69 protein-coding genes, 2 tRNA genes, 2 rRNA genes and 3 pseudogenes are annotated in these 56,548 nt (G+C 34.2%); 18 read left to right on the top strand and 58 right to left on the bottom strand.

The window, feature by feature from the left end:
* Positions 1 to 242: 242 nt before the first annotated feature.
* The 57 genes and pseudogenes from GCWU000282_RS17550 to rpmH form a co-directional block, all read right to left on the bottom strand.
* Positions 243 to 1,625, bottom strand: a pseudogene (locus tag GCWU000282_RS17550) (UDP-N-acetylmuramoyl-tripeptide--D-alanyl-D-alanine ligase).
* Between the two features lie 24 nt (positions 1,626 to 1,649).
* Positions 1,650 to 2,629: pseudogene (locus GCWU000282_RS17545) on the bottom strand (D-alanine--D-alanine ligase family protein).
* Between the two features lie 152 nt (positions 2,630 to 2,781).
* Positions 2,782 to 3,363, bottom strand: a complete 582-nt coding sequence (locus GCWU000282_RS16365; RefSeq protein WP_023355167.1) for a DUF1294 domain-containing protein — start codon at positions 3,361 to 3,363, stop codon at positions 2,782 to 2,784.
* A 36-nt stretch (positions 3,364 to 3,399) separates the two neighbouring features.
* Positions 3,400 to 4,023 carry a hypothetical protein gene (locus GCWU000282_RS10835; RefSeq protein ID WP_023355166.1) on the bottom strand — a complete coding sequence of 208 codons (624 nt, stop codon included), beginning with the start codon at positions 4,021 to 4,023 and terminating at the stop codon, positions 3,400 to 3,402.
* 186 nt (positions 4,024 to 4,209) lie between these two features.
* Complete coding sequence (locus GCWU000282_RS10830) at positions 4,210 to 4,797, bottom strand: SMI1/KNR4 family protein (RefSeq protein WP_023355165.1); 588 nt, start codon at positions 4,795 to 4,797, stop codon at positions 4,210 to 4,212.
* A gap of 21 nt (positions 4,798 to 4,818) precedes the next feature.
* Positions 4,819 to 5,895 (bottom strand): ankyrin repeat domain-containing protein, encoded by a 1,077-nt coding sequence (locus GCWU000282_RS10825; protein WP_023355164.1) that lies wholly within the window; start codon positions 5,893 to 5,895, stop codon positions 4,819 to 4,821.
* 25 nt (positions 5,896 to 5,920) lie between these two features.
* Complete coding sequence (locus GCWU000282_RS10820; RefSeq protein ID WP_035040581.1) at positions 5,921 to 6,985, bottom strand: ankyrin repeat domain-containing protein; 1,065 nt, start codon at positions 6,983 to 6,985, stop codon at positions 5,921 to 5,923.
* A 92-nt stretch (positions 6,986 to 7,077) separates the two neighbouring features.
* Entirely contained in the window at positions 7,078 to 7,485 is a 408-nt protein-coding gene (locus tag GCWU000282_RS10815) for a hypothetical protein (RefSeq protein WP_023355162.1), read from the bottom strand.
* A gap of 21 nt (positions 7,486 to 7,506) precedes the next feature.
* Complete coding sequence (locus GCWU000282_RS10810) at positions 7,507 to 8,073, bottom strand: SMI1/KNR4 family protein (protein ID WP_023355161.1); 567 nt, start codon at positions 8,071 to 8,073, stop codon at positions 7,507 to 7,509.
* Positions 8,051 to 8,368, bottom strand: a complete 318-nt coding sequence (locus GCWU000282_RS10805) for a hypothetical protein (protein ID WP_023355160.1) — start codon at positions 8,366 to 8,368, stop codon at positions 8,051 to 8,053. Before GCWU000282_RS10805 ends, GCWU000282_RS10810 begins: the two co-directional genes overlap by 23 nt.
* Positions 8,369 to 8,598: 230 nt before the next feature.
* On the bottom strand, positions 8,599 to 9,360 hold the full coding sequence (locus tag GCWU000282_RS10800; protein ID WP_023355159.1) for a class I SAM-dependent methyltransferase: 762 nt from the start codon (positions 9,358 to 9,360) through the stop codon (positions 8,599 to 8,601).
* A 36-nt stretch (positions 9,361 to 9,396) separates the two neighbouring features.
* Complete coding sequence (locus GCWU000282_RS10795; RefSeq protein WP_035040578.1) at positions 9,397 to 10,248, bottom strand: DUF2262 domain-containing protein; 852 nt, start codon at positions 10,246 to 10,248, stop codon at positions 9,397 to 9,399.
* Positions 10,249 to 10,271: 23 nt separating this feature from the next.
* Positions 10,272 to 10,619: a hypothetical protein gene (locus GCWU000282_RS10790; protein WP_035040575.1), complete on the bottom strand. Its 348-nt coding sequence runs from the start codon at positions 10,617 to 10,619 to the stop codon at positions 10,272 to 10,274.
* A gap of 119 nt (positions 10,620 to 10,738) precedes the next feature.
* Entirely contained in the window at positions 10,739 to 11,071 is a 333-nt protein-coding gene (locus GCWU000282_RS10785; RefSeq protein ID WP_035040572.1) for a hypothetical protein, read from the bottom strand.
* An 87-nt stretch (positions 11,072 to 11,158) separates the two neighbouring features.
* Positions 11,159 to 11,875 carry an L-2-amino-thiazoline-4-carboxylic acid hydrolase gene (locus GCWU000282_RS10780; RefSeq protein ID WP_023355155.1) on the bottom strand — a complete coding sequence of 239 codons (717 nt, stop codon included), beginning with the start codon at positions 11,873 to 11,875 and terminating at the stop codon, positions 11,159 to 11,161.
* 140 nt (positions 11,876 to 12,015) lie between these two features.
* The gene (locus GCWU000282_RS10775) at positions 12,016 to 12,585 is read right to left on the bottom strand and encodes a hypothetical protein (RefSeq protein ID WP_051384191.1); all 570 of its coding nucleotides are present in this window, start codon (positions 12,583 to 12,585) and stop codon (positions 12,016 to 12,018) included.
* Positions 12,586 to 12,659: 74 nt separating this feature from the next.
* A complete protein-coding gene (locus GCWU000282_RS10770) occupies positions 12,660 to 12,863 on the bottom strand; it encodes a hypothetical protein (protein ID WP_035040568.1) in 204 nt (67 codons plus the stop codon).
* Positions 12,864 to 12,912: 49 nt separating this feature from the next.
* Positions 12,913 to 13,371, bottom strand: a complete 459-nt coding sequence (locus GCWU000282_RS10765) for a hypothetical protein (RefSeq protein WP_023355152.1) — start codon at positions 13,369 to 13,371, stop codon at positions 12,913 to 12,915.
* A 252-nt stretch (positions 13,372 to 13,623) separates the two neighbouring features.
* Positions 13,624 to 13,851 carry a hypothetical protein gene (locus GCWU000282_RS10760; protein WP_023355150.1) on the bottom strand — a complete coding sequence of 76 codons (228 nt, stop codon included), beginning with the start codon at positions 13,849 to 13,851 and terminating at the stop codon, positions 13,624 to 13,626.
* Positions 13,848 to 14,102 carry a hypothetical protein gene (locus GCWU000282_RS10755; RefSeq protein WP_023355149.1) on the bottom strand — a complete coding sequence of 85 codons (255 nt, stop codon included), beginning with the start codon at positions 14,100 to 14,102 and terminating at the stop codon, positions 13,848 to 13,850. The genes GCWU000282_RS10760 and GCWU000282_RS10755 overlap by 4 nt, the downstream gene beginning before the upstream one ends.
* The gene (locus GCWU000282_RS10750) at positions 14,099 to 14,329 is read right to left on the bottom strand and encodes a hypothetical protein (protein WP_023355148.1); all 231 of its coding nucleotides are present in this window, start codon (positions 14,327 to 14,329) and stop codon (positions 14,099 to 14,101) included. Before GCWU000282_RS10750 ends, GCWU000282_RS10755 begins: the two co-directional genes overlap by 4 nt.
* Positions 14,330 to 14,376: 47 nt before the next feature.
* The gene (locus tag GCWU000282_RS10745) at positions 14,377 to 14,814 is read right to left on the bottom strand and encodes a hypothetical protein (RefSeq protein WP_023355147.1); all 438 of its coding nucleotides are present in this window, start codon (positions 14,812 to 14,814) and stop codon (positions 14,377 to 14,379) included.
* A gap of 136 nt (positions 14,815 to 14,950) precedes the next feature.
* On the bottom strand, positions 14,951 to 15,388 hold the full coding sequence (locus tag GCWU000282_RS10740) for a GNAT family N-acetyltransferase (protein ID WP_023355146.1): 438 nt from the start codon (positions 15,386 to 15,388) through the stop codon (positions 14,951 to 14,953).
* A 225-nt stretch (positions 15,389 to 15,613) separates the two neighbouring features.
* Positions 15,614 to 15,889 (bottom strand): YciI family protein, encoded by a 276-nt coding sequence (locus tag GCWU000282_RS10735; RefSeq protein ID WP_023355144.1) that lies wholly within the window; start codon positions 15,887 to 15,889, stop codon positions 15,614 to 15,616.
* Between the two features lie 70 nt (positions 15,890 to 15,959).
* Complete coding sequence (locus GCWU000282_RS10730) at positions 15,960 to 16,475, bottom strand: adenylate kinase family protein (RefSeq protein WP_023355143.1); 516 nt, start codon at positions 16,473 to 16,475, stop codon at positions 15,960 to 15,962.
* An 80-nt stretch (positions 16,476 to 16,555) separates the two neighbouring features.
* The gene (locus GCWU000282_RS10725; RefSeq protein ID WP_023355142.1) at positions 16,556 to 16,999 is read right to left on the bottom strand and encodes a GNAT family N-acetyltransferase; all 444 of its coding nucleotides are present in this window, start codon (positions 16,997 to 16,999) and stop codon (positions 16,556 to 16,558) included.
* A 50-nt stretch (positions 17,000 to 17,049) separates the two neighbouring features.
* Positions 17,050 to 17,490, bottom strand: coding sequence for a GNAT family N-acetyltransferase (locus tag GCWU000282_RS10720; protein ID WP_023355141.1), 441 nt, complete (start codon positions 17,488 to 17,490; stop codon positions 17,050 to 17,052).
* 44 nt (positions 17,491 to 17,534) lie between these two features.
* A complete protein-coding gene (locus tag GCWU000282_RS10715; RefSeq protein WP_023355140.1) occupies positions 17,535 to 18,038 on the bottom strand; it encodes a GNAT family N-acetyltransferase in 504 nt (167 codons plus the stop codon).
* Positions 18,032 to 18,853 carry an alpha/beta fold hydrolase gene (locus tag GCWU000282_RS10710; RefSeq protein WP_023355139.1) on the bottom strand — a complete coding sequence of 274 codons (822 nt, stop codon included), beginning with the start codon at positions 18,851 to 18,853 and terminating at the stop codon, positions 18,032 to 18,034. The genes GCWU000282_RS10715 and GCWU000282_RS10710 overlap by 7 nt, the downstream gene beginning before the upstream one ends.
* 90 nt (positions 18,854 to 18,943) lie before the next feature.
* Positions 18,944 to 19,618 (bottom strand): suppressor of fused domain protein, encoded by a 675-nt coding sequence (locus GCWU000282_RS10705; RefSeq protein ID WP_023355138.1) that lies wholly within the window; start codon positions 19,616 to 19,618, stop codon positions 18,944 to 18,946.
* A 29-nt stretch (positions 19,619 to 19,647) separates the two neighbouring features.
* Positions 19,648 to 20,421, bottom strand: a complete 774-nt coding sequence (locus GCWU000282_RS10700) for an alpha/beta fold hydrolase (protein ID WP_023355137.1) — start codon at positions 20,419 to 20,421, stop codon at positions 19,648 to 19,650.
* A 67-nt stretch (positions 20,422 to 20,488) separates the two neighbouring features.
* A pseudogene (locus GCWU000282_RS10695) lies at positions 20,489 to 21,265 on the bottom strand (PDDEXK nuclease domain-containing protein).
* Positions 21,266 to 21,369: 104 nt separating this feature from the next.
* Complete coding sequence (locus GCWU000282_RS17110; protein ID WP_242828955.1) at positions 21,370 to 21,516, bottom strand: DUF1016 N-terminal domain-containing protein; 147 nt, start codon at positions 21,514 to 21,516, stop codon at positions 21,370 to 21,372.
* Between the two features lie 344 nt (positions 21,517 to 21,860).
* A complete protein-coding gene (locus GCWU000282_RS10690) occupies positions 21,861 to 22,082 on the bottom strand; it encodes a hypothetical protein (protein ID WP_023355133.1) in 222 nt (73 codons plus the stop codon).
* 37 nt (positions 22,083 to 22,119) lie between these two features.
* Positions 22,120 to 22,374 (bottom strand): hypothetical protein, encoded by a 255-nt coding sequence (locus GCWU000282_RS10685; RefSeq protein WP_023355132.1) that lies wholly within the window; start codon positions 22,372 to 22,374, stop codon positions 22,120 to 22,122.
* A 340-nt stretch (positions 22,375 to 22,714) separates the two neighbouring features.
* Positions 22,715 to 23,152, bottom strand: a complete 438-nt coding sequence (locus GCWU000282_RS10680; RefSeq protein WP_023355131.1) for a GNAT family N-acetyltransferase — start codon at positions 23,150 to 23,152, stop codon at positions 22,715 to 22,717.
* A 4-nt stretch (positions 23,153 to 23,156) separates the two neighbouring features.
* On the bottom strand, positions 23,157 to 23,594 hold the full coding sequence (locus GCWU000282_RS10675; protein WP_023355130.1) for a hypothetical protein: 438 nt from the start codon (positions 23,592 to 23,594) through the stop codon (positions 23,157 to 23,159).
* A gap of 77 nt (positions 23,595 to 23,671) precedes the next feature.
* A complete protein-coding gene (locus tag GCWU000282_RS10670) occupies positions 23,672 to 24,106 on the bottom strand; it encodes a GNAT family N-acetyltransferase (protein WP_023355129.1) in 435 nt (144 codons plus the stop codon).
* Positions 24,107 to 24,169: 63 nt separating this feature from the next.
* Complete coding sequence (locus GCWU000282_RS10665; protein WP_023355128.1) at positions 24,170 to 24,514, bottom strand: hypothetical protein; 345 nt, start codon at positions 24,512 to 24,514, stop codon at positions 24,170 to 24,172.
* Between the two features lie 26 nt (positions 24,515 to 24,540).
* On the bottom strand, positions 24,541 to 24,966 hold the full coding sequence (locus GCWU000282_RS10660) for a hypothetical protein (RefSeq protein WP_035040564.1): 426 nt from the start codon (positions 24,964 to 24,966) through the stop codon (positions 24,541 to 24,543).
* Between the two features lie 28 nt (positions 24,967 to 24,994).
* Positions 24,995 to 25,315, bottom strand: a complete 321-nt coding sequence (locus tag GCWU000282_RS10655) for a TfoX/Sxy family protein (protein WP_023355126.1) — start codon at positions 25,313 to 25,315, stop codon at positions 24,995 to 24,997.
* A 70-nt stretch (positions 25,316 to 25,385) separates the two neighbouring features.
* Positions 25,386 to 25,715, bottom strand: a complete 330-nt coding sequence (locus GCWU000282_RS10650; RefSeq protein WP_023355125.1) for a hypothetical protein — start codon at positions 25,713 to 25,715, stop codon at positions 25,386 to 25,388.
* Positions 25,712 to 26,197 carry a hypothetical protein gene (locus GCWU000282_RS16655; RefSeq protein ID WP_023355124.1) on the bottom strand — a complete coding sequence of 162 codons (486 nt, stop codon included), beginning with the start codon at positions 26,195 to 26,197 and terminating at the stop codon, positions 25,712 to 25,714. The genes GCWU000282_RS10650 and GCWU000282_RS16655 overlap by 4 nt, the downstream gene beginning before the upstream one ends.
* Before the next feature lie 12 nt (positions 26,198 to 26,209).
* Positions 26,210 to 27,010 carry a Cof-type HAD-IIB family hydrolase gene (locus GCWU000282_RS16650; RefSeq protein WP_023355123.1) on the bottom strand — a complete coding sequence of 267 codons (801 nt, stop codon included), beginning with the start codon at positions 27,008 to 27,010 and terminating at the stop codon, positions 26,210 to 26,212.
* 25 nt (positions 27,011 to 27,035) lie between these two features.
* Entirely contained in the window at positions 27,036 to 28,028 is a 993-nt protein-coding gene (locus tag GCWU000282_RS10635) for a Fic family protein (RefSeq protein ID WP_023355122.1), read from the bottom strand.
* Between the two features lie 25 nt (positions 28,029 to 28,053).
* Positions 28,054 to 28,596 (bottom strand): BUD32 family EKC/KEOPS complex subunit, encoded by a 543-nt coding sequence (locus tag GCWU000282_RS10630; RefSeq protein ID WP_023355121.1) that lies wholly within the window; start codon positions 28,594 to 28,596, stop codon positions 28,054 to 28,056.
* Positions 28,597 to 28,616: 20 nt separating this feature from the next.
* A complete protein-coding gene (locus GCWU000282_RS10625) occupies positions 28,617 to 29,414 on the bottom strand; it encodes a class I SAM-dependent methyltransferase (RefSeq protein WP_023355120.1) in 798 nt (265 codons plus the stop codon).
* A 9-nt stretch (positions 29,415 to 29,423) separates the two neighbouring features.
* The gene (locus GCWU000282_RS10620) at positions 29,424 to 29,786 is read right to left on the bottom strand and encodes a DUF4180 domain-containing protein (RefSeq protein ID WP_023355119.1); all 363 of its coding nucleotides are present in this window, start codon (positions 29,784 to 29,786) and stop codon (positions 29,424 to 29,426) included.
* Positions 29,787 to 30,131, bottom strand: a complete 345-nt coding sequence (locus GCWU000282_RS10615) for a tautomerase family protein (RefSeq protein WP_023355118.1) — start codon at positions 30,129 to 30,131, stop codon at positions 29,787 to 29,789. It lies immediately after the preceding gene.
* Positions 30,132 to 30,221: 90 nt separating this feature from the next.
* A complete protein-coding gene (locus GCWU000282_RS10610) occupies positions 30,222 to 30,449 on the bottom strand; it encodes a type II toxin-antitoxin system MqsA family antitoxin (RefSeq protein WP_023355117.1) in 228 nt (75 codons plus the stop codon).
* 43 nt (positions 30,450 to 30,492) lie between these two features.
* Positions 30,493 to 31,467 (bottom strand): TMEM43 family protein, encoded by a 975-nt coding sequence (locus GCWU000282_RS10605; RefSeq protein WP_023355116.1) that lies wholly within the window; start codon positions 31,465 to 31,467, stop codon positions 30,493 to 30,495.
* Between the two features lie 192 nt (positions 31,468 to 31,659).
* Positions 31,660 to 33,030 (bottom strand): tRNA uridine-5-carboxymethylaminomethyl(34) synthesis GTPase MnmE, encoded by a 1,371-nt coding sequence (gene mnmE, locus GCWU000282_RS10600; RefSeq protein WP_156913136.1) that lies wholly within the window; start codon positions 33,028 to 33,030, stop codon positions 31,660 to 31,662.
* Positions 33,031 to 33,281: 251 nt separating this feature from the next.
* Positions 33,282 to 34,241 (bottom strand): RNA-binding cell elongation regulator Jag/EloR, encoded by a 960-nt coding sequence (jag, locus tag GCWU000282_RS10595; protein ID WP_023355114.1) that lies wholly within the window; start codon positions 34,239 to 34,241, stop codon positions 33,282 to 33,284.
* Positions 34,242 to 34,258: 17 nt separating this feature from the next.
* Entirely contained in the window at positions 34,259 to 35,533 is a 1,275-nt protein-coding gene (locus GCWU000282_RS10590) for a YidC/Oxa1 family membrane protein insertase (RefSeq protein ID WP_023355113.1), read from the bottom strand.
* A gap of 24 nt (positions 35,534 to 35,557) precedes the next feature.
* The gene (gene yidD, locus GCWU000282_RS10585) at positions 35,558 to 35,773 is read right to left on the bottom strand and encodes a membrane protein insertion efficiency factor YidD (protein ID WP_207637290.1); all 216 of its coding nucleotides are present in this window, start codon (positions 35,771 to 35,773) and stop codon (positions 35,558 to 35,560) included.
* Positions 35,770 to 36,123, bottom strand: a complete 354-nt coding sequence (rnpA, locus tag GCWU000282_RS10580) for a ribonuclease P protein component (RefSeq protein WP_023355111.1) — start codon at positions 36,121 to 36,123, stop codon at positions 35,770 to 35,772. The genes yidD and rnpA overlap by 4 nt, the downstream gene beginning before the upstream one ends.
* Before the next feature lie 63 nt (positions 36,124 to 36,186).
* Positions 36,187 to 36,321, bottom strand: coding sequence for a 50S ribosomal protein L34 (rpmH, locus tag GCWU000282_RS10575; RefSeq protein WP_023355110.1), 135 nt, complete (start codon positions 36,319 to 36,321; stop codon positions 36,187 to 36,189).
* A 265-nt stretch (positions 36,322 to 36,586) separates the two neighbouring features.
* Between rpmH and GCWU000282_RS10570 the strand changes: the two genes are divergently transcribed.
* The 7 genes from GCWU000282_RS10570 to GCWU000282_RS15980 all read left to right on the top strand — a co-directional run bounded on the left by GCWU000282_RS10570 (position 36,587) and on the right by GCWU000282_RS15980 (position 46,421).
* The gene (locus tag GCWU000282_RS10570) at positions 36,587 to 38,440 is read left to right on the top strand and encodes an IS1634 family transposase (protein ID WP_023355109.1); all 1,854 of its coding nucleotides are present in this window, start codon (positions 36,587 to 36,589) and stop codon (positions 38,438 to 38,440) included.
* 527 nt (positions 38,441 to 38,967) lie between these two features.
* On the top strand, positions 38,968 to 40,341 hold the full coding sequence (gene dnaA / locus GCWU000282_RS10565) for a chromosomal replication initiator protein DnaA (protein WP_023355108.1): 1,374 nt from the start codon (positions 38,968 to 38,970) through the stop codon (positions 40,339 to 40,341).
* 243 nt (positions 40,342 to 40,584) lie between these two features.
* Positions 40,585 to 41,697: a DNA polymerase III subunit beta gene (gene dnaN / locus GCWU000282_RS10560; protein ID WP_023355107.1), complete on the top strand. Its 1,113-nt coding sequence runs from the start codon at positions 40,585 to 40,587 to the stop codon at positions 41,695 to 41,697.
* 20 nt (positions 41,698 to 41,717) lie between these two features.
* Positions 41,718 to 41,936 (top strand): RNA-binding S4 domain-containing protein, encoded by a 219-nt coding sequence (locus tag GCWU000282_RS10555; protein ID WP_023355106.1) that lies wholly within the window; start codon positions 41,718 to 41,720, stop codon positions 41,934 to 41,936.
* Positions 41,926 to 43,020 carry a DNA replication/repair protein RecF gene (recF, locus tag GCWU000282_RS10550; protein WP_023355105.1) on the top strand — a complete coding sequence of 365 codons (1,095 nt, stop codon included), beginning with the start codon at positions 41,926 to 41,928 and terminating at the stop codon, positions 43,018 to 43,020. The genes GCWU000282_RS10555 and recF overlap by 11 nt, the downstream gene beginning before the upstream one ends.
* Positions 43,017 to 44,927 (top strand): DNA topoisomerase (ATP-hydrolyzing) subunit B, encoded by a 1,911-nt coding sequence (gene gyrB, locus GCWU000282_RS10545; RefSeq protein WP_023355104.1) that lies wholly within the window; start codon positions 43,017 to 43,019, stop codon positions 44,925 to 44,927. Before recF ends, gyrB begins: the two co-directional genes overlap by 4 nt.
* Before the next feature lie 492 nt (positions 44,928 to 45,419).
* Positions 45,420 to 46,421, top strand: coding sequence for an Ig-like domain-containing protein (locus GCWU000282_RS15980; RefSeq protein WP_242828954.1), 1,002 nt, complete (start codon positions 45,420 to 45,422; stop codon positions 46,419 to 46,421).
* A 166-nt stretch (positions 46,422 to 46,587) separates the two neighbouring features.
* On the opposite strand, the gene GCWU000282_RS17650 is transcribed toward GCWU000282_RS15980, so the two are convergent.
* Positions 46,588 to 46,692 carry a DUF6199 family natural product biosynthesis protein gene (locus GCWU000282_RS17650; RefSeq protein ID WP_408605514.1) on the bottom strand — a complete coding sequence of 35 codons (105 nt, stop codon included), beginning with the start codon at positions 46,690 to 46,692 and terminating at the stop codon, positions 46,588 to 46,590.
* Between the two features lie 117 nt (positions 46,693 to 46,809).
* Here GCWU000282_RS17650 and gyrA point away from each other — a divergent pair, with 117 nt between their 5' ends.
* From gyrA to GCWU000282_RS10480, 11 genes are all read left to right on the top strand, one after another.
* Positions 46,810 to 49,308 (top strand): DNA gyrase subunit A, encoded by a 2,499-nt coding sequence (gene gyrA / locus GCWU000282_RS10535; RefSeq protein WP_023355102.1) that lies wholly within the window; start codon positions 46,810 to 46,812, stop codon positions 49,306 to 49,308.
* Between the two features lie 82 nt (positions 49,309 to 49,390).
* Positions 49,391 to 49,981 carry a DUF6707 family protein gene (locus GCWU000282_RS10530; protein WP_023355101.1) on the top strand — a complete coding sequence of 197 codons (591 nt, stop codon included), beginning with the start codon at positions 49,391 to 49,393 and terminating at the stop codon, positions 49,979 to 49,981.
* Positions 49,982 to 49,998: 17 nt separating this feature from the next.
* A complete protein-coding gene (locus GCWU000282_RS10525; RefSeq protein WP_023355100.1) occupies positions 49,999 to 50,601 on the top strand; it encodes an alpha/beta hydrolase family protein in 603 nt (200 codons plus the stop codon).
* A 540-nt stretch (positions 50,602 to 51,141) separates the two neighbouring features.
* The gene (locus tag GCWU000282_RS10515) at positions 51,142 to 51,561 is read left to right on the top strand and encodes a hypothetical protein (RefSeq protein WP_035040762.1); all 420 of its coding nucleotides are present in this window, start codon (positions 51,142 to 51,144) and stop codon (positions 51,559 to 51,561) included.
* Positions 51,562 to 51,680: 119 nt separating this feature from the next.
* On the top strand, positions 51,681 to 52,445 hold the full coding sequence (locus GCWU000282_RS10510) for a nucleoside phosphorylase (protein WP_035040560.1): 765 nt from the start codon (positions 51,681 to 51,683) through the stop codon (positions 52,443 to 52,445).
* A gap of 115 nt (positions 52,446 to 52,560) precedes the next feature.
* A complete protein-coding gene (locus GCWU000282_RS10505) occupies positions 52,561 to 53,082 on the top strand; it encodes a methyltransferase family protein (RefSeq protein WP_023355095.1) in 522 nt (173 codons plus the stop codon).
* Between the two features lie 54 nt (positions 53,083 to 53,136).
* Positions 53,137 to 53,625: a GNAT family N-acetyltransferase gene (locus GCWU000282_RS10500; RefSeq protein WP_023355094.1), complete on the top strand. Its 489-nt coding sequence runs from the start codon at positions 53,137 to 53,139 to the stop codon at positions 53,623 to 53,625.
* A gap of 184 nt (positions 53,626 to 53,809) precedes the next feature.
* Positions 53,810 to 53,897 (top strand) — tRNA-Ser (locus GCWU000282_RS10495).
* A gap of 267 nt (positions 53,898 to 54,164) precedes the next feature.
* Positions 54,165 to 55,698 (top strand): 16S ribosomal RNA (locus GCWU000282_RS10490).
* 60 nt (positions 55,699 to 55,758) lie between these two features.
* Positions 55,759 to 55,876, top strand: a 5S ribosomal RNA gene (gene rrf / locus GCWU000282_RS10485).
* Between the two features lie 4 nt (positions 55,877 to 55,880).
* Positions 55,881 to 55,953 (top strand) — tRNA-Ala (locus tag GCWU000282_RS10480).
* The last annotated feature ends 595 nt before the right edge of the window (positions 55,954 to 56,548 follow it).

Raw genomic sequence — 56,548 nt, 5'->3', positions numbered from 1 at the left:
TTAATGTTTTCCTTTGATGAAGAAAATTATATCACTTGTATATTTTTACTCATATAAATTCTTTTACTCTATACACTTTGCATATATAATTTTTTTTACATATTTCATTTGATAAAATAATATCTATAACTGAGCAATTAAAATCACAATAAATACAGCTAAAAGAACAGAAAATAAAAAGAGAATTTGTTGCTTCTTTACAACTCAAGTTATTTTTTAAGCAACAAACTCTCTTTTATTTCTTACCAATCTATTTTATTCTTCTCCAATTCCTTCACCACATCTTCAAATCCCATAAAGTGAGATGCCTTAACCAGAGCGGTATCTCCCTTCTGTAATATTTGAGGAAGTTCCTGCAGCAATTCCTCCTTTGTTTTAAAGTGGAAAATAGGTTTTGTCGGTGCCGCATGTTTCGCTGCTTCTGCCATATACTGTGACAATTCGCCCATGCAAATAAGCAAATCCAGATTTTTGGAAACCGCATATACACCTACTTCCCGATGCATTTCCACTTCCTCTTTTCCCAGTTCTCCCATATCACCTAGAATTGCCACTTTCCTTCCAAGAGCATCTGTGAGTACATCCAGAGAGGCTTTCATGGAAACCGGATTAGCATTGTAACAATCATCTACCACTGTATACTTCCCTGTATCAATAATGTGGAATCTTCCGCTTACAGGCTGCAGACTCTCAATTCCTGCCTTAATTTCCTCCAAACTAAGACTATAGGTAAGACCCACAGCAGTGCCTGCCAGAGCATTGTACACCATATGATGGCCTGGAATCGGAATCAGCACAGGAAAGTTTCCCTTTTCTGTATGAATACAACAGGAAATTCCTTTCAGACCTTCCGGCTTGATTTCATCTGCCCAGACGCCGTTCTTATTTTCAATACCAAAAAACATCGGTTGAATGCCTTTTACATTTTCTACGGTTACCAGCTTATCATCATCCACGTTTAAGATAATGTGTCCTGTTGGCTTCAAAAAATCAAAAATCTCTGTTTTTGCTTTTAAAATCCCGTCTCTTGATTTCAAAAATTCCAAATGGCACAAACCAATATTGGTAATCACACAAGTATCCGGTCAGGCTATTTTCGCCAGACGGTGCATTTCTCCAAAATCACTGATTCCCATTTCCAGCACTGCAATTTCATGTTCCTGACGCAGTCTGAAAACCGTCAGCGGCAGTCCCAGTTCATTATTAAAATTTCCCTGGGTTTTTAAGGTATTGTACTTCTGGGAAAGAACGGTTGCAATCATTTCCTTTGTGCTTGTCTTTCCTACGCTTCCCGTGATTCCTACTACTGGAATATTAAGCTGTTCCAGATAATATTCTGCAATATCCTTTACTGCCTGAAGAGAAGATTTTACGAAAATATAAGGAAATGGCTTCTAACCTAAGTCTTTTTCTGACAAGGTTGCAAAAACACCCTTTTCCATGACGTCTTCAATAAAATTATGAGCATCTACTCTTGCACCTTTAATGGGTACAAATAATCCGCCTTCTTCTGCCTTTCTGCCATCTGTGAAAATACTTTTGACTTCCAACTGCTTTTTCTCTTCTGGACCAACATAAATGCCTTTACAGGCTTCTGCAATATGTTCAAGTGTCAGATTCTTCATTGCTTTTCCTCCTGAATCCCTTTTCTACTGATATTTTTTCAGAGAAACTTCAATCAGTTTTTCACAAAGCTGTGGATAATTCATTCCAATCACACGAGCTTCCTGTGGAATCAGACTGGTAGGTGTCATGCCAGGCAGTGTATTGGCCTCCAGACAGTACATACTTCCGTCCTCTTCCATAAGAAAATCCAATCTTGCATATGCCTGCAAGTTCAAAGCTTCATAACCTTTTTCTGCATACATCTGCATTTCTTTTGTAAGGGAAGCAGATAAATCTGCAGGACATGTCTCCACACAGGAACCTGCGGAATATTTATTCTTATAATCGTAAAATCCTTCTAATGGAGCAATTTCAACGACTGGATATGCCTTTCCGTCTACAACCGCGACAGAAAATTCTCTTCCTGTAATAAATTGCTCTACCACGACCTGGTTTTCATAGGAAAAAGCCTCCATAAGCGCTGCTTTGTATTCTTGCTGATTGTGCGCAATACATACCCCTACACTGGAATCACCGCAGCAAGGTTTTACAATAACCGGAAAGTCCATCCCATAGTCTGATAAATAGCTGCTGCAATCATTTTTTCCAAAGTCATTCCTTTTGGTGTTGGAACTCCTTTTGCTTCAAATACCATCTTGGTAATTCCCTTATCCATAGCCATTCCACTGCTTAAGGGTCCACAGCCTGTATATTTGATGCCCATTAAATCCTACACTGACTGTACCTTTCCATCTTCGCCATTGGCTCCGTGCAGCGCCAGAAAAACGATATCCGCTTTCTGACAGATTTCTAATACATGAGGACCAAAGAATTCTTTCCTGGTTTTCATAAGCTCCTCAAAACCGCTGCTCTGGCTTCTCATCCAGGCTGCTGCCTGCTCTGTATCATATTCTTCTGAAAAAAGTTCGCCATCCATGAATTCTTTTCCAAAATAAGCATCCACTAAAATTGCCTTATGATTTCTTTCTCTTAATGCCTGACAAACTCCTTGACCTGATGAAATGGAAACTTCTCTTTCTGTACTATTTCATCCAGCCAAAACTACTATATTCATACCTGGTCTCCTCCTGTAATTTATGATTGTTATTCTGAATTTCTTTTGCGTTTTCCAACACTTTTACTCCTCTATTTTGACATTTTTCCAAAACTATGCACCTACCCCTTAAAATTCATTACAAAAAATACCACAACTCCCTGCATTACCATAATCAACGGGATTCCTACCGTAAAATAGTCCACCTTCGTCTTATGCCTTAATATATAAATCCCAAGTAAAGCACCTACTGAACCTCCCATAAATGCCAGTCCAAGCAAAGTAAGTATTCTGATTCTTGACTTACCTTCGATTGCGTGTATCTTATCGATAGCAAAGGCAGCAAAAGTAATAAAATTGATAATTGCCAAGTATACTATAAGAATTTTATACTTACCAAAAAACTCCCAAAATGCAAAATTCAGCTCTTCTCCGTGAAAACCTTTAATAAACAACAATATTATAATTTGAATAATTAATACACAGATTAGAAACACCCTCGACATCATATTTTCCTTGACCGACTTTCTGTCAAACAGTACAATGAAAACAAATATTCCGAGTGAGCCACCTGCCAGCGAAAGGATCGTTAAAAGATTGTCCACATTGGCAGAACTTGTAAATTTATAAAGTAAAAAATTGATAAAATACATAAGGAAGCCTATGATATTTACTGCAATTAAATATTTTTCTAATGTGCTCATATCATACTCCGCTCAATCCGGTTATATAAAACCATACTATATCCCTTCTATCTCCTCCCTGCTCATACCTGTAAGTTCCTTTATCCATAAGCCCACAATATCAGAAAGTATAGAATCGCAGGTATATTCCTCCTCACCATCAAGATATTTACAGGAAAAAGCCGGCTCTCTGGTAGCTGCATTATAAAATGTCATAGCAAAATCTGACAGCTTATCCGGATTAAAAGTCAGGGAAAGCTTCTTTGCTATACTCTCCCTGATTTCGTCCCAATCCTTATTTTCAGCCTTATAGCTTTCTCTTATTTTTGATACATAACCTGTGCAATATTTATTTAACAGCTCTTTGTTTTTATAAATATGCTTACAGCTAAAATCGGAAATAAAACCTGCATGGATTAAGAATGTCAGCAGCTCATTCAGGTTTTCCGCTACTCTTCCGACTTCACCTTCACTTCCTATAAAGCCTATGCTGCCATCCTCCAGGAAAACAAATTCACCCCCGCTGCCATCCTGTGCAAATGCCTTACAGCCAAGAGAATATTTCTCATTATTTTCCAAAAACTGTGTTTCCCTTATTTGCTCATAAAAATAAATGTCACATTCATTCATGAGTAAATTATTAAAATCTTTATTTTCTCTTATGTATTCAAGTATATCCATTTTACCAACCTCTGTTCATAAAACTTTTTTCATATATTAAAATATCCTGTCGATAAATAACTTTAAACATCTATAATTCCCGTTCTCTTCCTATAAGCAATTTAGATTCTTAAGATAATTTAGTTCAAATCAGTTTTATTAAAATCAATTTGAACCAAAAATAACATATTTCATCCTTATTTTCAATTACTCAACCTCATCCATTATCCCTTTAATCAACTCCGTAAGGCTTTCTGCCACATAAATAACTTCATCAGGATCATGGATGTAGCAAATAATCTGTCCTTCTTTTCCCTCTTTATCCGGATCAAAATCAAGCATCAGGAAACAACTGTCACAATATTCGGCAAAGGGAATCCATTTTTTATTAAAAAGATAAGGCTTTATCCTGCTGTCTTTCATCTTCTCAATGTCTTCACTTGTAAAATGCTTAGGAAATTCAGTTAAAAGAGCATCCCTGTTTTGAAAATATTTTTTTGCCTTTTCTATTGCATCAAGGCTCATAAGATTGAATGCCATCTCCCTTTCATCTATAGCACAAGGTAATATGCTTAAATATTTACTTCCGTTTTTATACCTGTAAAGCTCTTTTACATCTTCAGGCAGAGTTATACCGAATTTCTCCTCAAAAGCAGATATTTCCTCTTCTGAAGCTCCCTCTATTTCCTGATAATCGTCAATGTATTCTTCTTCCACCGGATCATCTAAATCCCATTCCTCAAATTTTTCGCAAATATACTCTTCTATCTTTTTTATCTCATTACTTATCTGCATACCTTCACCCGTTTACCCTATTTATTCGTATTCGCCTTCAATTATTTTTTGCATATATGCCGGCATATCATTTATAAATTCCTCAAAACTGCAAATGTCTTTCATTTCTTCATGCTCTATATCATAGAAAGCCACCTTCTTCGTTTTAGGATTCCATACAATATAGATATGGTCATAATCTCCCGTCTGCTTAGATATACGCAGAATTTTCTGTCTGCCCTTTTTCATAGGAACAGTATCTATTAAAGAGAAAAACTCTATCCATTTAAAATCACAGTCTTTAAGCTCAAAATGCAGTTCCTCACTTTGAAGAAAATCCATTACCGCCTTAGGCAATTTAAATGGCTTAAGTTCATCCAGTTTATTCTGTATACTGTGGTATTCTTCAGGTTCTAACTGCTTAAAATATTCAGCCATTTCTTCATCACCTTTTTCAACTGCGATGCTGTACGGACGCATACCGTCTTTTTCTGTTATTGTCACATCTGCTCCATTTTCTACAAGATATTTACACATTTTCAAATCAACATACCTTGCAGCTACACATAGCGGAGTCGGCTTAAAAGGATAGACTGAGTCAGGAGCATTGTAGTTAATATCAACACCGTTCTTTATAAAGAAATCAAGCACTTCATAATTTCTGTCTGAAACTGCACTGCGAAATGCCTGTCCGCCGTATTTTTCTACCCTATGACCTAAGTCGTGGATAATAGGCAGATTCTCGTATTTTTTTCCATATAAAGCCTGGCTAAATGCCTCTGTCTTTACCTCATTTACACAGTTCACCTTTGCACCCTGCTCTGCAAGGTACCTGATAACAGCTTCGTCACAATACCTTACCGCAGACAAAAATGACGGATTACCTTTTACATTCAGATTTACACCCTTTTCCACAAGCCATTTTACAGAGTTAAAACTTTCCATAATCAGGGCAAGGTCTAAGGGCGACAGTGTGGTATACTCACCTATTTTTATGCCCTTTTCAATATCCCATCCCCCTGATAAATGCTCATCCAAAGCCTTTGTATTTCCTTTTATAATGTCATTTACAATTTGCGGGACAGAATTAAAATTTCCTATATCTTTTAATTTAACCATTTTAAGTCTCCTACAAGTTTTGTAATCATCTGCTATAATTTGTTTTGCCTAAAGGAATAGGAGTATGATTTGACAGCACCCAGAGAACCGCAAGTTCACACAAACGCTCTGTTATAGCATCTTCATCACTACCATTTGCACGGATATTTGAAATCAGTTCTTTGGTCTCTTTCAATTCTGCCTCAGAAAGCGATTTACCTGAAGCAAAATGATTTGGTAGTGAGTTTAACATATTTCTATAATCTCTATCCCAGTTTACACCGCCGTTTCTATAAAGCTCATCCTGCACCCTGCCTGTTATGCGGATAACTTCGCCCTGTACTGTTTTTGCAGCTCCGCTTGAAGGAATAAGTAAATCCCAAAGCTCATTATACTGCTCCTTCCAAGAACCCTCTTTTACAAGAATAGGGGAAACTCCATCATGAATTATCCGTTTTGCTATAGGCTTTACACCGAAGATATCATAGAGTTTTAACAGTGCGACATCAGCGTCTTCAAGAGAATCTTTATTAAAATTTTCTCTGTGAAATTCAAAATCCTTACCGATTATTTCTACTCTTTCCGCCATCTCAGGTGTAATTTCCGCACCTGCCTTTATTAACATTTCTGCAATTTCAACCAAAGGCACTACCCAGGTCCCCCCGCATACTGTAAGGGCAGCTAATAACGGAGTTTGCCCTCTTTGATTTTTTGCATTTATATCTGCACCTTTTTCAATCAAAAAACTCACTATCTTAGGGCGGAAAAACTCTGCTGCCGTATGCAGCGGTGTGCTTCCATATCTATCAGGTTTTTGTATATCACCGCCTAATTCATACAGCAGTTTTACAGTATCTCTACCCAGAGTGGCATGTTTATATAATGGTGTACGCCCATAATAATCAGGAGTATTCACATCTAAACCCTGCTCCACCAGCCAAGTAACAAGTTCATCAGGAACACCTCCAAAATGAAGTGCTGTATCTAAGCTGTATCTGCCGTTATGAGCAGTAAGCTCGCATTTATCATAGACTGCTTTGAGAGCTTCCACATCTCCTGCTGTAATCAATTCATCAAAATTTTTTGGTAAGGTAACTCTTTTTTTTGCCATTGTTCTTCTCCTTTGTTGTAATTCCAAATTATTAAGTTTCCATTGTACTATGTTGGTATCAAAAGTATTTGGCACCTGTATATTTTACATTTCTAAACCCACTTAAGCCCATTAACATCTTTTAACATCATAGATTTTCCGTCATAATCATTTTTTAGTTCAACTTCTTTTTCCTTAACCGATATGTTGTTGTACCAGTGTTCCAAACTTGCATATTTTCCTGTATGAATATTGATAAGCATGCTTGTTATAGGATCCCAAGTGCCCTTATCCACTGTTTCTGCAAGTAAATAATACGCATCTAAAAATATTAGATTTCTCCCATATATCCAAAATGGAAGTTTAATATCTAACAGTGGCAATTTTGCAGAAAAAATATCATCTCCATGCGGTGGCACTGTTTCATAGTGGAATTCTATTTCACTCCCATAATATGCAATCGTTGCCCCTTCACAGCCTATGTTTTGAGGAACACCCTCCTCCGCTACTATAAATTCCATTGTGTCCTCCTTATATATTATTTAATAGACTCCTACCAACGCTTTCCAAAATATAAGACTGTTATCAGCAATCTCCTTACTCATCAATTCCACAAAATTTTTTTCATCCTTCTTCCAAACAGCATATTGAGCAGTTCCTATCGCTCTTATAAATTCTCTAAAATCGGAAGCAATAGGTATTATCTCATCATAACTCATATCACTTGTAAATGCGTATATTTTCCCCGATTTACATTCTAGTAAAATAGTATAAGGATCTCCATTTGCAATAATTATTAAACCATTCTTATGTAATACCTGATAATCCTCATATTCCAGATTACGGTTCAACAGCCAATTAAGGCTCATTTCATCTCCATATCCAAACTGGTAGCTAAGAAAACCAAAATTTCCCCAGTTATAACTTAAAATATTCTCAGTAAATACGAAATCTAAATACTCTATTTCAAGTTCAGATTTTAATTTTTCAATCTCAGACGGAGAAATTTCTTTTTTACAAAGAATAATTCCATCAGTTATTTCAGCATCAAGTCCTTCTGTTTCTTCCAGTATTGAAGATATTATCTCATCTATTGTTAATAATTTCATCTATAATTCCCTCTCCAACTTTATTTTGCCCTTCCATTATATAAAACTCAGTTCCACAGACTAATCCGGAATAATCAACCTCTTCATACAATGGTACAACCAGACTTTTTACTAAAGTCTCAAAGTCCGCTTTCTGCCCTTCAATAAAACAAATACCCAGATATCTTTTATCTGTTTTTATCATAAAATGAGGACAATATTTCCCATTACTCAAATCAGGCGGTAAGCTTCTCTTTCCTCTATAAAATTTTACAGTGCAGACCAAAGTGAAATCAAAATTATCATGCCGATTCATATTAATCTCCTATAGCTTGCTGTTTTACTCACAAAACAAACTAAAATTTATCCCCAATTATTCACGAAACATCTTGTGAAATATCGTAATTAAGCCACAGGCTTGAAATTAGGATATTTTACAAGATGTTTGGTAATATCACCCCATAGTCACAGACCGAAAACATTTTATCCTACTTTACTATGCGAAATAAGAGGTCTGTGACCTATGGCGTGAATAGTTGGGGTTTATTATTTCTTTTTAGCCACAAAATAATATCTATGAATCTTCCCCTTAATTACACCTTCTTTATCAAGAATTTCCTGTGCTTTAAAAAGGTTATTTTGATATTTCTCCACTTCAAAACCCGGAAATTCCCAATCAATAATTCTGGCAAACCAAACCAGTGCACCTACATCATAAAACTCTATCGGTCTGTAGACTTCATCTTCTTCCACAATGTCAAATCCGTTATCAGCAAATTCCTGTCTTGCTATATTTAAATAAGCTTCCGGAAACGGAATTTCAACATCACCTATCAAAAGCTCTACAAGTTCTCTGTCATTTTCTGCACCGACCTGCTGTGTAAGAAATATTCCTCCGCTTTTAAGAGTTCTTTTAATCTCATTTATATTATATTTTCCATGTCTGTTAGTAATAATGTCAAAGTAGTTATCTTCAAAAGGAAGAATATCTCCACCGTCACATGCTTTAAAATCTATTCCTAACGGAAGAAGTCTGTCCTCGCATATTTTGATGTTTGGTTCATACCCTTCAATCGCAGCAGTATGTTTAGCGTTTACCATAAAAGACAAAAGAAATTCGCCGCCTCCTGTTTCCATGTCCAATAAATAATCTGTATCATTCAAATAGGATTTTATAATGTTTTCAAAATCCCAAGGAAGATCATCCTCTTCTTTATATCTTCCTCTAATATGTGAGAAATCCCAACCTTTAATATAAGCTATTTCCTGCTCATGCAACCATTGATTTATAAGCACTTGTTTTTCCATTTTTTCCTTTCATTACCATAAATATCAGTATATGTTTCATCCCTCAATATCAGCTGACACAATCCCCTTCTTTAAGCTTCCGCATACCGTTATACTATGTCCGAAGAAGAGGTCATCATCATCAAAATAAGCAGAAAATGAACCGCCAGATGTCATCCAAATCAAACTTAGGCTAATTCTTTTTGCAAAACTTTCTTCTGTAATTTCAGCAGCTTCTTCATCAGATTCTGCCCATTCACAGGCAAGTTTTGTAAGCTTTTGGGCAGCAAAACTACGCAGGTCCACGTCCCATTTTTCCTGTTCTGATACCATTGTTTTCAGAGCTTTTTTTGCCTTTGTTATTCCTGATTTATTATCCTTGTCCACATATAAGGATATATGTACCTTGCCACCAAGCCAAGCTATGTTTCCTTCAAAGCTTTTAATTTGCTTATCATAAGTCAGTTCACCCAATACATCATCTTGCAAAATTATCGGCTTTCTATACTCTGTAAGTATTTCTTCAAGTTCCGGACAAGCTACGTTTTTTTCAAGAACTTCCACAACTAAAAAATGGTTTTTTATCGGCAATGCACCGTTTGGAACTTCCTCCGGCAGATTTTCACGCACCTTTAATCTGTAAATGGTTTCATCTTCAAAATGATATGGCAGATTCTCTTTGTCTGCCACAGGAAATACTATACGTCCTTCTTCTTTATGCAGTTCACCTGTTTCACAGTCCACATAAGCCAAGAAATAAGCAGCCCAGTCCCAAAAACCATTTCTAAGGCCTCCACCGCCACCTTCGTGTCTTAAAACAATAATCTCTCTTTCTTCTTTCTCAAAAGAGTCTTCCCATTCACTCTGTGTCATTTTATTTCTAAGTCTTATATACTCAATTAATTCCATTATTTTCCTCCGGTAAAATCCAATCATCCGTTAACTGAAAAATGCTCTAATTTTTCAAATTTTCCATCCAAAAATTCAAACTCAAATATATGCCAATCATCAAAGGTCTGGTCACAATAGCTCACAGTTCCCTGATTATAGTCTATAATAGGTTTTCCAAGATTAGTCTTCACATCTTCCCTACTGATATCTCCATACATTTCCCTAAGGTCAGGCAGCATAAAATCAATTATTTTATCAAAATTATCTTTATAGTTCTTTGATAAAATTTTAACTATGTTTATATCTTCGCCTTTCGGCTCCTCATCCCAAGAAAAAATCAAATCTTCACAACTGTAAACATATTGCTGTAAGCTTTCATCAAATTCCATTTCTTTCTCCACTCAATCCCAAACGCTTTCAAAACATTTATAATTTTGTTATTTCATTTTTCAAACTTGTGTACTTTGAACATTTCATTATATCCCCTACTCTCATCATCATTTACACCCTAATCAAAATCCTCACCTGAATGTTTAACAAACTCATATACATCTGAGGCTGTACGCTTCATTTCAATCGAACCCAAAGCTCCCAAATCATTCATATAAATAGTATCATCAGAATCTTTTTTTATAAAGAAAGCCAAATCACCGTCCTGTCCAATCATAAAAAAATCCGGCTCCCATTCTTCTATCTGATAAGTAGTATTTCTTTCCACCAAATCTGCCTTTGAATATAAAATGATACCGGTATTCTCTATTATAAATTCTCCATCCTCACCCATTTCTGATAAAAACTTATCATATAAAGCAGGTAGTACAAAATCTATCTGATTATTCATTGTAAAAAACTCCTTCATATCTTCATTTTTATATTCCAATTTTTCTCAATTATACTCCCCTATTAGTCCATTGTTTATTATTCCGAATTATTTATAACCTTCTTCCTGCCTAAATACCGGTGGCCAGTATGGAAGTGGCTTAGCATCATTTTTAATTTTAAAATCACAATAGTCCCCATCTTCAAAACAGGTATGCTCACGAAACAGCGGTATCCCCATTACTCCAAGCATAACATAGTCCAGATTGCAAAGATAAGGCATATATTCTTCATATCCGTATTGTTTTGCGAAGTTTGCTAAAGGGCAGGCAATATTATGGAAGCTGAAATCATATCCCTCTTCAGGCGGAATTTTAGTTTTTGTCTTAAAACTGTCGGGATACTTCGATACATTTTTTTCATTTTTAGCATCTCTTTTTAAGAATATTTTATTTAACAGTTTAGTATTTTTTGCAAGTTTTCTAAATATCTTACGAACAATAGGAGACATCTTATATGCAAGCCGTTCATAGGATAACACCATTATTTTTCCGATTTCATCAATACCGGTTCCGTATTTTTTTAACACCTCTCCCATAGCAACAAAACAATATGCCCCTGTCAAATCGCGGGTACCGCTTACCTTATCTCCCCCAATATACGGAAATTTATCCAGTAATTCATTCTCATAATATATCCATATTTCTTCAATTATTTCCTTATACTTCTTGCCACTTGCTTCCTCAAGCTCACCCGATATTAAAGACAGCATTTTGTTCATATCTTTTTTTAGTTTAGCTTTGTTCTTATGGTAGTATTCATGCATAACTTCCTCCTATCTTTGATATAAATCAAACCAATCAATTCCAAACGATTTCAAAATATTTATAATTTGATTTATAGTTATTAAGATTGTTAGCTTATGTTGCCTATATGAAAGTTCACTTTCAATATAGGCAAATACAGCTAACAATTAAATATATCTTCTATGGTTTTCTCTGTTTGGTTGTCATATTGCCTTTTGATTAATAGTATTTCTTTTACTTTTATTAATTTTTCTTCATCCTGTCTCAATTTTTCCAAATTATGCTCAATATCCTCTCCCACATTACAGTATTTTTCACTTTTATTGCAACTGCAATCAATCTCCAGGTAAAACTTTGTTTTCTTTACCTGATAGATTTCAAGAATTTTAATACAGCTGATTTTACGGTTAAAACGACTTCTTACATCTTTAGTAAAATACAATCTATTATTAATCAAATACAACTCTTGTTTTCCATATAGTTTTTCAACCTGTCTGCTGATTATTTTAGAAATCAAATATTGAACAGATATTAAAATAAATAATGCAGCTACAGCCAAAAACAGCAATAATATTATATTATCCACAACTAACCATAACGCAGTTCCGATAACTGCAGACATTGCCAAAACAGCACCCAATATCGGTATTGCATCTCTTAATAAAAATATAATCAGGTCAATAATAAATCTTTTAATCCGGTTATAACCTCTAAGCTTATACTCTTTCATATCATTATTTGTCCATTCATTTTCCTGCTCATATTCTGCATTACATAAATTTAGAGTTATCGTCACCCCAATTTCTATACTTCTTCTTCGCTTAATTCTCTAAAATTAGAAATATGATACCCAAAATAGCATTTCCCCGATTTACCTACAAATATTCCATGCTCCTTCATATTGGCTATCTCACCTAAATATATCATAGGCAGATCACCATGAAACGGATACTCACTTGTTACCTCTTCTCTGGTTGTAACCAAAGTCTTTTCTCTTAACTCACTCATAATACCGCCTTTTTCAATTCCTTCAGTTTCTAAACCATAGAAAATACTATCAATTCTCAAATTTTGCCCAATCGTTAACTGATTCAATAATCGGTATCAGACTGTCTATTTCAAATGTTTCCTGCACATAAGGATCAGAATACCCATCTGCTATCATTATACCACTGCATCTGATATGAGCCTTACCCTCCTTTATTTCAAGTACTTCCAACTCATATGAAACCATTGGTTCAGATTCATAAATATAAAATGTATCTTCTCTGTCATCACATTCTTCTACTGTAGTTACTCTGAATTTTTCCCCAACTAATTCTTCTGCTGAATTTTTATCTGTATCTATCGGATTAATACAAATAGCAGGAGCTACTGTTTCATCACCAAAATTTCCTTCTTTAAATCCAATATCTACTGACCATGACACAAGCTCATCTTCCTTAAAGAACATCAGACAGCTCTGTCTGTTTGACAGATTATCCTCAAATGAATATTTTCCTCCTATTTTAAGCATTTTCTATCTCCTCCTGCTATTTTCAAAAATTTCATTATAAACACTTTTTTAAGTCAAATGGAAAGGCTCTCCAAATTTTTAAGCTTGGTAAGCAAGCTGTAATCCTCAATTTTTTGAAAATTCTCTACTGATAAGGCTACTAAGTTTTTTAATTCTGTAATAGATTCTATACTATCTACACTTGATCCTGAGCCCAGTTGCATATTCTATTTGTTTTTCAGTTAAAACAGGCATAATTTGCTCTCCTAATCTTCATTTTTCTTCAAAATATTCTTCCAAGTGAGAATATATTTTTATGTCCTCATCTGAATGATCTCGCAGAATCAGCCACTTTTTTTGTTTTTCTTCATTAACGAAAACAAAATTATGCTCACCATAGTAAGCCTGATAGCCTTTATCTTCTAATAACAAGATTTCTCCTTTTAAAAAATCAAAAATATCTTTTTTGACAATATAAGTCTTCCCAATTTCCATCTTCATAATATTTCTTCGCTTTCTAATATACTGTCCACATCCAACAGCTCTCCGTTCACATCCGTAATCTGTCTTTTTTCATCATCTGTCAAATTTTCTATAAAAATACACCATTCATCCGGATATCCCCCGACAAATTCCATTTTAGGCATATCTCTCTGACTCGGATTTTTAATCCATAAACAAAGCTTTTCGTTTCCCCAAAATCTGGTTAAAGTTAAGCTTTGACCTTTATATATAATTTCTATATTTTTCATTTCCAATAACCATCATCCAAGCCATCCATTTGCAATGCAGTATCATAATCAATAACAGTAATTATATCTGCAACAAAGCGTGGATATTTTTTTAATTCTTTATATACTTCCGGCTCTGAATAAATATCTGCCATAGCCTGCAAGAAATCATCGCCTTTTAAGTTTTGTTCAAATGCCCTATCTATAAAATTCATTTTTTCAAGTTGGTGAGAGCAATCTTTCTCCATAGCCGATTTCCTTCGTGGTTTATCTTATTACTTTTACAACTTTTAGTTTATTTCTTTGTCAATGATACCATTCCATCTTGGATATTAACTTCAAATACTACATTATCCTTAAACTTCACCTTGTCTTTAAACTCAATGCTATAACCAAGATTTTTAGAATAATCGCAAATACTTCCGGTAACAGTATTGCCTTTCACAAACAGAAGATTAACCATTCCCTCATTCACAGTTTCTTTAATTTCATTACTCTCAAATCCTATAATTTTTTCTATTTTTGCTTTAGATGTATACGGAGGAAATGTATAAACAGTATCCCATTCAAACGGGACAACTGAATTTAATGTTACCTCTGATTCTGAAATTGTCTGCATATTCTGTTTTAAATGATAATTATTATACTTAACCAAAGGACTTCCAAACATGCGTTCACCAACAATCAAGATTACGGCTATCGAAAAAAATGCAAATAATATTCTCTTTTTCATATGTGTCTTCCTTTTACTTAAATTGTTAACAATCTACCTTTGCCTATAATAAGTATATCTCCTATTCCAAATATAACACTAAATGTAAATAAAAGATAGGGTTTCATTGCTATCCCGTTTAACAAAAATTTATATACTAATCAAGCCACTGTATAAATGCTGTCTTATCCTCACTGTTATATCCGGCTTTTCTGTAAAAATCCAAAATACTTTCATTTTTTGTGCCGGTTAAAAGCATCATCTTATAGCAGTTGCTCTTAATTGCTATTGCCTTGGCATAATCAAGACATTCTGTGGAATAGCCTTTTCCTCTGTATGCTTCATTTGTAACTACATTTTCAATAAATGCATATGGTCTTATATTTCTTGTCAAATTTGGTATGATAACGCACTCACAGGATGATATTATTTTCCCATCAATCTCATTAACAATAATATGATGATTAACATCTTCAAGGATGACCTTCCATGTTTTCTGTAAATGCTCTGAATCTTCCGGCACATTATCCTCATGCAAAAACAGATATAAGTTTAATATTTCAAACAAATCCTCTTTAACCGCTTCTCTAACCATAGTTATAACTCCCTAAATTTATTTCAAGATAAATTCATATCCTCTATACCAACAATCCTCTTCTTTGTCAAATAATTCCCAAGATATTTTCGGATGGAGAAACTTCCGGTATTGTTCCCAATTACGTTCATTTTCAGCCTTAAAAAATGCTTCTAATATATCTCTTTCTGCCCTGTCCTTCTCCTTTAAATAATACACTTCAAAGCAACACTTTATTAAGCTGTATTAAATCCCATAATTATTATCTTTATTTGCAATATTTAAGGTTCGAAGTTCAAAAGTCTTATATCCATCTTTTATAAAAGGATCAGACTCCGCAATCGCTCTTGCCTCCTCAATATCTCTGCACTCCAATATTACAATTCCGCCATCATAATCAGTAAACGGCCCACACAATATCAGTTTTCCCAAATCATCTAATTCTTTTAAATACCCGACATGCCTTTTTACTATTTCCATGTTTAATATTTTCTTATTATCCATTAAGTATACGTAAGCCATTATTTTCTCCTCCAAAATATCGTAAATTTATCAATTTCTTATTCAACCTGTCAAACCGATAAATATAAAGTTATAAATCAATATCTATTTCATACCCATCATCAATAAGCACATAATTAGCCTTGTGTTTTTCTGCATCTGCCAACATCTGTACATTATCAGCCAACACCGTTTCCAAAGTGCACCATTCATCATCTATACGTATTTCAATAACATTTGCATATCTTTTTATATCGGAGAAATGATTTTTTATGTATTTCTCACTCATTACAAGGCAATAGTATCTTATATTATCCAGATATTCTTTTTCAAAACTATCAGCCCAGGAAAAAGGAATGTAACAGCCCTCAATAATAAGATTTTGCTTGTTTTCTATAGCAGTTTTTATTATCCCACACACAATTGGCCACAAATATTTTGTAAGCTCCCTGTCATCACTCATCGGAGTAAATTCCGTATAACCGCTGCGAATTAATCCCATTTTTAAATGGTCGATTGAGAAATACGGATATTTATATTTTTCAAGCAATTTTTGAGCAAGTGCAGTCTTCCCCGTATGTGATGCACCTGTAATTAAAACAATCATTAATCTCAACCTCCTATTTCTCATTCTCTTTTACAAACACATAGTATTATAAATATTTTTCTATTTCTACAACTTTGAATTTATAAAACTCTACGCAAATATATCATATCAACCAATTTAACTCCTTCTTCATATATTGGATGATTATAATTATCTGTAAAAAAATTTTTGATAATATGTGAATGAGAAAATCCACACTTTATATAAAAACCAATAGTTGCAGGACTATCCCCGGTACCGACTTGTAATACAGAAAATTTATTTTTATATTTATTAGCAACAAAATCAATCAGGCTTTTGCCATAACCCATTCCCTGAAACTTCGGATTAGTGGCAATATTTTTTATTTCAAGAATCCCATTTCCCTCATCTGTGACTACACATTCAGCTTTAACACCGTTATCATCTAAAATATACATTGTTCCCCTATTGATATATTTATCAATCATATCTTCCTGCTCATCAGCAAGAAACAGAAGCTCCATATACTGTTTTTTATTTTTACTAATTTCCAATATTTTCATAATTCTATCCTACAGTATTTTATTTTTAACTTTTATAAAACGATGTTATCTTATTCAAACCATTTTACTTTCATTATAAAATTAGCAGCATTTTTATATCCTGCTTTATTGTAATATTTTTCATGTAATTCATCATTTACTGCCTGTAATTCTACGCAATAAGCCCCCTTCTCTTTAACTTTGGTCTCAATCTCTTTTAACAGTATGCTTCCAAAACCTTTATGCTGATAATCAGCAGAAATAATAATTTCTTCCAAGGAATATCCTACAATATTATCATACTGTTTAAAATATCCCATAGCAAAACCAATTACAATATCTTGTTCATTTTTCATTATTAATGAGAAGGAATCAATCATAGATAATACTTGTTGAATCCTTTTTTTTGCTGTTTTCTCAGTCCAGCAACAGTTTTCATAGTTATTATAATAATCAATATATAAAGTCAAAACACTTTCAATATCATTCAAATTCATTTCTGAAATATTCATACTCTGCCTCTACAACTTCTAATTTGTAATTCGTAAGGATATCATTACAATATTTTTTCCAAAACTACCGCAATTCCATGATTATTTTCTTTTTCAATTCCGGTCTCGGTAAAACCACATTTCTCCCAAAATCTCCTGCTTTGAGAATTTCCTTTCATATATGCAAGTCTTACTTTTTTATATCCTTCTTTCTTAAATGCAGTTAAAATCTCATTTATTATAAAACTCCCTTTTCCTTTTCCGGACTCTTTAATATCCATCATAAACAATCCTATAAAGATGGTGTCTTCTTCCGGAAAAGAAACAATAAAATCCATGATTGCAACTAAGTTATTATTATTAAAAAACCCTATATAAAACTTATCATCAGAGCTTTTTCCATCCGGTAAAGCTTTTAAATCGTTAAGCACAGTTGCAATACTAGGCTCAGGTGGACAATATTCAAAATACAAAAGGTTTCCATATTCCAAATTTAAAATAATTGAGGCATCCTCTTCTCCCATTTTCTTAATCCTGTATCTTGTGGAAAGTTGGCTTAAATTCAACATATAACTCCTTCCAAAAACTCATCAATCAATCTATTAACTTTCTCAGGCCGGTCTGTATTTGAATTATGCCCTGCATTCTTAATCCATTTAACAGATTTTCCTGTATTTTTTTCATATGCTTTTAAGTATCTTAAACAAGAACCTGCTCGGTCTTCTTTTCCACATAAAACCATATATGGACAGTTTACCTTGTAAGTCAGCTTTTTCTCTATTGCTTGTGCCAGAATCTTATATCCATGTCCCGCAAGACGAGTATATCTTTTTTTATTTCCATTATAAGCCATCATCATATCGAACATCAGTTTTCTACCATACTTTGTAGTCGATACACCTCTGCACACAGACTTCAAAAGTACTTTCCATGGATACAGCATATAAATCAATTCTACATTTTTTAACAGCCATAATTCTACAGCTGTATAATATTTCCTTTGGAGAGACGGAGAATCAATCATAACAAGACCTTTTATTTTTTTAGGAAAAAGCTCTGCATACACCTGACCTAAATATCCCCCCATCGACTGACCTATTAATATAGGATATTCAATACCTTCCATTGTTATTATTTCATCTAACCATTTTGCTTCATCAAACAAATCAAAATCAAGCTTAAAAGGATAAGATACCGCATGCCCCGGTGCATCCCACACAAAAACTCTAAACTTGTTCTTAAAATACTCTATTTGTTTATCAAACAATCTATGATCGGCAGTGAGCCCCGGTAAAAATATAAGAGCGATTTTTAATTTTTCATTGAAATCATTTATCCAATAGTGGATTGTCCCACAAGAAGTTTTATGTATTTTTTCAATCACAAATAATCACCCCTGCTTTCACTTTATACTGTAAAAATGTTTCACGTGAAACATTTATTTTAATCATCAAGGGCAAATCAAGAATTATCTTTATACCAGAGATTCTCTATGATAATCAGTAATATCCGAGCCCAGTTTCTTGTAGATTTCCATAACTGATTCAACCGTTGATAATGTTTTTAATTCTGCGTCAGTCATTCCAATAAGCTCTACGAATTCGACTGTACCATTTGGAGTCTTAATTGTTTCAACTGTGGTATCTTTGATTGTAATAAACCCTGTTAAATTTGACTTTTGTTTTGCATCTATGCCCACCAACTGCCCGGTATAAATAAATTCAAACGGCTGAAATATTTCACCTTTAGTAAAAGTCAGTCTTGCAATCATCTGTAGGATTCCGCAGATATTTCTTATTTCAGATTCTTCATCTTCATAATGATCTTTTTTCAGCTTAAATGTAAGCTCATAACCATAACCGCTTATTTCTTTGGTATCACTTTCCTTTTCATATAACTCTGTCTGACCAAATGAAACAAAGTGCCAGTAGTCCCCTCCATCATATATGCTAATACCATCCAATGGATCATTTCCACCAAGCATCCATGAAATTAATGTTCCATAGTGCTTTGGATTATTTTGTCCCGGATATACTCTCAAGAATTCCTCCTCGATTGCCCGCCATCCAATAGCTTCATTTTCGTTTTCTTCAGAAACTTTTACATCATCGTTTTTCATTGTTTTCTTTAATTTATCAAATAATCCCATCTATTTTACCTCCAATTATTTCCAATTTGTCATTGTCGTATCAATATATGATTAAACAGTTCCATCCATTCTAAAGGCAGATAAGCTGATAGATATCCATGATTATATCCTTTAGCCTCATAGAGAGCACAATCAGGATGCATTTTCTGAAACAGCTTAGCTGATTCCTTCACACATTTCATTTCTTTTTCACCATAAATATATAATACCTGTGCTTTACTTTCTGTAATAGTATCTTTAAGTCTATACCTTCCCATATATGTTTGGTATATAGTCACTAATGTTTTAATTGGAATCCTTGGCATATCCTTCATATAATAGTTTTCTATTTCTTCCGGATAAGCCATATTGGGATACATTTTCTTCATTAAACTTAACTGAATTTTACTGGCTGACTTGCTAAACATAATTTTCCCAAACAGCTTTACAATAATCGTACAAATTCGTGCCAATTTAGGCTGAGGAATACAAATACTCCCATCTATTATTGCTTTCTCAGCTATATCGCCATCTAGTGATAATAACTCAATTGCAATTTGACCACCCAGAGAAACACCTCCTATAACAAACAATTTTCTGTCACAATTATTTTTTATATATTCCAAAATTTGCTTTGCAGAATTTTCCGTTGAAATATAATCTTTTTGATATTCTTCTCCATGACCATCAAGTGTTGGTAAAATTACATGGTATTTATCTGATAACATACGAGCTTGCCTAAGATAATTCCACCAGGAATTACCTCCACCGTGTATCAATAATATATCTGGAAAATTTTTATCACCAAATTCGTGAAATATCATATTTCAACACTCCTATCTGTAAATTGGAAATTGTTGATTTCATCTATTATCAAAACTTTAATTATAGTTATAATTTATTATCAAATAATCTCAATTTCTTTACAATCTCCTCAGGCTCCGGCAACATTGCTTTCATTTCTTCCGGCAACGTATTTCTTAATTGATATGTAGCCACACCAATCGGAGCACTAATATTCTTTAACGCATATTCTACATAAGTTTTATCCTTACTCTTACAAATAATAATTCCGATTGACGGGTTCTCTGCAGGTAATTTGACCTGTTCATCCAATGCGGTCAGATAAAGTTACATTTTCCCGGCATATTCTGCTTCAAATTCACCGATTTTAAGTTCTATTGCTATTAGGCTTCTCAGTCTTCTATGAAATAGCAGCAAATCAATATATAAGTCTCTGCTCCCAGCCATCAGATGGTATTGGTTTCCTATAAAAGTATAGTCTCCACCCATTTCTATCAAAAACGCTCTTATGTTATTTACCAGCTGCATTTCTAATTCGTGTTCTGAGTATTCTGGTGACAATTCTGCAAAATCAAATGTATATTCATCTTTTACTGCAATCTTAGCCTGTGCCCTCTGATCAATAGGAAGTGTTAAATCGAAATTTGTCTGATTCAGCAAATATTTCTCATAGGTCTGTGCCTCAATAAAATTAGTTAAGATACGCTTAGTCCAGCCATATCTTTTCGTCATTTGAATGTAAAATTCACATTTTAAATCATCCTTACATTTTTCCATAATGATGATATTATTACTCCAACTAATTTCTCGCGCCAGTGGTGCGAGTTTTTCAGAATTACGATATGTCAAATAGAAATTGCGCATTCTCCATAGATTTGCTGCTAATATCCCTTTGCACCAGGAAACTCTTTTTGTAATTCTGCAGAAAGTACCTAAACAATCGATTTTCCCCAGCCATTTTGTTCCTGTTAAATACATATTTCTTTTCCAATCTCCCAATACAAATTTATTGTCTCTGAATTGAGTAATTTCAGAACTCGATATTGTTTATTTTGGATCATTTCCTTTAAATCATTCAGAAGTGGTTCATATCCCACAATTTCACTCTTCCCCATATACTTCTCCATTTCTCGCGTCAGTGGTGCGAGTATCTAATCTATCACATATTCATCTATAATCGGCATTATCATCAAATACATAACTTAGTCTGCCAAACAAGCACATTAGTCCTATAACTTCCAATTTGCTAATGTATCAAATACTAAACCGGAACCAGAACTCAATATTAATCTAATTCTTGTCATCTATCAGCATATAATTATATTTCGATAAAATGTTTCACGTGAAACATTTAAATAAAAGTAGTGGCTCCACAAATTAGTTAAAAGCATAATTAAATCTATTTTATAAAATGCTTGCAAAAATATTTTTTTAATTATCAGTATAATCCCATATTGTACTATTCAACATTATTATAAACCTCAATACCTAAGACTTTGATAATAATTCCTTCTTCATATTCCTTTTCAGCCTTTGCAGGGGCTAATCTATGAACTCTTGAAACACTATAAGCCAAAGCTTTATACTCCACAGTACCGCCATCTTTTAATCTCAATGGAATTGGTATAAGAAGAATAATAGCTAACAATATGCAAACAATAGCCACATTCCGTTTTTTCATATTTAAATACCTCCGATGCGATTTTTTTACATGGATTTTATTTTCCAATTTTTATAATTTCACCGCAATGCCTACAGTGATAAATATGTTTTTTGGCATATAAAAGTCTTTCCAAATTTTCAAAACCACCACAATGCGGACACCTCAAATACTTTTTATCAATCAGAATATATCCTGCTAAACTGACAATAGCAATAACAAACAAAGTTTTAATAAAGAATCCGCCTATTATACAAACACTAAAAACTATTACACAAATATATGCAGAAAAAAGTTTTTTCTTTTTTATCATAAAAATCCTCCTTTCAGTTTTATATTCATATTATTAAACAGTGTACTTCACCTGCTCTTTGAACACAGGCAGTGATATAAGACAAATTCTCTGCTTAAAGATATATACTCTTGAGAGAGATTTTGTTTGCTTAGTAATGAATTTCCGAGTAAAAAAAGTGTATGCTTGCATATACTTAGAACACGAGCGGTGCCAAATAGAATACTTCCTTTCCATGAATTGTACATCCCCCGGAGAGATTATTGTTTAATGGAGAATTTCAAAGAAACTTCATATTACATCAAAATGTTTCACGTGAAACATTTTGATTATTAAACATCCATTGTATTTATTTCATATCCTACAACAATTTCTTCATATATCTCTCTTCATATTCCACATAGCCATGCTTTGGATAAAAGGAATAAGACTCAAACCAGTCTTCTTTAGGAGTTCCAAGATGAACTTTTGAAACCAAGATTTTATTATTTTTCATACACTCTTCTGCCACCTTAAGCAACGCTGTTCCTATTCCTTTATGTTTCTCTGCAGCCTTCACAAATAATCTATGGAGAAACGCTTCATTTGTGCCATTGACTCTCATATATCCAACACTTCCTATAACTCTGTCATTTTCATCAATGGCAATCCAAAACCTGCCTCCCTTATCAAAATAATGAGATTTTATATCCAGCAGGTCTTCATTTAAGCCCGGTTTTCTTCCCAAAGCATCCTTAGCCTGCAAAATCATAAAAATTAGGTCATCACGGTATCTTTCTTCAAAAGGTATAATTTTCATCTTCTTATCTCTCCGACATATACTTTTCTATTTCATCGGAATTTAGTTTTCTCACCTCAGTAGTCTCATACTCCTTATATTCTTCTACCATAAAAGCCGGCTTCATAGTTTCACAAACTTTTCCTTTATTATTTTTCAGATATAATTCTAAATCTTTGACATCAGGAAAAATTTTGTAGGACGCTCTGCCCTTTTCACTTTTTATCTCATAAATACCGCAGGATTTTTTCATGGTATAATCAGCCGTACGCAGATACAGCTTAGCAATGTCCAAGCTTTTAAAAGGAAAGTTCCATCTCTGCAATCCGCGTTTTGGATCATTTTCTATACAAATACATCTCCCACAGGTTCCGCAAATATATTGAGTATGATTTTTAAGACAATCCAGTGGATTTAATAATGGCGTAATTCTATTATTATCTGAGTAACATTCTATACACATTTTACCTTACCTCCTAATAAATTATTCATACACAAACACTAAATCATCCCCATCCAAGAAATCAGCTTTTTTAAATCCTAAATTATGTATAGTCTCTGAGCCAACTCATTATTTTGTTCTGTAGTTAGGAAAATCGGCATATTGCTGTCCAATTTTTGCAAAGTTTTTATCGCACACTCTGCGGTTGCCCTTCCTAAACCCTTATTCTGATAATTCTTATCTATAAAAAAACTCCAATTAAAACCTTTTTTATTGAGTACTATTTTCCTAAACGAAATAAATCCCACTCTTTTATTTTCATTATTGTAAATAACACAAGGCACATTATTTTCAGGAGCTAAATATGCTCTTCCTACTGAAAAACTTGCAGGATTTACATATTCCATCTGTTCACTTGTTATCTTACATTCTTCTACAGCATACCAAAGGTCAGTTTCATCTTCTATCGGCTTTATCAAAACAAGTGAATTACTGCATAAATTTTGTTTTATTCCAGATAAAAATGTTCCCATATAATCTCCTATAGTTTTTAGTTTAACGTTGGCGTTTTTTACTTTTTATCAAAAACGCCAACGTTAAACCGTTATTTTATCATCCATCATTATAATTTCAGAGTTATAATACTTTTCTGTAAACTCTACTTTTTCCATTATTTCAGCCTTTGTAAAATGACTGTTTTCAGGTGCAACCACCCACTTTTCTTCTACATCATCGTAACGATGAATAATGGCAATTACCCTTCCCGTAAACTCTTTTATTGGCTCATCAATACCTATTATATAGGCATCTTGTTCTTCACCATCTCCTGCAATTATTCCTTCTGTATAACCATAGTTTATCGGATAATACATATCCTGATGTTTAGGATGATAACTCCCGAGCGGTCTGTCAACCGTCACTTTTACAAGCTTACCAAGCATAGTTTTACTCCAATATTTAACCCAAATTATTGATATTGTCTTATTTCAGCATTTAACCTTTCAATCAAACTAATTATATCTCTTCTAAAATTCTTTAGCTCATACAATGTATCTTTAATTTCACCCTGTACTCTGATATCCGTAAATATATTGTCAAACCAGATGTCGAAAGCACCATCGCTTATAGTATCGCTTATTCCTGCCGGCAAATGCATATCAACATCTTCAAGCTCCTTATTTAATACAGTTAGTGAAGAGTATATTTCTTCGATATCAGCATTTGCATCCTGAATTTTACCCCTTTTAATAAAGCTTGAAATCATTCCTCCACCAAAAATATCAAATAATCCCCAGGATGATGCACTGTCTAAAGAAGATATGGCATTATCTATCCTTGCAATTACCTCTTCAGCCGCCCTCTTTGCTTCATAAAGTTCTTTTAATCTGTCCATTCTCATGCCCTCCATAAAATTTTATATTCTACTTCTTCTTTTTTACCTTCGGAACCGGCAATTCATCAAACATAATTTCAAATAAATCCGTCAAATATTTCCTGTTATCCACATTATCCACAAGCAACATCGCTTTTGCCCCCTCATAAGGAAGTTCATATTTTGCATCCGGCATATAGTCAATTGCTGATTTTACAGGTTTAACAAGCAATCTGTCATCATATATTCCACCAACTATTCTACCCTTGTAGTATATAATATATTCTCCCATCATAGCCCTGTAACTAATATCCCCTAATTCAGATAACTGCTCAAGGATAAAATTCAAATATTCCTTACTTGATGACATATTTAATTCCTTTCTCAAACAACAGTTTTTCTATATTAATTACTAAAGTAATTACGATATATTAATCAGTCTATTTTCCACTATTTAGTATTTTATTCATCAAAAATCCTATTCCCTGTCCAACAAAACTTATAACTCCATAAATAAGAGCATATATTGTTGCAGATTCATTCAAATATATAATAGCAGGAAGCCACAGTAAACCGATAATAATTGATAAGTACCATTTAAATCCATTCATTTTGGCATATACAAGTGAAAGTATGAACAATATAGCCGGTAAAAGACAAAGCAGTGTAAACATTGCACTGCCTGTATCCCTACATAACAACGGTGCTGCCACATAAAATGCAAGCATTACTAAAATATAAACATAATATTTCTTTATAAAAGCTTTCATCCTGCCTCCTTTATTACTACCTTTTCTGTTTCCTGTAAAAATAATTTACATAGTTCATCAATAAACACATCTAAATCATTCATATCACAGCTTTTTAATTCTAACCTCTCTTTTTTATTTCTCAATGTAAATGAATATCCAAAATATTTACCTTTTACAAATAATGAATTAACTAAAAAAGGCTCTATAGAGGATAATTCACCAAAAAATATTGTCCTTTCTTTTTTATTTTTCTTTAAAACAATCCCTTTTTCAAAAAGTTTAGCCTCTGTCCATAAATCAAATTCGGTTGGCAAAATAATTTTTCTTTTTCCCTTTGATATAAAAATCAGTTTTCCAAGTTCTTGTGAAACCTGACTGTTTTCAGGATTAAAAAGAATTGACTTTAACTTATATTTAGGTCCAACCGGGGGATTAAACATTTTTCCTATAAAAAATATTCCTAGTCCTAAAAGTACAATAATAATTAAAATTTTATCCATAGTTTACCTCAATTAAATTACTCCCATTTTAGCAAGAGCCTTATATATTCCTTCATCATTATTGCTGTCGGTAATATTTTTGAAACGAAGTTTAAGTTCTTTCGGTGCATTACCCATTAGAAACGGAAAACCGACTACATCAAGCATATCCGCATCGTTAAAATTATCTCCGAAAGCCACAGCCTTATCAGGTTTTATATTCCATAATTTACATAGCTCCAAAACAGCACTTCCCTTTGTTATACCGGTTTGCATAATCTCAATCATTGTATTAAATGATTTAACCACCGATAACATAGGAAACTGCTTCTTTATTTTATCTTCAATTTCTATAGTCTTTTCAGGATTGCAGATACAAAGAATCTTTCCTACTTCTGCATTGTCCGGTAATAAAGCAAGTGTACCCTCCACCGCTTCTGTATGAACTATATTTTCTTCACAAATTACTCTTGGATCATTTTTATCCTTAACTATCCAGTTGTCTCCGGAATATAGGTTCCAACAGCAGTCAAATTTTTCTTCTTCTATAAAATTAATGACATTCTCTGCTGTTTCCTTATCAAAACCGGTGGAATAAACAGTATTTTTCTTATCATCCAAAATTAAAGCTCCACTGTAACATATAATCGGACAAGAGAATCCATTTTCCTCTAAAATAGGATAGATTCCTGAGGGACTTCTTGCTGATATTATTACAAAAGGAATGTCTTTTTCCTGCAATTTTTGTATTGCATACATTGTACCTTCAAGCATTTTATGTTCATTATTTAACAATGTTCCATCTACATCACTAAAGACTATTTCTACATTCATATTGTTCACACTATATTCCCCCAATTTAAACTCTGATATATCTTTGGTTTCTGCTTCTTGGTGTATCCGGATCTGTCATTTTAATAACACACATATCTATTGCAGGACTTAAATAATTCTTCCTAAATCCCTCTCTTGATTTCAAGCCAAGCTTTTCCATAAGTGTTTTACTTGTGTATGGAATATCATATTCCATCACATCAAGCAACCTTTTAACAGTTTCCGAAATATAGCCATTAGTTTCGTTAAGCTGAATAGAAATATCATCTAAAATTTTATCAAGCTGTAACAGCATAAATTCGATAAAAACTGTAGATTCTCCATTTATATGGCATTTAGCAATCACATCATAATATTCCTCCTGAAATTTCTCTATCTGACTTTCAATAGGAATATATTCAAATATCTTTTTCCACTTAGACAAAATAACCGTTTGCCACAATCTCGCCATTCTGCCGTTACCGTCTGAAAATGGATGAATAAACACAAATTCATAGTGAAATATACAACTCATTATAAGAGGATGTATCTTATTATGATTTTTCTCCATCCAATCAAAAAGCTCACTTACAAGCTGTGGAACAAACTTTGCAGGAGGTGCCATAAATATACATTCTTCACCATTAAATACACCTTCTTCACCGATTCTAAATTCACCTGATTCTCTCAAAATATATTTTGTCATAATTCCATGAATTTTTTTTAAATCCTTGATGTCATAGGGATTAATTTCGGATAAATGCTCATAGGCAGCGTAAGCATTCTTAACCTCTTGAATTTCTTTCTGCTCTCCTAATACAGTCTTACCATTAATTACGTCTCGAACCTGTCCCAGAGAAAGTGAATTTGCCTCAATTTTAAGTGATGAATGAATAGATTTTATTCTATTATTTCTTCTGAGATACGGTCTTGTATCAAGATTATTGATTGCAGTAATCTGTCCTATTTTTTCTGAAATAGATGATACATACATCAATATCTCATCAGTAATTATAAAAGGTGGGTTATATTTCTCCATAATTTTACCTTACTTCCGTATTATCTTACGCATTTTCTTCCTTACCAAATGCTTCCTTAAATTTTTCTGTCTCCGACCAATATTTACTGCCCCAGTTCTCAAATGACCACTCATCCATATATTGATTACATTCATAATCAACGTAATACAACTTCCCATTTTGAACAATGAAGTTAGTAGGATACCAGTCGATATTCAGGTTATTATTCCTACATATTTTCTGCATTTCCATAACCTGTTTGAGATAATCTTCCTTAAATTCACCATCTTTTATTATTTCTACAATGGTTTTTCCATCTATAAACTCTTTGATAATTATTTCCTTTTCCTTATCGCAATAAATAAGTTTCGGTAACATAATACCAATCTGCAAAAGCCTCTCATAATCTCTTAACTCAGCTTCAATTTTATTACCAAACCGGTAATACTCACAAGGCTCATGATGGATTTGCTTTAATGTAAATAAGAGCCCATCATTATTAACAAGGTAGGAATAGCCCCCTTTTCCCTTTCCGAGCAGCTTTATAATAGTATATTCCTTTTTATTTACGGTTATGGTATTATTCATATAAATTTATCCTTACCTTTTTATAAACATCTTATCTTTCTGCAAATATACAGCAAATGGCTGGAAAGTCCCAGCATTTCCCTCTTCTCACAGATATTCATCTGATAATTTAAAAATAAACCAAAATCTTCATCTGACATTTTAAAATCAGGATTTCTCTCAGCTATTTCTAAAATACTGTCTGCTGCAACCGTAGTTATATACTCCACCGGTTTAGCTTCAAACATTTCTTCAAATTCTGCTATATCAAAGCCTGTAAATGCCTGTTCTGTAAAATGCTTAACCTTATAGTCTTCATCAAAATTAGCTGTAAAACCCTCTTTAAAATTGACAGAAAGGTAATTACTCATCATAATTGCATGCACAGATAAAAATGCTACAAGTATAACTCCATCAGGCTTTGTTACACGAATTGCTTCATCTAAGGCCTTATGCCGGTCTTTTTCTTCGTATAGATGATACATAGGCCCAAACACAAGGGTTACATCAAAGGTGTTGTCATCAAAGCTGCCAAGATTAAGTGCGTCACCTTGAAAAGCTGATATATTCTCCAAACCTTCGGCATTTTTCTTTAAGACTTCAAGATTACTTTCCACAAGCTCAACCGCAGTAACATCATAACCATTTTTTGCAAGTTCTATGGAATATCTGCCTGTACCCGCCCCTATTTCCAGTATCTTATCACCGGGCTTTGTGTACTTATCCACATAATTCATTGTAATAAAATACTCAAGCTGTCCCTGTCTGCTTGCAGTAAGCCTTTTATCCTCATCAAACTTCCCATATATCGTTCTTAGCATTTCAATTCTATTTTCCATATATTGATTTTACTCCTTACCGAGCATTGTTACAGCTTCATCAATACTTCCTGTAAAAAAAATATCCTTTCCACGATTACATTCATATATAAATGCCTTCAACGATTTACTTTCATATTTATCAAAATCACCTACGATTGCTAATTTCATCCTGTAATTAATTATTTTTTGAAATATATTTCCTGCAATTTTATTTCTGAGTTCAAAAAAATCTTCTTTCAAATTTTTCTCTGAAATTATAAACCTGTCTGCTTCCGCTTCATATGAAATAGTCATAAATGTATCTATTGCGGTTTGTTCATCGGTTATCAAAACATCATCTTCTATAATGGCTATTTTAATATTATTTTTCTCAATAACTTTATAATTCATTTAAAAATTCCTCCCGTTCCAGCCCCAGTTAGTAGTTGTCTCATACTTTACATAAATTCTCTCAGGTTCTATTCCGAGAACCTCATTAAAAATATTTGTTATTTCAGCAGTTAAATTACTGAAAGCCTCTCTATTTTCATTTCCGAATACATTTACCTCAACATAAGCTATATCCTTCTCATTACTGCCCTTAAAATAAAGATGGCTCTCAGGTTCAAAATTTAACATAAGCCAAGCTTCACTCTTACCCGGTACAAGTTCAATAGCCTTTCCAAGCTTTTCCTTAACTATAACTTCCTCTTCTCTTGTAATCTTCTTTGTAATTTTTGAATTAATAAATGGCATCGTTTTTCTCCTTTTAAATAATTATTTTATTTTTTCTCAAGATACATAAAAAGGAGATGAAGTACATACCATCTCCTAAAACAATATTCTCTAAGCAACCTGTGGATAATCAATTACAGTAATTTCCTGCATCATTTTTTTAGCTGTATCTACAATCATTTCTAATCTTTCTGCAACTTCATCTGTATAATATTTTTCTCCACACTGTTCACATTCAAGACAAGGAACATTTTTTACAACAATAATACAATTATTATAATTTACAACATGTGTTGTTTTACTTTTTACTGTTGTGATATTTTTACAATACATACGCATATCTATAACCTCTTCATTTGCTCAAAAATTCTGATTGAACAAATCACTTTCCCTTAAAACCTTTGCCACCAAGAGTTGATAAAATTCCTATAACACCTATAACAAGTGCAATAGTTCCTCCCTTTCTGGCGGATGCATCCCCTTTTGACAGTTTTTTTATGTAATCGTCCTTAGATAAGATTCCCTCATAAACATGTTCTTGTTTTGCTAAGTCAAAAGAATTGTCAAATATAATACTATTACCTTCCTGTTTTCCGATAACAGTAACCGGCTTTATACTTTCTAAGGTTGTATAATAGAAAGCTACATGAATATTTCCAAGTTTATCACCATTTGAAATATAGGCATACTCATTATTTTCCCTTGGCAATACCTTAAAATCCGCTCCAAGACTTGTTATATAATCCTGACAGTTTTTATTTATTTCTTCCTCAGTAAACCCTCTTAATTTTGTCTCAGCATATTTTAAAACATCTACATCATCTTTAAGCTTAAATTCTCCAAAACACAGATTATTCATTTTAAAATATCCATTCAAATTCACCTTTGGCGGATTTTTATAAACATGTCCACCATTACTTATCTCATCTTCTCTATCAGCAGCAGCAGGAATATATTCATGTTCAACATAATAAACCGTCTTTTTCTTATCATCATGAGTAGATACCTTATCTTCACCCTTATCAATAACTACTTCTTTTGATTTCTCTACATAGACATGCTGAAGTACTCTTCTATCATAGTCAATCGCATTCTTTACCTGAAGATTAGCCTCCTTATCGATAATAACACCATCATTTTCAATTGTAGGAGTCCCTGAAATAAATATAAGTTTGCCTTCGTTTTCGGGCAAAACCTCTCTTGTCTCTACAAGATTATTTGCAATATCTTCTGTGCGTTGTTCGCTATATGCAGTTTTAACTGAAATACCTGCAAATACTAAAATACCACAAATAATTCTAATTATCTTGCGGTATTCCCAACAATTTTTCCTAATCTCATTTAACACTTTAAACATAAACTTTCCCCCTTTTGTTTTATAAATATAGGTATATTATATCAAAAAAATAACAAATTTCCTATAGTTATCAAGAGTATTTTTTGTTTTTATGTCAAATATACTTAGAATCATTGTATAAAATATACAATTTTTATATGTTATAATTGTAAACTTTGTCCAAAATATTAAGAACACAACCTATTTTTCAGATTACTTCCCCATACAAAAATCTTTAAATATCTTATCAGCCAAGTCCTCACTGGTCGTATCTCCGGTAACTTCTCCGATGGCATTATAAGCATTCATAAGGTCAATAGTATAAAAATCCTCTGAAACTCCCGAATCTATAGACTCCAGTACCATATTCAGACTTTCTTTTGCCCTTCTTATAGCACCTTCCTGTCTAAGATTAGAAAGATAAATTTCATTGTTAAAGTCTAATTCCCCATTAAAAAACATTTCCTTGATAATCTCAGTCAGTCTTTCTATTCCAATCCTTTTCTTTGCTGAAATTTCAACAAGATTAAACTCTGAAAATTCCTTATATTCCTCATCGGTTAAGCCTCTTTCAAGGTCTGTTTTATTTAATATGAGTACGGTCTTTTTTGATTTTATTTCAGCCAACAGCTCCTTATCCTCTGTAGAAAGCGGTTTAGATACGTCTATTATCATAAGCACAAGATCAGCATCACTTAGATGCTCCTTCGCCCTCTCTATTCCCATTCTCTCAATCTCATTGTCAGTCTCTCTGATTCCTGCCGTATCCACAATATTGAGTGAGATATCCCCAAGACTTACATTTTGAAGCAGGGCATCTCTGGTTGTACCCGGAATATCCGTAACTATAGCTACTTCTTCCCCCGAAATATAGTTAAGAAATGAAGACTTGCCTACATTAGGCTTGCCAACTATTACAGTCTTAATACCCTCTTTAATTATCCTGCCTTTACCTGCATTTTCCAAAATGTTATTAAGAGCATTTATATTATTAATTACATTTTCTCTTATTTCTTCCGCTTTTCCGTCAAGTGACATATGCTCCGGATCGTCTAGAGCTGCCTCTATATAAGCCATATCAGTCAAAATGCTGTCTTTTACAGGCTTTAACTTGTCACCTATTCCGCCGTTTAACCTTCTGCCTGCACTCTTTATGGCATAATCGCTGTCTGCCCTTATGATATCCATAACTGCTTCCGCCTGTGTAAGGTCTATTCTTCCTGAAAGAAAGGCTCTTTTTGTAAATTCACCGGGTTCTGCCGGTCTTGCACCTGCTTTTATTGCAGTTTCAAGTACTTTTTTGGTTATAAATGCACCGCCATGACAGTTTATTTCTACCACATCTTCTCTTGTATAAGTCTTTGGTCCCTTCATAAATGAAACCAGAACTTCGTCCACTATGCCTGCCTCATTATATATATGTCCATATTTTATAGTATGGGTTTTTATTTTCTCTACATCAGTAGAAGATAATTTCATAAGTTTTCCGGCTATATCAAAGGCTTCATCTCCGCTAATTCTGATTATACTTATTCCTGAATTCCCAACTGCCGTAGAAATCGCTGTAATTGTATCATTCATAATTATTACTCCACTCTTCTCTTAAAATTTAATATTTTATACCATCCTCCAACAACCATTCAATCAGATTTTTTACTTGAATATGTAATTATTCCATTTATAGAATATTTTCCTTAAATTTACAATAATATTCCCATTTCGGAACATTTTTTGTTTTTTATAAACTCCTAACCACATACTATCACAATTTTCTCCCATAAACAACAAAATCCCCGTAAAACCATTTATCCGGTTCTACAGGGAATAATTTTGGATTATTCTTCTACATCTGCCTTGTCAGCATAATCTTCTCTTTCGTACTTTTTGGTATAGTCCTTATGATAACCATTCTTATGATATGGCTTTCTTCCATAAGGCTTCTTGCCATAACCCTTGTTATATCTGTTGTTATAATAACCTCTGCCTTCATTCTTAGGCTTAACCACTACCTTACGGTAAGGATCATTTCCTTCGCTGAAGGTTTCACAATTAGGATCACCCTGAAGAGCAGAATGAATTATCCTTCTTTCAAATGAGTTCATAGGCTCAAGTGAAACCTGTCTGCCTGTTCTCTTTACTTTAGAAGCTATGTTTCTGGCTAAGTTTTCAAGAGTTTCTTTTCTTCTTAATCTATAATTTTCTGAATCAAGCTTAACCTTTACATATTCGTTGCTGTCCTTATTTATTGCAAGGCTTACTATGTATTGGAGAGAATCAAGAGTCTGTCCGCGCTTTCCTATAAGCACACCCATATCCTCTGCCTTTACATCTATGGAAAGTTCATTTTCAGCAGCATCAAATTCCACATTTACAACAGCTTCAAGCTTCATAGCCTTAAATACATCTGTAAGGAATTTAACCGCATCAGCTTTCGCCTTTTCCTGTCTGTCGGCAGATACAGGTTCATTCTTCTCAATTTCATCACATTTCTTTTTAGGCTTTCTCTGAATATCGGCCACAGGCTTTTCTTCTGTCTTAGTTTCAACATTACTTTTGGCAGGAGCATACTTTTCTTCTTTAACTGTCTTTTTTTCCGGTACAGGAGCAGGCTTAACCTCTTTAAGCCTTACTCTTATCTTTGCATCATGTCTGCCGAAAAAACCTAAAAATCCTGAGCTTTCCTTTTCAAGTACTTCCACATCCATCTTATTTCTGGTTGTACCTAGTCTTATAAGACCTTCAGTTATAGCATCGTCAACTGTTTTTGCTGAAATTTCAATCCATTCATTACTCATAATCTACCCTCCAATACTTAATCTCTCTTTAGCATATTGGCTACATCTGCAATATTCTCAGCCTTATATTCACCTTCACGCTTTTTATAATCCGTAATCTTATAATTATTTTTTGTTTTTATTGTAATGCCCTTTTCAACACTCTTGGAAGTTTCCGATGAATCTTCATTAATATTCTTTGTATTTGTGGTTGCTATTGATTTTGTCGAAGTATTTGCAAACTGGTTAAATTTCTCAGCTACAGGTGCTTCTCCCCTTTTAGCACGGAGTTTGGCAGCCTTTTCCTGATTCTTTCTTATCATTTCATCTACATCTACATTTTTAAGTAACTTGTTGAAGAAATACTGCTGGATTATCATAAATATACTACCTGCAATCCAGTACACACCAATACCTATAGGAAAGGTAATACAGAAGAAAGCCTGCATAAACGGCATGAAGTTCATCATATTCTTATTAATAGCCGATGCCTGATCATTAGTATTTGTCTGTGGCTGGTTCTTCATCATCTGCTTACCGTTTATAAACTGTAATACACCTGCAAGCACAGGAACTATAAAGGTAAGAGGTTTAGCAAATCCCGGTACATCCGATATTGAAAAAAGTCCGAAAACACTGTTGATATGTTCTATTTCAGCCGAATTAGCAGCTATTACATTTGATATACCGCTAAAACTTGTTTTAAGTGCTTCCCACTTATCATGATTAAAAGTAGCAAGTACATCTATAACAGAGTTTAATATAACACTCTTATCACCTTCTGTAACTAATTTTACAGTATTACTGTTAGCTATTTTTGTTAATACATTTGCATAATTTTGTTGCTCCATAAGAGGAGTGGCAATGCTCTCATATAAGTTTCTGATAGCAGGCATATAAGCAGGCATACTCTGAACTATTCTGTAAAGACCAAACATTATAGGCAAAGTAATAAGAACCGGTAAACATCCCGACAACGGATTTGATCCGTATTTCTCATAAACTGCCTGCGTTTCCTGCTGCATTTTTCTCTGTGACTCCATGTCACGCTTGCCCTTATATTTCTTAGAAATTTCCTGAAGCTCAGGAGTCATTCTTGAAGTGAGCTTTCCTACTTTTTGTTGCTTATAGTACATAGGCATCATCAAAGCTCTCATTATAAAAGTAAATAATAAAATACATATAGCCGCATTTTCTATTCCAATCGCTGAAAATACTGCATAAATCCCATTCATTATGTATGCAAGTATCCTTGCAATAGGTCCTACTATAGCACCATTATACTGTGTAAGTGCAAATACTTGTTGGATCAAACTACCGTCCTCCTAAATCTTTCTTTAAGGTACAAAATCGACACCGCCCTTTGACAGAGGATGACATCTCATAATTCTCTTTACAGCCAAATAAGAGCCCTTTAAGGCTCCATACTTTTCAATAGCCTGAACGGCATAGGTTGAACAGGATGGAATAAACCTGCACACCGGGCCCCCTTTATAAGGAGATATATGATTTTTGTAAATTTTTATTAAATATATAAGAAATTTCTTTATCAATCTTTTTCATCTCTTTCATTGTGAAGCAAATGATGTAATTTACAAAGGTGAATATAGGCGCTCTCTACATCTTTATATTTCTTATCTTTAATACTTCCTCTTGCTATAATAACGATATCATAACCTTTTCTAATCTTTTCTTCGTTAAGCCTTACGCTTTCTCTTATCAATCTGGTTGCTCTATGCCTGATAACACTGTTGCCAACTTTTTTACTAACCGATATACCTATTCTGTTCTCTTCGGTTTCATTATTATATACGTACATAACCAGATATTTGTTGGCATAGGATTTTCCAAAATCATAAACTCTTTTGAATTCCCTCGAATTCTTCAACGAATTAGGTAACATATTTTTCCTTGATAAACAAACGGACACTGGCAAGGCCTGTGTCCTTATTGTTATTGTAACCGATTATGCAGATAATTTCTTTCTACCCTTAGCTCTTCTTCTAGCTAATACTCTTCTGCCATCAGCTGTCTTCATTCTCTTACGGAATCCATGAACCTTTGATCTCTGCCTCTTCTTAGGCTGGAATGTCATCTTCATTTGGTACACCTCCTTAACTCACTCGAATTTAGCGATTAAATACAATCAACCCTTATAATATCAGCATGTTAGCTAAAAATCAAGAAAAACTTTCTTTTTTCTCATTCTACCCGGGAGTTCAACAGTTAATGCCTTGTAATATATAGCTCAAAATCATCAAGTCCATTGAAAAATGGGCTTTTTTTAATATATTTCTTTGTCAAATTAAAATAATATATTTGTTGTAACTGTTGTATTTTATTAAAAAGTGTGATATAATATTTCTATGAAATTAGGATATAACACAAAAGCCATTGATCCAACTTACTATGTTCAGATGGGAATCAGAAATGGCAATAAAACCACAACTAAAAATATTGAGAAAATTGGTAAACATTCGGAACCTCTAAACATCACGGATAACCCTTTGGCATATGCAAAAGACTATGTCGCCCGGTATAACGAGAAAGTGAATAATACTAAGCAGGCGAAGCTGGAGATTCGTCTTGATTTCACTGAAAGGGTAAAGCATCGTAATGTACAGACATCCGAAAGCACACTCAAAAACATAGGCTATCTTTACCTTCAACATTTATACAGCCTTCTTGAGGTTGATAAGTTTTTTGACCAAATAACTGAAAATAGAAAAATCTCATTTAATCCCGATTTGGTCAACAGATTTCTGACTTACTCAAGGATACTTGACCCGGACTCAAAACTTGGAAGCTTTGAAAAGCTTGGCAAATTTTATGAGGAACCCGATTTTGGTTATCAGCACATCCTGAGGACTATGGATTTGCTCTATGATAACTTCGATGAGTACATTTCTCATCTTTTTAGGGAAAGTGGCAAAATACATAAACGAAATACCACCGTTTGTTATTACGACTGCACCAATTACTACTGTGAAGCTGAAACTCAGGATTTGGAATATGTTGACGAAGTCACCGGTGAGGTTATGAAAGGTTTGAGACAATTCGGTTTTGCTATAGACCATAAACCGAACCCTCTTGTAGAGATGGGGCTTTTTATGGATACTGACGGAATTCCTGTTTCAATGTGCTTAGCTCCGGGAAATACAAATGAGCAGACAACTGCCATTCCCCTTGAAAAAGAGCTTATCAAAATGTTTAATGGTAAGAATAAAAAATTCATTTACTGCGCTGATGCCGGACTCGGTTCATACCACATAAGGAACTTTAACAGCATGGGCGGCAGAGCTTTCGTTGTGACACAGTCAGTTAAGAAACTTTCCGATACCCTTAAACAAGCAGTATTTAATGACTATGGCTATAGACGCCTTTCTGATGATAAGCCCCTTACAATTTCGGCAATGAAGCGGTTTGACAAGAAGGACGCCAATAACATAAGCCTCTACAACGATAAGATTTATAAGGTTATCGAAGCAAGCACCCTCTTAGATGTAGGGCTTTATGAGGAAAAAATATTACAAAACGGTAAAATAAAAAAGATAAAATCCAAGGCATGCCTGAAGCAGCATGTAATTATAACGTTTTCAAGAAAAAGTATGGAATATCAGAGATTTATCAGAAACCGTCAGATCGAAAGAGCAAAGTCAATCCTTGATAAAATGGATCCTGATGAATACAAGAAAGGGCCAAATGACGTAATGCGCTTTATAAAGAAAGTTGGTAAAGATAAAATCACATACGAAATTGACAATGACAGAATCCGTGAAGAGGAAAAGTATGACGGTTTCTACGCCATAGCAACAAATTTAGATGACGATGTCAAAGATATCATCGCAATAAACGAACAGAGATATCAGATTGAAGACTGCTTTAGGATACTTAAAACAGACTTTTCATCAAGACCGTACTTCCACAGGAACAGAGGAAGAATAATTGCTCACTTCATGATTTGTTACACAGCCCTACTGATTTACAGGTTACTGGAAGTCAAACTGAATTCATTCAGTAAAGAAATCCACCTCACAACACGGAACATAGTTGAAACAATGCAGAATATGCAGATTGCAAATATATCCGACATGGCATATGTGTCACAATATACCGGTTCCAAAGCACTGACAGCACTGGAAGGAGTTTTCGCCCTTGGTCTTGACCGTAAAAATTTTCTACCGAAAGACCTTAATAAAAAATGTCGTAAAAAATTTTAAGATAAGCTTTGGATACAACATTTTTACAGCACTTAAAAAGGCGTAATATCCTTTAATTTTCAAGGGTTTACGCCTTTTAATATTTTTTAACTGTCGAAAACGGGATAATATCAGCATGTTAGCTAAAAATCAAGAAAAACTTTCTTTTTTCTCATTCTACCAATATAGAATATATAATAATGTACTTATCAACAATTAGTCTACTATTGTCTACTCACTTATCCACACTCTGTTTATAAGTTGTGGATAAGTTTATACTTTTTTAATATTTATTATATTTACTGGTTTCTACTGCTATATTATATGTTCATAATTTTATTCTACAACTGTTGATAACCCTCTTTATACCCATATAATTAACTCTGTTTCCACAACTTATCAACATAATTTTGTGGATAAGTTGGATAACTTCATAAAATTACACCTGTTTTCAACAAGCTGTTATCTTAACAATTTGAACTTATACAGGTTGTTTTTTTCTCTGTTTTGAGATAGAATGTTATTTTATAAAGGAGTAATTTTGTCTTATGAAACAATTAGTTAGTGAAAACTGGGATTCCATACTGGAAATGCTTAAAAATGACTTTGAAATAAAGCCTGTAATATTTACAACCTTCATTAAACCGCTTAAGGTTTATGATGAAGATGATAATAACGTTACTATCTTATTGGATGATGATGTTTATCAGCACAATGATTCTTATATAAAAGGAAAGTACCATACTTTTATAAAGAATTCCATAGAAGCTGTTACGGGTAAATCCTATAACCTTAAATTCATTTCAAAGGAAGAACTTGATAGTTATAATACTGAAAAAAGTGAAAATAATCAGCTCAGAGAAAGGGCTGCAAGTGCAAACCTTAATCCCAACTATACTTTTGATACCTTCGTAGTTGGAGATAATAACCGTCTTGTTACTGCAGCTGCTATTTCTGTTGCAGAAAATCCGGGTACAAACTGGAATCCTCTATTTATATATGGAGGAGTAGGACTTGGCAAGACTCACCTTATGCACTCTATAGCTCATTACATACTTGAAAATCAGGCAGATGCAAGAGTTCTCTACGTCACCAGTGAACAATTTACAAACGAGGTTATTGAAGCCATAAAGGAAGGTGTGCTTGCATCTAAAGAATTCAGAAAAAAATATCGTAATATAGATGCACTCCTTATTGATGATATTCAGTTTGTTATAGGAAAAGAGCGTACAGAGGAAGAGTTTTTCCATACCTTCAATGAACTTTATCAGGCAGGAAAGCGTATCATAATTTCCTCAGACCGCCCTCCTAAAGATTTTACAGATATAGAGGACAGAATAAAGTCAAGGTTTGGAAGCGGTATGTTATCTGAAATCAACCCTCCTGACTATGAAACCAGAATGGCTATATTAAAGAAGCGTTGTGAACTTGAAAATGAGAATCTGAGTGATGAAATCCTCGACTATATAGCTACCAATGTAAATTCAAATATAAGAGAGTTAGAGGGCGCATATAAAAAGGTAACTGCCCTTAACAAGCTTGTAAATGTAAATACAGAGGCCACTCTCGATATAGCTAAAAATGCCCTTAAAGATATAATAAATCCGAATACTAAAAATGTAATAACAATAGACAGTATTATAGATGTGGTTGCAAGCCATTATGAACTTTCCATAGATCAGCTTTGCTCTACAAACAGAAGCAATAATGTGGCATATCCGAGACAGATTATTATGTATCTGTGCAAACAGCTTACCCCTGCTTCTCTAAAAGAGATAGCATCAAAGCTTGGGAAGAAGGATCATTCTACGGTAGTTCATGGCATTAAGAAGATAGAAGAAGATTTGGAAGCTGAAAAGAAGGCAAATAAGAATGATTTATCAAATAAATTAGATGTAATAACCAAGCTCATTTCTTCTTAAAAAACTGTTTATAACTTTGTGATAAATTTTGGATAAAGTGGATTAGCCTGTTTTTAAGCTGTGAATAGCATATTTTGATAATTTTTATTTTCCACAGCCTTATAAAATACTGAAAATACTGATTTTATCTGTTTTTTTTAGCTTATGACCATATCCACATTCCCTACTACTACTAGGTATATATTATATTTATATAGAAATTATCCACCCGGGTGCCAAAAATCTTCAACTAAGGAGAACTTCATGTTAATAAAGATAAATCAAAGTGATTTAATTAAAAGTATCAATATTGTAATAAAGGCTATTTCAACTAAAACTACCCTGCCTATACTTGAATGTATTGTAATTAAAACAATGGAAAACAGTATCAGGTTGATTGCAAATGATATGGAACTTGGTATAGAAACTATTTTAAGCGGTGAAATTATAAAAGAAGGAAGTATAGCACTTAACTCAAGGCTTTTTTCAGAAATAGTAAGAAAACTTCCTAACAATCTGGTTGAAATCAATACAGATGATAATTATAAAGCTACTATAAAATGCGGTAAATCCGTATTTACAATATCAGGTCAAAGTATAGAAGAATTTCCTGTTTTACCTCAGATTGAAAAAATCAAGAGTATTACACTTTCACAGTTTTCTCTTAAAGAAATGATAAGACAGACCATATTTTCAATTTCTAATAATGAAAATATGAAAGTCATGACAGGAGAATTAATTGAAATAAATAACAATAATCTTAGAATTATAGCTCTTGACGGACATAGAATTTCTATCAGAAAAATAGCTCTTAAAGGTGAACATGAGAATATAAAGGCAGTTGTTCCGGGTAAAACTTTAAGTGAAATAAGCAAAATTCTTTCAAGTGAAATAGCAGATGAGGTTACAATTTATTTTTCAAATAAACATATAGTTTTTGAGTTCAGTAATACTACCGTAAACTCAAGACTTATTGATGGTGAATTTTACAATGTAGATCAAATGATTTCAAGTGATTACGAGACAAAGATTAATATTAACAGAAGAGAATTGCTTGAAAACATGGATTCAGCCCTTCCTTTCATAACAGAAAAGGAGAAGAAACCTGTAATTCTAAATATTACCGAAAATAATATGAATCTCAGTATAAAAACCACAGTGGGAAATATGAATACAGATATGGAGCTTGTTAAAGAAGGAAAAGATATATTAATAGGCTTCAATCCTGTTCTTATAATGGATGCATTAAAAGTTGTTGAAGATGAAAATATAGATATATATCTTTTTAATTCAAAGGCACCATGCTTTATAAAAAACAAAGAAGAAAGCTATTTATATATAATTCTTCCTGTAAATTTTAATCCTGAAGATATTTAACTCAAAATTAGGAGGTATCTATGCAGGTTATAAAAATAAAAGATGATAATATTAAACTGGGTCAGCTTATCAAACTTGCCGGTCTTGTTGACAACGGAGTAGAAGCTAAATATGTCATTCAAAACAGTCTGGTATATGTAAACGGTCAGATAGATACAAGGCGTGGAAGAAAGATAGTTCCGGGAGATATTATTAAATTTAAGAATGAAGAAATAAAGGTTGAGGCAAATGAGAATTAAGTCTCTGGCACTTAATGATTTCAGAAATATAGAAAATATCAGTATTGAGTTTGATAAAGGACTTAATATTATATACGGAGATAATGCACAGGGAAAGACAAACATCCTTGAATCCATCTATGTTGCCGGCACTACAAGGTCACATAAGGGAAGCAAGGATAAAGAAATGATTAAACTGGGAGAAGACGAGGCTCATATCAGGATTATTTTGGAAAAAGATGACCTGGACAGAAAGATAGACATGCATCTGAAAAAAAGTAAGTCCAAGGGAGTTGCGGTTGATGGTATACCTGTTCATAAATCAGCTGATATATTCGGAATAGTTCAGCTAATATTCTTTTCACCGGAAGATCTCAGTATGATTAAAGATGGTCCTGCCGAGAGAAGAAGATTTATAGATATGGAGCTTTCCCAGATAGAGAAGATATATTTGTATAATCTGTCAAAATATAATAAAATACTTACACAGAGGAACAATCTTTTAAAACAGATAAGTTATGACACCGGACTTTCAGATACACTGGATGTTTGGGATGAACAGCTTGTAAGTACAGGCTTGGAAATTATAAAGAGCAGAAGAAAATTTATATCTGAGCTTAATGAAATAATAAAGCCAATCCATGAGAAACTTACAGGCGGTAAGGAAGAACTGGAGATAGAGTATAATCCTAATGTAACCGAAGAAGATTTTAAGGATAAATTAAAATCAGGCAGAAACAGTGATATTTATCAGAAAACTACCTTAACAGGTCCTCAAAGAGATGACATAACTTTTTATATAAATAAAAATGATGTGAGGAAATACGGCTCACAGGGACAGCAGAGAAGTACGGCTCTTTCACTTAAGCTTTCTGAAATAGAGCTTTTTAAGAAAAAGACAGGAGATAATCCCATTTTGCTTTTGGATGATGTACTTTCAGAGTTGGACAGGAGCAGACAGAATTATCTGATAGAAAGTATAGGAGATATACAGACTATAATTACCTGTACCGGTCTTGAAGAATTTGTTGAAAATAAAAAGGCCGATGGCAGGATATACAAGATAAACAGCGGTAAAATAGATAAAAGCGAGGTAAAAGAATGAGTGCAGAATACGGAGCTGATCAGATTCAAATACTTGAAGGGCTTGAGGCGGTCAGAAAAAGACCGGGTATGTACATTGGCTCTACTTCTCTAAAAGGACTTCACCATCTAGTATATGAGATAGTGGATAATTCCGTAGATGAAGCACTTGCAGGTGAGTGCAGTCATATAGAAGTATTTATAAACGAAGATAATTCTATAACTGTAGTAGATGACGGACGTGGAATACCTGTAGGTATTAATTCAAAATCAGGTCTGCCTGCAGTTCAGGTAGTATTTACAGTGCTTCACGCCGGCGGAAAGTTTGGCGGTGGCGGATATAAGGTATCAGGAGGACTCCATGGAGTAGGTGCTTCTGTTGTAAATGCACTTTCCGAGTGGCTTGAGGTATTGGTTGAAACAGACGGAAAGGCTTATAAACAGCGTTATGAAAGAGGTAAGGTAATTACAGAGCTTACCGAAATAGGAACTACAGAAAGACATGGTACAACAGTTACATTTTTACCTGATAAAGATATCTTTGAAGAAACAGTTTTTGAATATTCAACCATAAAACATCGTCTGAGAGAAATGGCTTTTCTTACAAAGGGGCTTAGAATCAGCCTTACGGACAGAAGAGAAGAGGGTAAAAAGACAGACAGCTTCCACTATGAAGGTGGAATTATGGAGTATGTAAGTTATTTAAATAAAAATCAGACTGTACTTTATGATAAAATTATTTATTGTGAAGGAAAGAAGGGTACAGTTCAGGTAGAAGTTGCACTCCAGCACAATGACGGTTATAACGAAGGCTGCTACAGCTTTGTAAATAATATCAATACTCCTGAGGGCGGAACCCATCTTACAGGATTTAGAAATGCCATTACAAAGACATTTAATGAATATGCCAAGATTATGAAGCTTGTTAAGGACAGTGATCCTGCACTTACAGGTGAAGATATCAGAGAAGGAATGACTGCCATAGTAAGTATCAAGATTCCTGAGCCACAGTTTGAAGGACAGACTAAGCAAAAGCTTGGTAACAGTGAGGCAAGGGGAGCAGTTGAAACCATAGCAAGTGAGCAGATTATGATATTCCTTGAGCAGAACCCTGCTGTAGGTAAAATGATAGTCGAAAAGGCATTGTTAGCACAGAGAGCAAGGGATGCAGCCAGAAAAGCAAGAGATTTAACCAGAAGAAAGACAGCTCTTGAATACATGAATCTTCCGGGCAAGCTTGCTGACTGTTCTGATAAAAATCCCGATAACTGTGAAATTTACCTTGTAGAGGGAGATTCTGCGGGCGGTTCTGCAAAAGATGCAAGAGACAGGGCTACACAGGCTATACTTCCGCTTAGAGGTAAAATTCTTAATGTAGAAAAATCAAGACTTGATAAAATCCTTGAAAATAAAGAAATTCAGTCAATGATAACTGCCTTTGGTACAGGAATTCATGATGATTTTGATATATCTAAATTAAGATATAAGAAAATTATTATAATGACTGATGCGGATATAGACGGAGCGCATATAGATACTCTTATGCTTACTTTTATATACCGTTTTATGCCGGAGCTTATCAAACAGGGGCATGTTTATCTTGCACAGCCACCTCTTTACAAGGTGGAAAAGGGTAATAAAATCTGGTATGCCTACAATGACAAGGAACTTGAGAATATAATGTCTGAAATCGGACGTGATAGCAACAATAAGATTCAGCGATATAAAGGTCTCGGTGAAATGGATGCAGAGCAGCTTTGGGAGACAACTATGGATCCTGAAAGACGTGTACTTCTCAAAGTTATGATGGACGAAGAAAATGCTTCAGAGATAGATTTAACCTTTAACACTCTTATGGGAGACAAGGTTGAGCCAAGAAGGGAATTTATAGAGCAGAATGCAAAGTATGTAAGGAATTTGGATATATAACTACTGATATTAAGATAAAAAAGGTTGTAGATGTAGTGTGACTTCAACTCAAGATTTATAATGGTGCTAGTCTTGTTTAATGTTTAGAGTTTGAAAGTCAGCAGGTGTAAGGTATCAGAATCATTTGTGAATATGAATTGATTGATGAGTATTTTATAATAACAAATGGCATATGCAAATTTGTTAAGACTGGCAATATTAATGTCTACATAAGTCATGATGTAATTCAATATTTAGTAAAATCAAATATTGTTATATCTGAAAACGGTTATTATAGATTAGATTGAGATAGGTACTCATTGGAATAAAAATATTTAGTACATCAAGTATATAAATAATTCAGATAATGGTAGTGGCAATAGAATTCAATTAAATAGTTAAATCGATAGTATAAAATCAAAAGTCCACGGTATCTGAATGTACAATAACTACAATATTAAAAAGAAAGGAATAAGTGATAATTATATTATGATTATCATACAAGATGATATTATGAAGTTTAGAAGAAGTGTATCTATAATGATGGCTTTGTTATTAATAGTTTGTAGTTGTTTTGTGTCACTATTTGGTATAGATAGGACATATGCAGCAGATTTAAAAGGTGATATAACTCTAAATAGTCAATTTACTGTAAATGTTGAGGGCGGTGGAGATTATTTATACTCGTTAAATATTATAGAAACTGGTGTTTTGGCTATTTCTGGTGATTTTGATTCACACTCTGGTGGATGGATTAAGATTTTGGATAATAATGGAAAGATAGTTGCTACAGATGAGGGAAAATGGGGGAAAAATAATATTACAGGAAAAGATAATTTGTCATTAGTTTATCAGTGTACTCCTGGAAAATATTATATTGAAATATTAAATAATAGTGATAAAGACATTTATCCTGTAAATATGTACATAAAATATACTAAGATTAATTCTTTTAATAATAGTGGAACAATAAGAGGAAACCTAAATAGAGATGAAATGCTTATGTATAAGGTGGAACTTCCATATACTTCATATTTAAATTTTAAAGGTGATTTTTATGAGAGTATTTCATTAACAGTATATGTGTTAGATGAAAATGGGGTAGAACTCGACCATGATAGAACTGCAGAAGATTGGAAACATGATAATACTACAAATTTGAATAGAATGAATTTTAATTCGATGACTCTTAAAAAAGGAACTTATTATATAAAAGTTGTCAATCAAATGAGTGGAAATTTATCTTATGATATAAAATATTTGGTTAAAGTTCCAGCTACGAATATTAAGTTAAATAAAACAAAATTAACTTTAAAAAAAGGAGAAAGATTTAAGCTTAAAGCAAAAGTGACACCAAGCAAAACTACAGATACATTAAAGTGGACATCATCAAATAAAAATATAGTTACTGTTTCAAAGGCGGGTACTGTAAATGCAAAAAAGAAGGGAGTAGCTTATATTATGGTGACATCAACTAGTGGTAAGCAGAAGAAAGTTAAGGTTACTGTTAAATAATTATATGTATAAACTCAAGTAAAGGGGCTGTACTTTAACATTTTTTTATTGTTAAAGCGACAGCCACTTTTCGTAATCTGAATTACAAGTAATTAAATATTAAGTGTATTTCAGGATAACGAGGAAATAAGACAGAATATAGCAAATAAAAGAGCTATAACAGCGCTTATCTTGCAAAAAAAATATATTCGTCAGTACATTCATCTAAGGTATAACTTTTCCATCTTTGTGTAATTTTATATATTAATTCAGGTTTATAATAAAATAAGATTTTCCAAAAGTATATTATTTAATCAAATTTTGTGGTATAATACTGTTTTAGAACAGTAAAAGCTTAAAAGATGAATTTTATCTTTATAAGTTAAAATGTAAGGAAAAGGAAAATACAATGGACGAGAATATTTTTGACAGGATTAATGAAGTAGACTTAAAAAAGACTATGGAAGATTCCTACATAGACTATGCTATGTCAGTAATTGCGTCACGTGCCTTGCCTGATGTAAGGGACGGACTTAAACCTGTACAAAGAAGAATACTGTATGCTATGAAGGAGCTTTCCAATACTCCTGATAAGCCACATAGAAAATGTGCCAGAATTGTCGGCGATACCATGGGTAAATATCACCCACATGGAGACAGTTCTATTTACGGAGCCCTTGTAAATCTTGCTCAGAGCTGGTCTACCAGATATATGCTTGTAGACGGACATGGAAACTTCGGCTCTGTGGACGGAGACGGGGCAGCGGCTATGAGGTACACAGAGGCAAGGCTTAGCAAAATTTCTGTGGAAATGCTTTCAGATATAGAAAAGGATACCGTAGATTTCATACCTAACTTTGATGAAACAGAAAAAGAGCCTACGGTTCTTCCTTCAAGATATCCTAACCTGCTTGTAAACGGAGCATCAGGTATAGCAGTAGGTATGGCTACCAATATTCCGCCACATAACCTTGTAGAAGTTATAAATGCTGTAAATAAGATTATAGACAATAAAGTGGAAGAAGACAGAGATACTGATATAGATGAAATTCTTCAAATAGTAAAAGGTCCTGATTTTCCTACCGGTGCACATATATTAGGCAGAGCCGGCATAGAAGAAGCCTACAGAACAGGCAGAGGCAAGATTATAGTTCGTGCGGTGACCGACATAGAGCCTATGGCAAATGGTAAGAACCGCATAGTTGTTACTGAACTTCCATATCTTGTAAATAAGGCTAGGCTTATAGAATATATAGCCGATATGGTGAAAAACAAGAGAATAGACGGAATTACAGAGCTTCGTGATGAGTCAAACAGAAACGGTATGCGTATCTGTATAGAGTTAAGGCGTGATGTAAATCCACATATTATCCTTAAAAAGCTGTACAAACATACCCAGCTTCAGACTACTTTCGGTACAAATATGCTCGGGCTTGTAAATAATGAGCCTGTGGTTATGAACCTTAAGCAGATGCTTGGTTTCTATCTTGAGCATCAGGAAAATGTAGTAAGGAGAAGAAGTCAGTACGAGCTTAACAAAGCAGAAGAAAGAGCTCATATTTTACAGGGACTTCTTATGGCTCTTGATTATATAGATGAAGTTATAAGTATAATCAGGGGTTCAAAGACTACTGCAGAAGCCAAAGAAAAGCTTATAGGGAGATTCAGTCTTGATGATGTGCAGGCTCAGGCAATAGTGGATATGCGTCTGAGGGCTCTTACAGGACTGGAAAGAGAAAAGCTTCAGGGCGAATATGACAGTTTACAGGAAAGAATTAAAGAGTTAAAGGAAATCTTAGGGGATATTAAGAAATTACTTGGTGTAATAAAAGAAGAAATCAATGTAATTCGTGATAAATACGGTGATGAGAGAAGAAGTCAGATAGTGGCTGATGATTCAGACATTACCAATGATGATCTCATTCCTGATGAAAATACCGTAATTGCAATGACCAATATGGGTTATATCAAAAGAATGACAACCGATAATTTCAAAAGCCAGAACAGAGGCGGTAAAGGAATAAAGGGTATGCAGACCATAGAGGAAGATTTTATAGAAGATCTCCTGATGACTACAACCCACCACTATATACTTTTCTTTACCAATAAGGGAAGAGTATACAGGCTTAAAGCATATCAGATACCGGAGGCAAGCCGTACAGCCAGAGGTACAGCTATGGTAAATCTCTTACAGCTTCAACCGGATGAACAGGTTAAGGCAGTTATAAATATCAGAAAAGAAAAGACTGACGGATATTTATTTATGGCTACCAAGCGCGGCATAGTTAAAAAGACTGCTCTCAGTGAATATGCGAATATAAGAAAAACCGGATTACAGGCTATTAACTTAAGAGAAGATGATGACCTTATAGAAGTTAAACTGACTAACAATGAAAATGATATCTTCCTTGTTACAAAGAATGGTATGTGCATAAGGTTTAATGAAAAAGATGTGCGTCCTACAGGAAGAACATCTATGGGTGTAATAGGTATGACCATAGATGACACTGATGAAATAGTGGCAATGCAGCTTGATACTCAGGGGGCTAAACTTCTCATAGTTTCTGAAAACGGACTCGGAAAGAGAACAGAAATATCCGAATTTACTACCCAGCACCGAGGAGGAAAGGGTGTAAAATGCTACAAAATAGTAGAAAAGACAGGTCTTGTTATAGGTGCTAAATCAGTAAATGACAATAACGAGATTATGCTTATCACAAAAGCCGGAATTATCATCCGTATGGCTGTGGAAAGTATATCAACTCTTGGAAGAATTACTTCAGGAGTTAAGCTTATGAATGTAGACGGAGATAATGTGATAGCCAAGATAGCTAAGGTAAGAGAAGATGATAAGGCAGCAGCAGAAGAAGAAACTACTGAAAATTCCGATGAAAACAGTGATAACTAAGATAGTAAATTAAATTTTGAAAATGCTAAGTTAGAGGTAAAACCATGACTTAGCATTTTTAATAGGGAAATGGGGGTAAAATATGTTATTTGAAGAAATTATGGAAAGTCATAAGGAGAAGAAAATTATCAGTCTTTGTAAAAAGCTAATCAAGAAATGCTCATTTACAAGCAGTACTGATGTGACCAACTTATGCGAGCTGGCATATTGGTTATATGTTGTAGGAGATGATGAGAATGCTTTAAAAGTATGTGAACTGACCAATATAGATATTCCTGCAAAGATTAACTACAATGTATGGGATTTTATTCTGTTTATATGGGGACTGGAGGCACATATATATAATGAGAAAGGAAAAACAGCAGATAAAGAATTTAGAGTAGAACAAATGAAAAAAGTTTGGTCAACTCCTAAGAACAGTAATGATACTGAAGAAAAAGCCTGGGCTTTTATGCAAAAAATATTGAACAGGCAGACTTTTGAATCGGTATGTGATGTAAAGGAAATAGAAAAAAATGAAGCTGCCGGTGACAAAAAATCCGCTGATTTTTATCGTTTTATAGCACTTTATAGTATGATAAGCTACGGGATAACAGGATTTTGCCCTGATTTAGTGGATAAATGGGAGGATTTGAATGGAAAGATTATGGAATATATTGGGTGTTTGAGATAAATTTGACGAGGTAATAAATGAAAAATGTAATTGTCTATGTCCATGGAAAAGGTGAAAATGCAGAAGAAGCAAATTACTATAGAAAGTTTTTTAACGATGATTTTGATATTATAGGATTTGATTATAAATCAGAGAACCCATGGGATGCTAAGTCAGAGTTTTCCGATTATTTTGATTCGATTATACCTGAATATAATAAAACTATCCTAATTACAAACAGCATAGGGGCATATTTTTCACTAATTTCTTTAGCTGATAAAAAAATTGAAAAAGCCATGTTAATATCACCGATTGTAGATATGGAAAGATTGATTTTAGATATGATGACCCGGGCAAATGTATCAGAAGAAGAACTTAGCATAAAAAAAGAAATAGAAACTCCTTTTGGAGAAGCTTTATCTTGGGAATATTTATCATATGTAAGAAAAAATCCTATACATTGGAATATACCTACTGAAATTCTTTATGCTGAAAAAGATAATATGACATCAATTAGTACAATAACTGATTTTTCCAAAAAAATAAATGCAAATATAACGGTTATGAGTGGTGGAGAACATTGGTTTCATACAAAGGAACAAATGGATTTTTTAGATAACTGGATTAAAATCAACATTTAACATATTTACAGAGGAAAAGCATGAAATCACCAAAAAGTAAGATAAAACACGAACTTACCAAATTATGGACTGGGGAACTTGTGGCTGTTATATCATTTTGGATATGTTTTTTTATTTTCAAAAAGTGGCTTATAAATACAAAAATGTTAATTTCTGTCATATATCCGTTGATCCTACTAAGTTTGATTCTTATTCAAGGCTCAATATTCTGGTTAATTTTGTTAAAGAGGTTATCCACGCCGCAATTTGCTATTACAAATACAAGAAAGGTATACAGTATACTTAAAATTGTTGATTTTCTTTTATTATGTCTTGGTATTCCGATAATTATACTTAATTATGTCAATGTTACTGTTATGATATCTGCAATTTTCATTCTGGCTTTTGCGGCAATTGAGTGGATAAACTATTACAAAATACGATTATCTTACAGCTATAATCCTTTAGTTTTATTGAAACGTATTAAAAATGGGAAACTGTCAAAGAGTAGATTAGCCAGAGAAATCAGTGAAAGATAAATTGAAATCAGTGAGGGTTAAGATGGATTTAATACATGACAGGAATAGCAATATTCTGTTTAGTTTACATGATAGTAAGATAAGGAAAATTACATTTAGAAACAATATTTTGACATTACACCTTAACAAAATATTTCAATATACAAAAGACGGAGAAAAAATATATTCAGGAGAAGTTTTGTTTTATGACAGCGATTTAGACGAATGTAGTATTTTAATATTTGATAGAACAGTTTATGAAGGTGATTTTTCAGGAAAAGCCATAAGTTTAATTGAGTATATGGAAGAGTATTCAAATGCAGAGTTTGAAATTTTAATAGAAGGATACTTTGGATATTATACAACATATACAGGATGGATTTGGATAGAAGGAAAAGAGCCTGTGTCAGCAATCATGTATATTTGGAATACCGGTGATATGGTTTATAGGATTGATAACTAAATATCGGTTTGTAGATTTAAAAAATAAATTTGCCGGTTTGACAAATTTTATTTCCCACTCGTTTAGATTAATTAATAATGAATTGATGAATAGTTAATATTTGGAGGAGAATGTTGAAGATGATAATAAAAAATGAAATTCCTATACTTGAATATGACAATTTTTCTATAGAGGTAATTAAACCAAATCATGGTTGCGAAGAGTTGAAACTTCCGGAAAAGTGTGTGTTTGCTTTCTTAGGAGACTGTGTAGATGAATTTGCAATGAGTAGCAATGCAATAATTGCCGAAGAATTTGAAAATTGCTGTAGAACTACAAATATATATGTGATTGAGTATAAAGGGCAAAGAATATGCCTTGTCCGTCCTAATATTGGTGCACCTGCGTCCGTCCAGCTTTTGGACAGGCTGATTGCTTGTGGTTGTAAGAAAATAATTGCAACAGGTTCTTGTGGGGTTCTGAGGGATATAAAAGAAAATGCATTCCTTATTCCTACAAAAGCATTGAGAGATGAGGGAACATCATTCCATTATTTACCACCATCACGATATATTGAAATCGACCGGAAAATGATTGGTGAAATTAAGGATTTTTTTGAAAAATTAGACATACCATTTGAAGAGTGCATAACTTGGACAACAGATGGTTTTTTCAGGGAAACAAGGGAAATGGTTCAGTATAGATTAAATGAAGGCTGTTCTGCTGTCGAAATGGAATGTGCTGCACTTGCTGCGTGTTCACAAAAAAGAGGAGCATCATTTGGTCAATTCTTTTTTACTGCGGATTCGCTTGCAAGTGTTACTGAACATGATGAAAGGAATTGGGGAATTTCGTCACACTCCAGAGCATTACACCTTGCTTTGGATTTAATATGCAATATATAAAAAAGATACCCAATTTTTATCGAGATAATAATGGAAGGAAAAATTGTAATTTTATCTATGTGAAGACCATGATAAATTTAAAGTTGTTGATATTAACTTTTAGAGAGGTATTAAAATGAGTGGGTTTTGGCTATTGTTATTATTCTTAATAGTAAGATTTGGATTGCTGTTTATCATAAAAAGGGAGGCTATACAGCGAGCCGGATATTTTGCTCCAGTACAAAAATCTGAAAAAGCAGCGTATTACATCTATCAATCATCAAATATAATATTATTAATATGCTTAATAGTGTCATCAGTAAAAATTGATTTTTCTCTTCAATTTTACTTAGGACTATTTCTCTTTACGATAGGCATATTATTATGTATAATTTCTGTTGTGTGTTTTGCTTTCCCGAATGATGAGGGGTTAAATATCAATGGTATTTATAAGTTTTCAAGGAATCCGATGTATGTGGCTTATTTTGTTTGCTTCTTAGGGATGTCCTTATTAACACAGTCTTTAATAATGTTGATAGTAGTGTTAATCTTCCAGATTTCTGCTCACTGGATTATTGTCTCGGAAGAGAGATGGTGTTTAGAAAAATTTGGAAAAAATTATGAAGATTATATAAAAGAGGTTCGCAGATACATTTAAACAATCCCGGTTTGTAGATTTGAAAATAAAGAGAATAATAGTTAAGGATTTATTATGAGATTAAAAATGTACTTAAATTTAGAAAATGTAAATTATGATAATAGTATCAAGGATTTGAGATATTTCAAAAATTATAATAGCAGAGAATTAGCACCGTTGTACCTCAGTGCTTATCATGGTTCTGTGGATGATGAAGGTGAAACTTTGCAGGATTGGGAAGAAATTATTGAAGATATTAAGGCGGATAAGTTCGGAGAGAGAATTGATGATGCAAGTTTTATTATATGTAAAAATGGTGAATTAACAAGTGGAATTATAATAGGCTTGGAAGATGATTATCCTTATATCATTTCACTTGTCACATTACCGTCCTGTCAAAGACAAGGTCTTGCAACAAAACTAACACTGCTAGCTTCAAAAGTTTTGAAAGAAAAATATAAAAAGCTAGTGTTATATGTAAATGAGAATAATAAAAATGCTATCACTCTATATACAAAGTTGAGATTTATATCAGAGCAGCTGGGAGATAAATTAAATTTATAACTCTAACTTATACTATATATAGGTAGAAACTATGTACAAACCACAAATTGTATTAAATGAGCAAACAATTAATAAAATTTTAAAAAAGTTGTTGACATTAACTCTCTCTTTTGATACACTTATATATGCATTCGCTTGTCGGATGTATATAATTAAATAGTTATAATCGCATTGTTCAGTTTTTGGAGAAATACTCAAGAGGCTGAAGAGGCGCCCCTGCTAAGGGTGTAGGTCGCGTGAGCGGCGCGAGGGTTCAAATCCCTCTTTCTCCGTTCCTTTTTGAAAATAAATTAAAAAAAGGTGTTGACAGGAGCCAAACAATGTGATAGAATAACAAAGCTGAATTGCTGAAAGGCAAAAAGCATCTAAGAACCTTGATAATTAAATAGTGAGACAATCTTGAAAATTCAAACGAACGCGTATGAGTAGTAATACTTATACACCTTAAATAAACAGTAAAAATTATCAACTTTAGCCGGTTGATAACGGAATAAGCAAGAGATGATAAATGTCAGCTTGTTCTGACAAAGGCAAACACTTTTTATGAGAGTTTGATCCTGGCTCAGGATGAACGCTGGCGGCGTGCCTAACACATGCAAGTCGAACGGAGATTACGGACGGAAGTTTTCGGATGGAAGCCTGTAATTCTTAGTGGCGGACGGGTGAGTAACGCGTGGGCAACCTGCCCTATACAGGGGGATAGCAGCTGGAAACGGCTGGTAAGACCGCATAAGTCGGTTAAATCGCATGATTTGATCGGGAAATGAGCAATCAGGTATAGGATGGGCCCGCGTCCGATTAGCCAGTTGGCAGGGTAAAAGCCTACCAAAGCGACGATCGGTAGCCGGACTGAGAGGTCGGACGGCCACATTGGGACTGAGACACGGCCCAAACTCCTACGGGAGGCAGCAGTGGGGGATATTGCACAATGGAGGAAACTCTGATGCAGCGACGCCGCGTGAGTGAAGAAGTATTTCGGTATGTAAAGCTCTATCAGCAGGGAAGATGATGACGGTACCTGACTAAGAAGCCCCGGCTAACTACGCGCCAGCAGCCGCGGTAATACGTAGGGGGCAAGCGTTATCCGGATTTACTGGGTGTAAAGGGAGCGCAGGCGGTTTTGCAAGTTGAGAGTGGAAGCAGGGGGCTCAACCCCCTGACTGCTCCCAAAACTGTAAAACTTGAGTATGGGAGAGGCAGGCGGAATTCCTAGTGTAGCGGTGAAATGCTTAGATATTAGGAAGAACACCGGTGGCGAAGGCGGCCTGCTGGACCAAAACTGACGCTGAGGCTCGAAAGCGTGGGTAGCAAACAGGATTAGATACCCTGGTAGTCCACGCTGTAAACGATGAATACTAGGTGCTGGGATGCATAAGCATTTCGGTGCCGTCGCAAACGCATTAAGTATTCCACCTGGGGAGTACGTTCGCAAGAATGAAACTCAAAGGAATTGACGGGGACCCGCACAAGCGGTGGAGCATGTGGTTTAATTCGACGCAACGCGAAGAACCTTACCCGGTCTTGAGATCCTCCTGAATACTGAGTAATGTCAGTAGTCCTTCGGGACAGGAGAGACAGGTGGTGCATGGTTGTCGTCAGCTCGTGTCGTGAGATGTTGGGTTAAGTCCCGCAACGAGCGCAACCCCTATTTTTAGTAGCCAGCGGTTCGGCCGGGCACTCTAAAGAGACTGCCGAGGATAACTCGGAGGAAGGCGGGGATGACGTCAAATCATCATGCCCCTTATGACCGGGGCTACACACGTGCTACAATGGCAGTTACAGAGGGAAGCGAAGGCGTGAGCCGGAGCAAATCTCAGAAAGGCTGCCTCAGTTCGGATTGTAGTCTGCAACTCGACTACATGAAGCTGGAATCGCTAGTAATCGCGAATCAGAATGTCGCGGTGAATACGTTCCCGGGTCTTGTACACACCGCCCGTCACACCATGGGAGTCGGAAATGCCCGAAGTCAGTGGCCTAACCGTAAGGGAGGAGCTGCCGAAGGCAGGTCTGGTGACTGGGGTGAAGTCGTAACAAGGTAGCCGTATCGGAAGGTGCGGCTGGATCACCTCCTTTCTAAGGAAGAAGAAGTAGAGATTGTTTCACTGTTTAGTTATCAAAGGATAACTTAATATTTCTAGTGGCGATGCGTCCAGGGGTCACACCCGTTCTCATCCCGAACACGAAGGTTAAGGCCTGGGCGGCCGATGGTACTGCACTGGAGACGGTGTGGGAGAGTAGGTGGCTGCTAGATTTATGGGGGTATAGCTCAGTTGGGAGAGCACCTGCCTTGCAAGCAGGGGGTCAAGGGTTCGAATCCCTTTATCTCCACTCAGGATAGTATCCTGAAATGTACCTTGAAAACTGCATACCGAACAAAATATTCAAGCAAGTATGATTTCAATAGAAATTATACAGCTAGATATGAAACAACATCGAGCGTTCTTTTTTTTGTCTTACAAAAAGGAGAACAAAACAATGTATTAAAAAGTTTAATGCTGATACGCTAGTCAGTATTAAACATATTAGAGAACCATAATTAGTTATCTAAAATACAGTTGAGATGGGTCACTCGCAGAAATGCTAGGCATTTCCTGCTTCCCATCTCAACTCAGGTCAAGTTACAAAGGGCGCAGGGCGGATGCCTTGGCACCAGGAGCCGAAGAAGGACGTGATAAGCTGCGAAAAGCTGCGGGGAGGAGCAAATATCCATTGATCCGCAGGTATCCGAATGGGGAAACCCGGCAGAAAGAACTTCTGTCACCGTATGATGAATCCATAGTCATACGGAGGGAACCCGGCGAACTGAAACATCTAAGTAGCCGGAGGAAGAGGAAGAAACATCGAATCCCTAAGTAGTGGCGAGCGAAAGGGGACGAAGCCCAAACCAAGGATTTATCCTTGGGGTTGAGGACCACAGACGAAG

Origin of the sequence: Catonella morbi ATCC 51271 (assembly GCF_000160035.2) — a bacterium.
Lineage (GTDB): Bacteria > Bacillota > Clostridia > Lachnospirales > Lachnospiraceae > Catonella > Catonella morbi.
The sequence above is the reverse complement of the archived record's forward strand: the minus strand, read 5'-3'. Positions and strand labels throughout refer to the sequence as shown.

Coding starts and splice junctions, on each gene's coding strand:
- GCWU000282_RS10825 (WP_023355164.1), bottom strand. CDS start 5,895: ATGGTTAAATTAAAAGATATAGGAAATTTTAATTCTGTCCCGCAAATT.
- GCWU000282_RS17110 (WP_242828955.1), bottom strand. CDS start 21,516: ATGGGGAAGAGTGAAATTGTGGGATATGAACCACTTCTGAATGATTTA.
- GCWU000282_RS15980 (WP_242828954.1), top strand. CDS start 45,420: ATGAAGTTTAGAAGAAGTGTATCTATAATGATGGCTTTGTTATTAATA.
- GCWU000282_RS10815 (WP_023355162.1), bottom strand. CDS start 7,485: ATGGAATTTATAGTAGCGGAGGAGGGTGTTCCTCAAAACATAGGCTGT.
- GCWU000282_RS10785 (WP_035040572.1), bottom strand. CDS start 11,071: ATGAATAATCAGATAGATTTTGTACTACCTGCTTTATATGATAAGTTT.
- GCWU000282_RS10635 (WP_023355122.1), bottom strand. CDS start 28,028: ATGGAGAAATATAACCCACCTTTTATAATTACTGATGAGATATTGATG.
- GCWU000282_RS10570 (WP_023355109.1), top strand. CDS start 36,587: ATGAAATTAGGATATAACACAAAAGCCATTGATCCAACTTACTATGTT.
- GCWU000282_RS10690 (WP_023355133.1), bottom strand. CDS start 22,082: ATGAAAAAACGGAATGTGGCTATTGTTTGCATATTGTTAGCTATTATT.
- GCWU000282_RS16655 (WP_023355124.1), bottom strand. CDS start 26,197: ATGGATAAAATTTTAATTATTATTGTACTTTTAGGACTAGGAATATTT.
- rnpA (WP_023355111.1), bottom strand. CDS start 36,123: ATGTTACCTAATTCGTTGAAGAATTCGAGGGAATTCAAAAGAGTTTAT.
- GCWU000282_RS10630 (WP_023355121.1), bottom strand. CDS start 28,596: ATGAATAATACCATAACCGTAAATAAAAAGGAATATACTATTATAAAG.
- gyrB (WP_023355104.1), top strand. CDS start 43,017: ATGAGTGCAGAATACGGAGCTGATCAGATTCAAATACTTGAAGGGCTT.
- GCWU000282_RS10835 (WP_023355166.1), bottom strand. CDS start 4,023: ATGGATATACTTGAATACATAAGAGAAAATAAAGATTTTAATAATTTA.
- GCWU000282_RS10725 (WP_023355142.1), bottom strand. CDS start 16,999: ATGAAAATATTGGAAATTAGTAAAAATAAAAAACAGTATATGGAGCTT.
- GCWU000282_RS10680 (WP_023355131.1), bottom strand. CDS start 23,152: ATGAAAATTATACCTTTTGAAGAAAGATACCGTGATGACCTAATTTTT.
- GCWU000282_RS10515 (WP_035040762.1), top strand. CDS start 51,142: ATGGATTTAATACATGACAGGAATAGCAATATTCTGTTTAGTTTACAT.
- GCWU000282_RS10790 (WP_035040575.1), bottom strand. CDS start 10,619: ATGGAATTTGATGAAAGCTTACAGCAATATGTTTACAGTTGTGAAGAT.
- GCWU000282_RS10805 (WP_023355160.1), bottom strand. CDS start 8,368: ATGAATCGGCATGATAATTTTGATTTCACTTTGGTCTGCACTGTAAAA.
- jag (WP_023355114.1), bottom strand. CDS start 34,241: ATGAGTAATGAATGGATTGAAATTTCAGCAAAAACAGTTGACGATGCT.
- dnaA (WP_023355108.1), top strand. CDS start 38,968: ATGAAACAATTAGTTAGTGAAAACTGGGATTCCATACTGGAAATGCTT.
- GCWU000282_RS10525 (WP_023355100.1), top strand. CDS start 49,999: ATGAAAAATGTAATTGTCTATGTCCATGGAAAAGGTGAAAATGCAGAA.
- GCWU000282_RS10820 (WP_035040581.1), bottom strand. CDS start 6,985: ATGGCAAAAAAAAGAGTTACCTTACCAAAAAATTTTGATGAATTGATT.
- GCWU000282_RS10755 (WP_023355149.1), bottom strand. CDS start 14,102: ATGAAAAATATAGAAATTATATATAAAGGTCAAAGCTTAACTTTAACC.
- GCWU000282_RS10810 (WP_023355161.1), bottom strand. CDS start 8,073: ATGAAATTATTAACAATAGATGAGATAATATCTTCAATACTGGAAGAA.
- GCWU000282_RS10735 (WP_023355144.1), bottom strand. CDS start 15,889: ATGGCTTACGTATACTTAATGGATAATAAGAAAATATTAAACATGGAA.
- GCWU000282_RS10605 (WP_023355116.1), bottom strand. CDS start 31,467: ATGTTTAAAGTGTTAAATGAGATTAGGAAAAATTGTTGGGAATACCGC.
- GCWU000282_RS10800 (WP_023355159.1), bottom strand. CDS start 9,360: ATGGAAAAACAAGTGCTTATAAATCAATGGTTGCATGAGCAGGAAATA.
- GCWU000282_RS16365 (WP_023355167.1), bottom strand. CDS start 3,363: ATGAGCACATTAGAAAAATATTTAATTGCAGTAAATATCATAGGCTTC.
- GCWU000282_RS10730 (WP_023355143.1), bottom strand. CDS start 16,475: ATGATTGTTTTAATTACAGGTGCATCACATACGGGGAAGACTGCACTT.
- GCWU000282_RS10670 (WP_023355129.1), bottom strand. CDS start 24,106: ATGGGAACATTTTTATCTGGAATAAAACAAAATTTATGCAGTAATTCA.
- GCWU000282_RS10715 (WP_023355140.1), bottom strand. CDS start 18,038: ATGTTGAATTTAAGCCAACTTTCCACAAGATACAGGATTAAGAAAATG.
- GCWU000282_RS10675 (WP_023355130.1), bottom strand. CDS start 23,594: ATGTGTATAGAATGTTACTCAGATAATAATAGAATTACGCCATTATTA.
- GCWU000282_RS10620 (WP_023355119.1), bottom strand. CDS start 29,786: ATGAATTATAAAGTTATTGAGAAAAATAATATTAAAATAGCCATTATA.
- GCWU000282_RS10625 (WP_023355120.1), bottom strand. CDS start 29,414: ATGGAAAATAGAATTGAAATGCTAAGAACGATATATGGGAAGTTTGAT.
- GCWU000282_RS10750 (WP_023355148.1), bottom strand. CDS start 14,329: ATGGAGAAAGATTGCTCTCACCAACTTGAAAAAATGAATTTTATAGAT.
- GCWU000282_RS10510 (WP_035040560.1), top strand. CDS start 51,681: ATGATAATAAAAAATGAAATTCCTATACTTGAATATGACAATTTTTCT.
- GCWU000282_RS10705 (WP_023355138.1), bottom strand. CDS start 19,618: ATGGGATTATTTGATAAATTAAAGAAAACAATGAAAAACGATGATGTA.
- GCWU000282_RS10615 (WP_023355118.1), bottom strand. CDS start 30,131: ATGCCATTTATTAATTCAAAAATTACAAAGAAGATTACAAGAGAAGAG.
- gyrA (WP_023355102.1), top strand. CDS start 46,810: ATGGACGAGAATATTTTTGACAGGATTAATGAAGTAGACTTAAAAAAG.
- GCWU000282_RS10665 (WP_023355128.1), bottom strand. CDS start 24,514: ATGCTTGGTAAGCTTGTAAAAGTGACGGTTGACAGACCGCTCGGGAGT.
- GCWU000282_RS10720 (WP_023355141.1), bottom strand. CDS start 17,490: ATGAATATTTCAGAAATGAATTTGAATGATATTGAAAGTGTTTTGACT.
- GCWU000282_RS10830 (WP_023355165.1), bottom strand. CDS start 4,797: ATGCAGATAAGTAATGAGATAAAAAAGATAGAAGAGTATATTTGCGAA.
- GCWU000282_RS10745 (WP_023355147.1), bottom strand. CDS start 14,814: ATGAAAAAGAGAATATTATTTGCATTTTTTTCGATAGCCGTAATCTTG.
- GCWU000282_RS16650 (WP_023355123.1), bottom strand. CDS start 27,010: ATGAATGTAGAAATAGTCTTTAGTGATGTAGATGGAACATTGTTAAAT.
- GCWU000282_RS10780 (WP_023355155.1), bottom strand. CDS start 11,875: ATGCATGAATACTACCATAAGAACAAAGCTAAACTAAAAAAAGATATG.
- GCWU000282_RS10530 (WP_023355101.1), top strand. CDS start 49,391: ATGTTATTTGAAGAAATTATGGAAAGTCATAAGGAGAAGAAAATTATC.
- GCWU000282_RS10500 (WP_023355094.1), top strand. CDS start 53,137: ATGAGATTAAAAATGTACTTAAATTTAGAAAATGTAAATTATGATAAT.
- GCWU000282_RS10555 (WP_023355106.1), top strand. CDS start 41,718: ATGCAGGTTATAAAAATAAAAGATGATAATATTAAACTGGGTCAGCTT.
- GCWU000282_RS10770 (WP_035040568.1), bottom strand. CDS start 12,863: ATGAGTGAGTTAAGAGAAAAGACTTTGGTTACAACCAGAGAAGAGGTA.
- GCWU000282_RS10795 (WP_035040578.1), bottom strand. CDS start 10,248: ATGGAATTAATTGAGTATATAAGACTTAGAAATAAAATGACACAGAGT.
- GCWU000282_RS10740 (WP_023355146.1), bottom strand. CDS start 15,388: ATGGTTAGAGAAGCGGTTAAAGAGGATTTGTTTGAAATATTAAACTTA.
- GCWU000282_RS10650 (WP_023355125.1), bottom strand. CDS start 25,715: ATGAAAGCTTTTATAAAGAAATATTATGTTTATATTTTAGTAATGCTT.
- GCWU000282_RS10685 (WP_023355132.1), bottom strand. CDS start 22,374: ATGATAAAAAAGAAAAAACTTTTTTCTGCATATATTTGTGTAATAGTT.
- GCWU000282_RS10505 (WP_023355095.1), top strand. CDS start 52,561: ATGAGTGGGTTTTGGCTATTGTTATTATTCTTAATAGTAAGATTTGGA.
- GCWU000282_RS10775 (WP_051384191.1), bottom strand. CDS start 12,585: ATGAAAGAGTATAAGCTTAGAGGTTATAACCGGATTAAAAGATTTATT.
- rpmH (WP_023355110.1), bottom strand. CDS start 36,321: ATGAAGATGACATTCCAGCCTAAGAAGAGGCAGAGATCAAAGGTTCAT.
- GCWU000282_RS10765 (WP_023355152.1), bottom strand. CDS start 13,371: ATGCTTAAAATAGGAGGAAAATATTCATTTGAGGATAATCTGTCAAAC.
- recF (WP_023355105.1), top strand. CDS start 41,926: ATGAGAATTAAGTCTCTGGCACTTAATGATTTCAGAAATATAGAAAAT.
- GCWU000282_RS10700 (WP_023355137.1), bottom strand. CDS start 20,421: ATGATATTTCACGAATTTGGTGATAAAAATTTTCCAGATATATTATTG.
- GCWU000282_RS10655 (WP_023355126.1), bottom strand. CDS start 25,315: ATGTCATCAAGTAAGGAATATTTGAATTTTATCCTTGAGCAGTTATCT.
- GCWU000282_RS10760 (WP_023355150.1), bottom strand. CDS start 13,851: ATGAAGATGGAAATTGGGAAGACTTATATTGTCAAAAAAGATATTTTT.
- GCWU000282_RS10610 (WP_023355117.1), bottom strand. CDS start 30,449: ATGCGTATGTATTGTAAAAATATCACAACAGTAAAAAGTAAAACAACA.
- dnaN (WP_023355107.1), top strand. CDS start 40,585: ATGTTAATAAAGATAAATCAAAGTGATTTAATTAAAAGTATCAATATT.
- GCWU000282_RS10660 (WP_035040564.1), bottom strand. CDS start 24,966: ATGGACAGATTAAAAGAACTTTATGAAGCAAAGAGGGCGGCTGAAGAG.